The following is a 57,671-nucleotide window of genomic DNA, read 5'->3' as shown; positions in this document are numbered from 1 at the left end:
AAGGCAGAGAAATGCTTGTCAAAGTGGATGACATGATACAAAGAGCGAAAGCGTGCCAGAAAGAGATTTCATCGGATTGGCAGGCGGCATACTTTGAACTTGTCTATTTCCCGGTTGTTGCATCGGCAAATGTGACAAAAATGCAGATATTAAGTGGCATCAATAAATATTTGGCGAAAAATAACAGTGTGGCAGCAAATTTATATGCAGCTGAGCTGGAACAAGCGGTGGCACTGGATAAGGAATTACAGAAAACTTACAACAAAAATATGCCGGGCGTCGGTGACAAGTGGGATGGTATGATGAGTTCTCCTCATGTCGGCTTTGTGACATGGAACTCAACCGGCTGGAGTTATCCAAAAGCAGTCTGGGTGAAACCAGCGGCTGATGGTAAAATGATGGTTACGATGGAAAATGAAGAACAGGCTGTCGAGGCATCAGAAAGTGGTACATTATCCGATTTTACAAATCTGAATCAGGAATCTTATACAGTAACTGTTTCCAATCAGGGAGCGAACAGTTTTGCTTATACGATAACTCCTTCGGAGGACTGGATTGTTGTAAGTAAGAAATCCGGCACAGTAAAATCGCAGGATGCGTTTGAGGTATCGGTTGATTTTTCAAAGGTCAAAAAAGATGCTTCCGGATCCGTTAAAATTCAAAGCGGCAGCCAGACCATTACACTTAATGTTAATGCAAAGGTATATGATACATCTTCCTATGCAGACAAGACATATGTTTACACAAATGGATATGCCTCCATTCTTCCGGGAAATTATGTAACGGCAAAAGAAGGCGGCAATAATACAGCATTCCATGTTTTTGACGGTTATGGAAAAACCGGACAGTCAATGAAAATTCTTCCGACAAATGCGGATAAGACAAAGACGATGGAAGAAGCTGCCTATGCAGAATATGCAGTATGTGTTCCGGAAGATGGAGAGTATAAATTTACTGTTTATACAGCACCATCCAATAATCTGGATCGTGATAAGGTTTGCATATCGTATGGTTATTCGATTAATGGGGAAACATTAATTGAGAAAAATACAGTAGATGCCGATACGTTTTTGGCTGGAGAATACAGTGGTTCATGGGCAAATGATGTGAAAGTAAATGGCAGAAAGCAGGAGAATAATATCCACCTAAATGCTGGCGTGAATGCGATTCGTATATATTCTGATGACCCTGCATTCCTGCTTCAGAAATTGGTTGTTTCTGAAAAATCGGTCAAAAGCTCTAATGCCGGGCCGAAAGAAAGTTATTATGTTGGTAAAAAACAGACAAAAGAAACAACGCTTGCAGGTGTTCTTGCAGATGAAAATGTACTTCCGGGAACAATTACCACGGAAAAAACAACATATCAGGCAGGTGAAACCTTTAGTGCCAAGGGAATTGTATCAGAATCGGAAAGCTATTTTGCCGGTTTAGATGCAAAATCGGACAATGCAGCAAAGGTAAAAATTTCATGTGGAGACCGGACATTTGGTACCGTAACAATTGGTAAAGAGCAGGCACTGTATGAGGCGGCAGATATGGCAAAACTGGATGCCGGCAGCCAGACGTTTACAATGACCGTCGTATCCGGTAATGTCAGCGTGAGCGGAGTAACCGTCCGCACTCGTGATTATGCGAAAGTTCCGGGAAGTATTTCAGCTTCTGATTATGAAGGAGTTAAGGCAGCACATACTAATTTACAGGCAAAAAAGGACATGACATATTCTTATCTTGCGCAGGTTGAAAAAGATGATTTGTTTGTATTTTACCTGAAAGGAAAGTCCGACGGAAAAGCTTTTGTAACACTTAAATGGAATGACCAGACAATTGGAGAAGTTCAGTTATCCGATACCATGCAAGAGTATATGTTAGATGGTGCAATGGATTTGACGCCGGGGCTTGGTAACATCACAATGGAAGTGACGGGAGCGGATGCGGTAATTGAATCGCTGTCTTCTAAAGTGTATGAAGATGAAGAAAGTCTGCCGGTTTCCATTACCGCAACGAGTGAAGAAACTTCAAATGCAGCAGAAAATGTATATGATAAGGATGAAAAAACAACATGGAAGCCACAATCAACGGATGCAAATCCTATGCTTACATTTGACTTTAAGGATTCTTATCAGTACGACCGATTTATGATTCAGACAAAGGATTCATCGCTTGGCAGTTATGAGGTTCAGGTAAAACAGTCAGATGATACATGGAAGACGATATATACCGGAAAATCAAGCGATGACGGAAAGACCATTTTTGTTCAGGGTAAAGAAGCAATTGAAAGCACACAGGTACGGTTTGTTTTTGCAGATACGAACGTAGAAGTTTCAGAAATAACTTTGACGCCGTATGTCAACTGGGCAATGAAAGATGCAGTAAAACTTGCCGGACAGAAGAAAAGTGGTGGTGGTTCTTTCACTGTTCCAAACTCTGTCGTGGATGGAGATCGAATTACGAAAGGTTTGGAAACTGGTGTTGGAGGAAGCAGTGATACAGACCGTCATGAAGTTACGATGACGTTTAGTAAGCCAAAAAGTATCAATGTGGTTCGTCTCTTTACTTTGCAGGAAAGCGAGTCTGCGAGTGCAGGGACCGGTGTGATACCGGACTTGACGATGACATCTGAAAAGGCACAGTATTCATACCGTATTTCCTATTATGAGAATGGAAAATGGACCGAGATGGGAGCCACTGTAAGACCGGATGCCGGAATAAATCCGAAAGTAACAACGGAAGTTTCATTGAAACGAAAAGTAAAAGCATCCAAAATCAAAGTGGAGATTTATACAAGCCACTGGATTCGAATTAATGAATTAGAAGCTGTGGAAACACATCAGTTTTCTGCGGTAAAGTAAGAATGTATTATTGCTATAAACTTATTTAATGGTAAACAAAAAATTGATATTGTTTTTCACTATGAAGGACGTTGAACACCGTCGGTGCCTAGAGGACGTATTCTGTCCTCAGGCACCGTTACGAGTGTTCATTAAGCGGGAGCGGTCCTGAATAGGAAAAACAATATCAATTTTTGTATTACAATTAAATTATTTTACCATCTTTTATCGTCTTCTCGAAAACTTCTGCTCACAGTACATGCAGCGGTAAATCCGGTTTTCGCGGTCTGTCAGTTTAAAACGGTGTGGTAATTCCTGCTCAACGGAAGTAATGCATCGAGGGTTTTTGCACTTGATGACATTTGTTACCGTTTCCGGCAGTGTGAGAACACGTTTTTCTACAATTTCGTTATTTTTTATAACATTAATGGTGATATTTTCATCGAGAACACCGAGAATGTCCAAGTTTACCGTAATCGGTCCCTCGATTTTGATAATATCTTTTTTCCCCATTTTACTGCTTTTTGCGTTTTTAATAATAGCAACGGAGCAGTCTAATTTTTCTAATTCAAGATAATGATAAATTTCCATGGAGCCGCCAGCCTTAATGTGGTCAATGACAACTCCTTCTTGTAATCCACCAATATTTAACATTCCGGAATCACCTCCAATAAAGTCATAATTAACGCCATTCGTATGTAAACACCATATTGTGCCTGCTTAAAGTAAACGGCGCGTGGGTCATCATCCACATCGGTTGCAATTTCATTTACACGTGGAAGAGGGTGGAGAACTAACATATCTTTTGGTGCCAGTTTCATTTTTTTGCTGTCAAGGATGAAGCTGTCCTTCAAGCGGATGTAATCTTCCTCGTTAAAGAAACGTTCACGTTGTACACGTGTCATATACAATAAATCAAGTTCCGGTAAGACGTCTTCTAATACATTAACCTCTTTGTATTCAATACCATTGGCATCTAAGGTGTCTTTTCTAATATAGTCCGGAATTTTTAATTCTTCCGGTGAAATCATAACAAATTTAACATTAGGATAGCGAACCATGGCACCAATTAAAGAATGAACGGTACGTCCGAATTTTAAGTCACCACACAATCCGATTGTCAGATTGTCAAGGCGTCCCTTTAAATTTTTAATTGTCAATAAATCGGTTAATGTCTGGGTCGGATGATTGTGACCGCCATCACCGGCGTTGATAACTGGAATTTTTGAATGAAGAGAGGCGACGTATGGTGCACCTTCTTTTGGGTGACGCATCGCACAAATATCTGCATAACTGGAAATGACACGAATGGTATCGGCCACGCTTTCGCCTTTTGATGCAGAACTAGAATCAGCAGATGAGAAACCAAGAACTTGTCCACCTAAATTCAACATTGCCGATTCGAAACTTAAACGGGTTCTTGTGCTCGGTTCATAAAAACAAGTTGCAAGTTTTTTTCCTTTACACACTTCTGAAAATCGTGCTGGATCCTGAATGATTTTTTCAGCTAATACAATCAAATCATGAATCTCATCCACGGTCAGGTCAAGTGCATTCATTAAATGACGCATAATGCCTCCTATCTGCCATGTTCCCATGGCTTGCCGTATTTCAACTTATTCTACCTCATTTTAGTACGGATGACAATAGAAAAATCAAGCAAAAATGCAAAAAATAATTTGCATTATAAAGAAAAAGCAAGTATACTATTATAGGAAAAATTTTCACTTCGGTGTTAAAAAATATGAAGGAGGCTGCAAATGGTAACATTATATGATGGTGGCGCGTATCTTTTGAATGGTACGGAATTGATTCCGGACAATGCAGAGGCAATCGCGGCACTGGAAAGCAAAGCAGGAATTAAGACAACAAAAGAAGAGGCGGTTAAGGGAACGATGGCATACCATATTTTGTCATCCCATAACACTTCCGGCAATATGGAAAACTTGAAAATCAAGTTTGATAAATTGACTTCCCATGATATTACATTTGTTGGAATTTTACAGACCGCAAGAGCATCCGGACTTGAGAAGTTCCCGGTTCCTTATGTACTTACTAACTGCCATAACAGTTTATGTGCGGTAGGTGGAACAATTAACGAAGATGATCATGTGTTTGGTCTTTCCTGTGCAAAAAAATATGGTGGTATCTATGTACCTCCTCATCAGGCAGTTATTCATCAGTTTGCCCGCGAGATGTTAGCGGCAGGCGGTGCTATGATTCTTGGTTCAGACAGTCATACAAGATATGGTGCACTTGGTACGATGGCAGTCGGCGAGGGTGGTCCGGAAATCGTAAAACAGCTTTTGGAGCAGACTTATGATATTTCAATGCCTGGTGTTGTGGCAATTCATCTGACCGGTAAACCGCAAAAAGGTGTTGGTCCACAGGATATTGCACTTGCGATTATCGGTGCTGTATTTAAAAATGGTTATGTAAATAATAAAGTAATGGAATTTGTCGGCGAGGGCATTGATAACTTAAGTGTTGATTTCCGTATTGGTATTGATGTTATGACGACAGAGACCACTTGTCTTTCTTCTATCTGGCGCACAGATGATGCCGTAAAAGAATTTTATGAAATTCACGGAAGAAAAGATGATTATAAAGAAATGGCACCGGAAAAAGTTGCTTACTATGACGGTGTGGTTGAAGTTGACTTGTCAACAATCAAACCGATGATTGCGATGCCATTCCACCCAAGTAATGTGTACACAATCGAAGAGTTGAACAATAACCTTGAGGATATCCTTCGTGATGTAGAGAAGAAGGCGCTTGTAAGCCTTGATAACAATAACATTGACTTTAAGTTGACGGATAAGATTCATGATGGCAAATTGTATGTAGAGCAGGGTGTTATTGCCGGATGTGCCGGTGGTGGTTTTGAAAACTTATGTGATGCTGCTGACATTCTGCGCGGTAAAAACATTGGTGCCGATGAATTCTCGTTAAGCGTTTATCCGGCATCCCAGCCGATTTTCATGGAACTTGTGAAAAATGGACGCATTGCTGATTTGATGGAAGCAGGAGCTACCGTTCGTACCGCTTTCTGCGGTCCATGTTTTGGTGCCGGCGATGTACCAAGCAACAAGGGACTTAGTATTCGTCATTCGACAAGAAACTTCCCGAACCGTGAGGGCTCGAAAGTTACGAATGGACAGATTGCTTCTGTTGCACTTATGGATGCTCGTTCGATTGCGGCAACTGCTGCGAATAAGGGATATTTGACGGCAGCAACAGATATTGATGCAGACTTTACAAAACCGAAATACTATTTTGACCATACCATTTATGATAACCGTGTTTTTAATGGTGTCGGTAAGGCAGATCCTTCGGTTGAAATTAAATTCGGACCAAACATTGTAGACTGGCCGAAAATGCATGCACTTACAGATAATGTACTTTTGAAAGTGGTATCGATGATTCATGATCCGGTTACGACAACGGATGAATTGATTCCATCCGGTGAGACAAGTTCTTACCGCTCAAATCCGCTTGGTCTTGCTGAATTTACTCTTTCAAGAAAAGACCCTGCTTATGTAGGAAAAGCAAAAGAAGTACAGAAGGTAGAGAAGGCTCGTATCGCAGGCGAAGATATTTATGCCGTAGATGCAAACTTAAAAGATGTCTATGAGGCGATTTCTAAACAGTTTGATGTAAAACCGGAAGAGACAGAAGTCGGAAGTGTGATTTTTGCCGTAAAACCGGGTGACGGTTCTGCCCGTGAGCAGGCAGCAAGCTGTCAGCGTGTGCTTGGCGGTATGGCTAACATTGCCCGTGAGTATGCAACAAAGAGATACCGTTCCAACCTGATTAACTGGGGTATGCTTCCATTTGTTTTCGATGGTGACCTTGTTTTTGATAAAGATGATTATATTTTTGTAAAAGATATCAAGAAAGCCATTGAAACAAAAGAAGATACGATTCATGCTTATGTAGTAAACCAGGGAATGAAAGAGATTGAACTTCATCTTGGTAATCTGACAGACGATGAAAGAGAAATTATTTTGAAAGGCTGCCTGATTAACTACAACAAAAAGAATTAGTTCTTTGGGGAGGACTTTTATGTTCCGCATATGGGGAAAAATATTCAAAGACAATCATTTAGTTCGTGATATGGTTTATGAAAATGGTGACACGGATATCAACCGGACTAAAAAAGTATTTGCCGGTATTCACGCATTTGCTGAAGCCTTTGATTTGCAACAGCCAATTTGGCTTGACAAAAACATTAATGAATTCAAGCGGGTTGACAAAACCCGCTTTGAACAAGATAACTTCATCGAGCAAATCGACTTCGACTACCTCGAAATCGAAGTAATCGAAGAATAGCAAACCAAAGAGCAATAAAAATCCCAAAGAGGTAAATTAAAGAGGTAAAATGTTTTCACATTAATTTTTAAATAAAAAAACATCAAACTTTCACCATGAGAAACTTTGAACACCATAGGTGTTCATCAAGCGAAGCGGTTCCGAATGGGAAACTTTGTAGATTCCTTTTTACTTTTACTTAGCGAAAACAATTCACCCTTCATCAACTTCAATCGCCATAGTCGGGCAGTTTTCAGCGGCAGTCCGGCAGTCATCTTCATATTCTGCAGGAATTATTCCTTCAACAGCCTCTGCTTTTCCTTCTTCATTAAAATGGTAAACATCCTCACAGGTGGACACGCATAAACCGCAGGCAATGCAGGCGTCCTGGTCAACAAAACTTTTCATTACAAAAAATTCTCCCTTCATTTTTTTAGTAGTGTTCCCGTTTCGTTTGACTTTATTCATTTTTTGCTTATAATAGATAATGTATGCATATGTATAATGAGTATGTAGCAAGTACAGGGGTTAAAGATTGGAGAAGAACAATGCTTGATGAAGAATTACATACATCGTATCTGAAACAACTGCATCTGCCAAAAGATATGGACAATCTTTTTGAGTCCGATGCCAAAGAATTTCAGAAAGTGATGATGATGTACAGTTGTGCAATCAAAGAAGTAAAAACAAAATTACAAGTGTTAAATGATGAATTTTCGATGACAAAAAATCGAAATCCGATTGAATTTGTTAAAACAAGAATCAAACAGCCGGACAGCATCGCAACCAAATTGAAAAAGAAAGGCTATCCGATTACGGTTGAATCGGTCAGGCAGCATTTGAACGATGTGGCGGGCGTGCGTGTAATCTGTTCTTTTATTGACGACATTTACAAAGTGGCGGATATGCTTTCGGCACAGGATGATGTTGTTTTAATAAAAACAAAAGATTATATCAAAAAGCCGAAAATGAATGGCTACCGGAGTCTGCATTTAATTGTGGAAGTCCCGGTATTCTTTTCAGATCATAAAGAAAATATGCGTGTCGAAGTCCAGATTCGTACGATTGCGATGGACTTTTGGGCAAGCTTAGAGCATCAGGTAAAATACAAAAAAAATATCAAAGATGCAGAAAATATTGTTTACGAATTGCGTGCTTGTGCGGATGTAATAAATCGGACGGATTTTCATATGCAGGCAATCCGCGACAATATAGTAGAAATAGATTAAAAAGGAGATAACAGTATGGCAGTTTTAATTGATGGCAAAAAAATCTCAGCACAGGTAAAGGACGAGTGCAAAGAACGCGTGGCAAAGGAAAATATGGATGTTACACTTGCGGTAATCCAGGTTGGAAATGATCCGGCATCTACCGTATATGTAGGAAACAAAAAGAAGGCCTGCGAATATGTGGGAATTCATTCCCTTTCTTATGAATTGCCGGAAGAAACAACAGAAGAAGAATTACTGGCACTTGTTGAAAAACTCAATGCAGATGATACCGTAAACGGTATTTTGGTACAATTACCGCTGCCTTCCCATATTAATGAGGATAAAGTGATTCAGACCATTTCCCCGAAAAAAGATGTGGATGGATTTCATCCGCAGAGCGTTGGTGCGTTAAGTATTGGTCAGCCGGGCTTTGTGTCCTGTACGCCGGCGGGCATCATTCAGCTCTTAAAGAGAAGTGGTGTAGTAATTGACGGAAAAGAGTGCGTTATTGTAGGCAGAAGTAATATTGTCGGAAAGCCAATGGCAATGCTTATGCTTCGTGAGAATGCTACGGTTACTGTTTGCCACAGTCATACAAAAGATTTAAAAGAAGTAACAAAAAGAGCAGATATTCTGATTGTAGCAATTGGAAAGCCGAAAATGATTACGGCAGATTATGTGAAAGAAGGTGCTGTTGTCATTGATGTCGGAATTCACAGACCGGAAGGCGGTAAACTTTGCGGTGATGTGGACTTTGATTCCGTGGAAAAAACAGCGTCGGCAATTACGCCGGTACCGGGCGGTGTCGGACCGATGACAATTGCGATGTTGATGAATAATTGTGTGGAAGCGAAAGGAATTCAGAAAGCATGAATTTGTTCTTTGTATCATTAGGATGTGATAAAAATTTAGTTGACAGTGAAAAAATGATTGCACTGTTAGCTTCGCAGAATATTTCGGTGACAAGTACACCGGAGGATGCAGAAATCATTATTGTGAATACTTGTGGCTTTATTCATGATGCAAAAGAGGAAAGTATTGAGACAATTCTTGAAATGGCAGAATACAAAAAGACCGGCAAGTGTGTCTCACTTATTATGACAGGATGTTTAGCGCAGCGCTACTCCGACGACATCCAAAAAGAAATTCCCGAAGTAGATGCGGTTGTCGGAACAACGGCATATGATAGAATATTTGAAGTGGTAAAAGATACGTTACAGGGAAAAAAAGAATGTGCGTTAAATGATTTGGACTATCTTCCAAAGAATTTAACAAACAGAGTTCATACGTCCTCCGGCTATTCCTCATATTTAAAAATTGCAGAGGGATGCAGCAAACACTGCACATACTGCATTATTCCGAAACTGCGCGGTAATTACCGCAGCGTTCCGATGGAAGAATTGTTAGTGGAAGCGGAACAATTGTCAAAAGAAGGAACCAAGGAACTGATTGTGATTGCACAGGAAACAACGGTTTACGGTGTTGATTTATATGGTGAAAAACGACTGCCTAAACTTTTACATGAACTCTGTAAAATTGATGGAATTGAGTGGGTTCGGCTGCTGTACTGTTATCCGGAAGAAATTACCGAGGAACTGGTACAGACGATTAAGACAGAGAAAAAAATCTGTCATTATCTCGATTTGCCGATTCAGCACTGTAACGACGATATATTAAAAAGAATGGGACGAAAGACCACACAGGCGGATCTGCGTGAGAAGATTTCCATGCTTCGTAAAGAGATTCCGGATATTGCACTCCGTACAACATTAATCAGCGGATTTCCGGGAGAGACAAACGAAAACCATGAGGAATGTGTGGATTTTGTTGCCAACATGAAATTTGAACGATTAGGAGTATTTCCTTATTCGCCGGAAGAAGGAACACCGGCGGCAGAATATGACAGACAGCTTCCGGATAAGATTAAACAGGAATGGGCAGATGAAATTATGCAGACAGAGCAGAATGTGATTTTTGCCCAGAATGAAGAAATGATTGGCAGAAAACTTTCGGTGATTGTGGATGGATATCTGCCGGAAGATGGCGTTTATGTCGGTCGTACTTACCGTGATGCGCCGGAGATTGATGGATGCCTGTTCTTTGAAGCACCGTACGAAATCATATCAGGCACCATAATACCTGTTTTGGTGACGGATGCAAACGGCTATGATTTGATTGGAGAAATTTTACCGGAGGAGGATGATTAAATGAATGTACCAAATCGATTGACAATTCTGCGTGTTGCCATGATTCCTCTTTTTGTAATTGCGATGCTATGGCAGCAATTGCCGTATTCGGATTATATTGCCGGCGGTCTATTTATTGCCGCCTGTATTACCGATTTTTTTGACGGATATCTGGCAAGAAAATACAATCAGGTTACAACCTTTGGTAAATTTATGGACCCATTGGCGGATAAGTTATTAGTCTGTGCAGCACTCATCTGTTTTTTGGCTGACCCGCAGACAAATATGCCGGCATGGGTAGTTATTATCATTATCAGCAGAGAGTTCATTATCAGCGGTTTTCGTCTGGTGGCTGCTGAAAAAGGAGTTACCATTGCAGCAAGTTACTGGGGCAAAGTCAAAACTTTTGTCCAGATGGCAATGTCAATTTTTTTAGTATTTCATTTTCAGGCAGAAGTGTTCCGTATCATTGAGAGTATATTAATTTATGCTTCGGTGATACTAACGATAATTTCTCTCGTCGATTATATTTATAAAAACCGAGGGGTTATGAAGGATGTGCGATAATGAAAGAAAATGCAAAAGAAAATGAGCTTGTCAAGAAACTGACAAACAAACACTATACGATAACAACAGCTGAATCATGTACCGGCGGTTTACTATCGGCAACAATTATTAACGTTTCCGGTGCGTCGGATGTTATCAACTGTGCTTATGTGACTTATGCAAACGAAGCAAAAGAAAATCTGGTTTCCGTAAGTCATGAAACACTGGAAACAAAAGGTGCTGTCAGCAAAGAGACAGCAGCCGAAATGTGTGTTGGCTGTGCAAAGGCAGCGAAAGCCGACATAGGGCTTTCTACAACCGGCATTGCGGGACCGGGCGGTGGTACAAAAGAAAAGCCTGTTGGGCTTGTGTATCTGGGCTGTTCACTGCATGAGCAGGTTACAGTAGAACGTCATGTGTTTTCCGGTGACAGAGAACAGGTAAGAAAGCAGGCAGTGGATGCAGCTCTTGATTTGGCAATACGATGTTTAGACAAGGAGTAATAAAATTGAAATTTAAAATAATGGCAATACTTATGGTGGGTTTGTTATTATTAAATGGTTGTGGAAAAGCGTCTGAGATACCGGCAAAAACAGCCCTTTCGACGCCAAAAAGCACGATGAAGACACTTACGATTTACTCCATTGATTCCGATACAATGAGTCTGATTCCGGTTGTTGTTAAAAAAGAGGAAAAAACATTGACAGCAGAGTATATCACTTATCTGGTAACACAGAATTTAGAAGATGAAGATGTGCGTGTTGACCATGTAGAGCAGCAGAAAAATGTCGTTGTGGTTTCATTTGATTCGAAAGCAAAACCGGTAAAGCGTTGTTCTAAGCAGATGGAAACATTAATATTAAACTGTTTTGCCAGCAGTCTGTTGGATAATGTAAAAGATTGCAAAAAAATTATTTACCGATGCAAAAACAAACGATACAAAAGTTCTCATCGGTCTTTTGGATTTAATGAAGTTTATGCATCGGCATAAATACATCGGAGAAGAAAATGAAAAAAGTAATCATAATCGGTGGCGGTCCTGCCGGCATGATGGCGGCGATTCAAAGTGCCTCATGCGGATGTGACGTCACTATTGTTGAAAAAAATGAAAAATTAGGAAAAAAACTTTTTATCACAGGAAAAGGCAGGTGCAACCTGACCAACGCCTGTGATATTTCTGATTTGTTTTCTAACGTAATTTCAAATCCTAAGTTTCTCTACAGTGCGTTTTATTCCTTTACCAATGAACAGGTCGTTGATTTTTTTAATAAGCATGGTCTGCCTACAAAAGTGGAGCGTGGAAAGCGCGTTTTTCCGGCATCGGATAAATCTTCTGATGTCATCCGAACATTGGAGAAGGAGTGTAAAAGACTTGGTGTAGTTGTACTTCTTCATACAGAGGTAAAAAAACTTCAAATCAAAGAAAGTGAAGTGACGGGAGTTGTTCTGAAAAATCAGCATACTCTGCCGGCGGACAAAGTGATTGTGGCAACCGGCGGCTGTTCTTATGTAAGTACCGGTTCAACGGGAGATGGCTATGAATTTGCAAAAGAGGCAGGACATACCGTAACGGCAATTCGTCCGGGCTTAACCGGAATTGTCACAGCAGATAACATTGGAAAACAATTGCAGGGATTAACGTTAAAAAACTGTCAAGTATCGATTCGAAGAGAATCCGGCAAGCAGAAATCGCTCTATGACGGTTTCGGTGAAGTCCTGTTTACACATTATGGAGTGAGCGGGCCACTTATGCTGAGCGCAAGCAGCATCGTTGGTGACAAGCTGCAAAAAGAACCGCTGATACTGCATATTGACTTAAAACCGGCATTGTCAATGGAGCAGTTAGATAAACGGATTGTGAAAGATTTTTCGGAACGCATGAATTTATCGTTGAAAAATGCCTGCAGAAATCTTCTTCCTGCCAGCATGGTAACAGAAGTGTTGTCCCGTGCCGGCTTGGATGTTGACAGCAAAGTGAATCAGCTTGACAAAAAAAATCGGTTGAAATTAGTTGACAGCATAAAGGATTTTACGGTAACATTAAAAGGATTGAGAGATATCAACGAAGCGATTATTACGCGCGGGGGTGTAAAAGTTTCGGAAATTGATCCATCAACGATGGAATCGAAACAAATACAGGGATTATTCTTTGCCGGTGAGGTGTTAGATTTGGATGCTTTAACCGGAGGTTTTAATCTTCAGATTGCATGGTCTACCGGGTATTTGGCTGGCAGGGAAGAATCGAATTAGAAGGAGGCGTTACGAATGAATATTGCAATTGATGGACCGGCAGGAGCCGGAAAAAGCTCAATCGCAAAGCTAGTAGCAAAAAAACTGAATTATGTTTATGTAGACACAGGTGCTATGTTCCGCACGATGGCGTATTATTTTTTGACAAACGGCATTGATACAACAGATGAAAATGCGGTAAATGAAAAATGTCAGGCAATTGATATTACGATTCAGTATGAAAACGGCGAGCAGCATATTTTCTTAAATGGTGCGGATGTCAGCAAAGAAATCCGTAAAGAAGAAGTTGGAAAAAATGCTTCGGTAGTTGCAAAATATCCAAAGGTTCGCGAAAAATTATTAGAATTGCAGAGAAATTTGGCGGCTGCCAATGATGTCATTATGGATGGCAGAGATATTGGAACCGTTGTTTTGCCAAATGCTGAGTGCAAAATTTATCTGACGGCAAGTTCTTTTGTGCGCGCAAACCGCCGTTACAAAGAATTAATAGAAAAAGGAGAAACCTGCGATTTGGCACAAATTGAAAAGGATATCATTGCTAGAGATGAACAGGATATGAACCGTGAAATTGCGCCGTTAAAGCAGGCAGAAGATGCAGTATATCTGGATTCCTCTGATTTATCAATCGATGAAGTGGTAAATAAAATTATTGAAATACAAGGAGCATCGGCTCATGACAATTAAATGTGCAGACAGCGCGGGGTTCTGCTTTGGAGTAAAGCGGGCCGTTGATACGGTATATGATTTATTGGCAGAAAAAAAATACAAAGTATATACACTTGGACCGATTATTCACAACGAGCAGGTTGTAGAGGATTTAGCATCGCAGGGGGTACAGGTGATTGAACACCCGGATGAAATTGCAAAAGAAGACAGGAGTCAGGCGATTTTAGTGATTCGTTCGCACGGTGTACCGGAATCTGTCATCCACACGCTCAAGGAGGAAAAAATTCCATTTGAGGATGCAACGTGTCCATTTGTGAAAAAAATTCATAAAACCGTTGCCGAATACAGTGAAAAAGGATATGAAATTGTTATCATCGGTTCGGCAAAACATCCGGAAGTACAGGGGATTCTCGGATGGACCAAAAACGGTGGAACCGTCGTAGAATCGAAGGAAGATGCCCTTTTATTTAAGCCGTCAAAAGGGGAAAAACCGATATGCGTGGTAGCACAAACGACATTTAATTACAAAAAATTTCAAGAATTAGTTGAAATTTTTTCAAAAAAAGGTTATGATATACTTGCTGTGAATACAATTTGTAATGCTACGTCTACACGTCAGACGGAGGCGGAGTCTTTAGCAAAGGATTCCGACGCTATGATTGTGATAGGTGGAACACATTCATCCAATTCACGCAAGTTATACGAAATATGTAAAAATCAGTGTGAAAACACTTTTTTTATACAGACAGCAGAAGATTTGCCGGATATCCCGGTCTCATCTTTTGCAAGCCTAGGTATTACTGCCGGGGCATCGACCCCAAATACTATTATACAGGAGGTTCTTAAGGCATGTCAGAAGCAAGTTTCGCAGAATTATTAGAGGATTCATTAGTCACAATCCACAATGGTGAGATTGTAGAAGGGACAGTTATCGGAGTTAAAGACAATGAGATTATCTTGAACATTGGATATAAAGCAGATGGTATTTTAACGAAGAATGAATACAGTAACAATACTGATGTTGACTTGACCTCCGAAGTAAAACCAGGAGATACGATGACTGTTAAAGTTTTGAAAGTCAACGATGGTGAGGGACAGGTTCTTCTTACTTATAAGAGACTTCAGCAGGATAAGATGAATGAACGTTTTCAGGAAGCATTTGAAAAGCAGGAAGTACTTACCGGAAAAGTTTCCATGGTACTCAAAGGCGGTTTGAGTGTTTCTTATGGTGAAGGCCGTGTGTTTATCCCGGCTAGTCTGGTATCCGATATGTATGAGAGAGATTTATCCAAATATCAGGATCAGGAAGTTGAATTCGTTCTTACTGAAGTTAATCCACGTAAGAGAAGAATTATTGGCGACCGCAAACAGTTAATCGTTGCTAAGAAGAAAAAAATGCAGGAAGAATTGCTTTCCCGTATTAAAGTTGGCATGATGGTAGAAGGTACTGTTAAAAACCTTACCGATTTTGGTGCATTCATCGACTTGGGCGGAGCAGATGGACTTCTTCACATCTCCGAGATGTCATGGGGACGCGTTGCAGATCCTAAAAAGCTGTTCAAAGTTGGCGATAAAGTAAATGTCATGATTAAAGATATTCAAGACACAAAGATTGCACTTACTCTTAAACTGGAAGAGAACAATCCATGGAAAAATGCAGCAGAGAAGTATCAGATTGGTACAATCGTAACCGGTAAGGTTGCCCGCATGACTGATTTTGGTGCATTTATTGAGTTGGAAGAAGGAATTGACGCATTGCTTCATGTTTCTCAGATTGCTATTGAGCATGTAGAAAAACCTTCCGATGTTTTGAAAGTAGGTCAGGAAATTACTGCTAAAATCGTTGATTTCAATGAAGAAACAAAGAAAATCAGCTTAAGTGTAAAAGCACTTGAGATTGAGAAACGCAACGAAGCAGCAGATGTTGAAGATTCCGAAGAAGAATAATGGGTCTTTACGATTACGAATGGTTTAAAAGCGGATTCCTTTCAATGTCAGGAATTGATTTAAATTCCTACAAAGAAGGGCAGATGAAGCGGCGGATTGATAATTTTTTGAAAAAACATCAAGTAGATGATTATAACACTTTTTTGTCATTACTTAGACAGGATACAGAAATTCATGATAGTTTTATTACATATTTGACTATCAATGTATCAGAGTTTTACCGAAATCCTCTGCAATGGCAGACCTTGGAAAAGGATATCATTCCACTGCTTTTGAAACGCTTTCCAAAACCTTTGCGTATTTGGAGTGCAGCCTGTTCAACAGGTGATGAGCCATATTCGCTGGCGATGGTTTTAAGTGATTTTCTTCCATTGAGTCAAGTTCAGATTTTGGCGACGGATATGGACGCGGAAGTTTTAGCAAAAGCAAAGGCGGGGTGTTACACCGGTCAGAGCATTAAAGGACTGCCGCAGCGTTACAGAGATAAATTTTTAGAAAAAGATGAGCATGGTATTTACCGTGTTTCTAACAAATTAAAATCATGTATTTCTTTTAAGCAGCACAATCTGTTAAAGGATGGATATCCGCAGAGAGTTCATCTGATTGTATGCCGGAATGTGATGATTTACTTTACGGAAGAGGCAAAGGAGCGGATTTACCGCCGATTTTCGGATTCCTTATGCAAACAGGGAATTTTGTTTGTAGGAAGCACTGAGCAGATTATTGGTGCGAAAAAGTATAATTTCCAGGGAATTCAGTCATTTTTTTATGAAAAACAGTAAGAAAACCACCTTCGGGTGGTTTTTTGATTGCTTTTTTTCTCATTTTCTAGTATATTTATAACGTATGAGTTTTTTTAGGAGGTAAAAAAGATGGAAAATAAAGTTGTAATTGCGTTAGATGCCATGGGTGGCGATTACGCACCGGTTGAAACAGTAAAAGGAGCCGCAGAGGCAGTAAATGAGAATAAAGGTATGAAAGTAATTCTTGTTGGCAGAGAAGAAGAAATAAAAAGTGAGCTTGCAAAATATACCTATGAGGAAGCAAGCATTGAAATTGTGAATGCAACAGAAATTATTGATATGGGTGAAGTCCCAACAAAGGCAATTCGTGAGAAGAAAGATTCTTCTTTAGTTGTTGCCATGAAATTAGTACGCGATGGAAAGGCGGATGCGATTGTATCGGCAGGAAGTACAGGTGCCATTTTGGTTGGTGGACAACTTGTTGTTGGTCGAATCAAAGGAATCAAGCGTCCGGCACTTGCACCATTTTTACCTTCTAAAAACGGATTTTCTCTGTTAATCGACTGTGGAGCGAATGTAGACGCTCGTCCGGAACATCTGGTTCAGTTTGCTCAGATGGGTTCGGTTTATTTTGAAAACGTTATGGGCAAAAAAAATCCAACGGTTGGTATTGTAAATATCGGAACCGAAGAGGAAAAAGGAAATCAGCTTGTGAAAGAAACATATCCGTTGCTTCGTGACTGCAAAAACATTAATTTTGTCGGAAGTGTTGAGGCAAGAGATATTGCAAAAGGCGGCACAGATATCCTTGTCTGTGAAGCTTTTGTCGGCAATGTGATTTTGAAATTTTTTGAAGGTGTTGCTAAAACATTCTTAGGCTGCATCAAAGAGGGCATTATGAAGAGCCTCCGAACAAAAATCGGTGGTATGCTGATTAAACCGGCATTAAAAGGATTATTAAAGACATTTGATGTCAGCAGCCAGGGCGGTGCCCCGTTGTTAGGATTAAAAGGGCTTGTGGTAAAGGCTCATGGAAATTCCAAGAGTGCGGAAATCAAAACGGCTTTGGGACAATGTATTACATTTAAAGAAAATAGTATTAATGAAAAAATACAGGACAAGATTCAGGCTTAAAGGAGGCTTTGTGCTGTGAAAGAAGACAAATTAACACAGTTACAGGACGAAATTGGATATCACTTTCAAAATCTTTCGCTGCTTAACAATGCGCTGACACATAGTTCGTATGCTAATGAGAGGCATTGGAAATATGAGAGAAACAATGAGCGGCTGGAATTTTTGGGAGATGCTGTTTTAGAATTGGTAAGCAGTGATTATATCTTCTCAAACCATAAGGATATGGTAGAAGGGAAAATGACGAAGCTGCGTGCCAGTTTAGTATGCGAGATGAGTCTTGCATCTTCTGCCAGGGAAATTAAATTAGGAGAATATCTGAAACTGGGACACGGCGAATGGGTTACCGGTGGCGGCAAGAGAGACTCGATTTTGTCTGACGCTTTTGAAGCTGTAATTGGCGCAATTTATTTGGATGGTGGATTGAATCCGGCAAGAGAGTTTATTTTGCAGTATGTTTTATCGGACATCGAAAAGAAACAGTTATTTTATGACAGTAAGACAATTTTGCAGGAAATTATCCAGAGCAAATTTCACGAAAAAACAAATCTTTCTTATGCACTGGAAAAAGAGGAAGGCCCTGACCACAATAAATCGTTTGAAGTGGTCTGCATGGTAAATGAGAAAGCCTATGGCCGTGGAAAAGGCCGTACGAAAAAGGCGGCCGAACAAAAGGCGGCGTATGAAACGATATTATTATTGAGACAGGAGAAGTAGTCCATGTATTTGAAAAGTATAGAAGTTCAGGGTTTCAAATCCTTTGCAAAAAAACTTGTATTTGAATTTCATAATGGAATTACCGGAATTGTCGGACCAAACGGCAGTGGAAAAAGTAATGTTGCCGATGCGGTCCGCTGGGTATTAGGCGAACAAAGTGCTAAGCAGTTACGTGGTTCGAGCATGCAGGATGTTATCTTTTCGGGAACGGAGATGCGCAAACCACAAAGTTATGCATATGTTGCATTGACAATCAGCAATGAGGACCACAAATTAAATCTGCCTTATGAAGAGGTACAGGTAGCGAGAAGAGTGTACCGTTCCGGTGAAAGTGAATACTTGTTAAATGGTGTAACCTGCCGTCTCCGTGATGTACAGGAATTGTTTTTTGATACCGGTATCGGAAAAGAAGGTTATTCCATCATCGGGCAGGGACAGATTGACAAAATTCTTAGTGGTAAACCGGAAGAGCGAAGAGAATTATTTGACGAAGCTGCCGGTATCGTTAAATTCAAGAAAAGAAAGGCTGCTGCTGAGAAAAATCTGGAGACAGAACGTCAAAATCTTCTTCGTGTACAGGATATTTTGACAGAATTAGAAAAACAGGTTGGTCCACTGGAAGAACAGTCGAAAAAGGCGAAAGAATTCCTTCAGTTAAAAGAAGAGTTAAAACAGTTTGAAGTAGGACTATTCTGCATGGATTATGAGACATTACAGCAGGAAACAGAAGAAATTGAGAAAAATCTTTCCCATACAAAAGAAGAATTGGAACAGGCAAAAGCGGATAAAGAAAAATCGCGTTCTGAATATGATTCGGTAGAGTCTGCAATTGCGGAGTTTGATCGTTCGGTTGAGAAGAAAAAGGAAAAAGTAAATCAGGATAAACTTTTGATTACGAATTTTGAAGGAGAAATTCGTATTACCAAGGAAAAAATTTCGTCTGCCGCACAGGGAAAAGAATATTACAAAGAGCGTACGGATGCATTGGAGGAATCCAAACAGGCAGCAAATGAGGAACTGGCTTCTTATACCGCTTCCCAGAAAGAGGCACTTTTAGAACTCGAGAAAATTACAGACGAAGAAAAATCGCTTAGCAGCCAGATGGAGCAGTTAGAGAAAGCAATTTTAGAAGATGAAATCGAGTTAAACGAACAGAATGAGCAGATTATGGATTCGATGAATGCTTCCAGTAAGATTACTGTGGAACAGCAGAAAGCGAAATCCATGCTGGAGCAGAATAAGATTCGTAAAGCAGAATTAAATCAGAAGATTTTAGCAAATAAAACACAATATTCTTCAGCGGAAGAAGAAATGAAAAGAGAAGAGGAACTTTTGAAGGCGGCAAAGAAAGAGTTAGACTCTGCTTATGTGGCGAAAAAAGAACTCTTACGAAATGCAGATATAAAACGGCAGGATATTTTATCTTTGCAGAAAAAGCAGCAGGAAAAACAAAAGAATTACCATATCATTGATTCTAAACTGGAAACGGTAAAAAACATGGCAGAGCGCTATGAGGGGTACAGTCAGAGTATCCGCCGTGTGATGGAGCAGAAGAAACAGGAACCAGGTGTGCTTGGTGTTGTTGCAGATATTATCCGGGTGAAAGAAAAATATATTACTGCTGTTGAGACAGCACTTGGCGGAAATATTCAAAATATCGTAACAGAGGATGAACATGTTGCAAAACGAATGATTCAGTATTTAAAAAAGAATCGTTTGGGGCGTGCTACATTTTTACCGCTGACGACAGTTACACCGAAAAAAGAAAAGCCATTCCGAGATGAAATTCTAGAGGAAGATGGTGTTCTTGGAAATGTAGCTTCCAAGGTAGACTGCGATGAAAAGTATAAATTAATTATCGAATATCTGTTAGGGCGTTTTCTTCTTGTGGATACGATTGATCATGCGATGCAGATTAGTAAAAAGTATCAGTACCGAGTGCGTATTGTAACATTAGAGGGTGAATTGTTCCATCCAGGCGGTTCTCTTTCCGGTGGTACCTTTAAGAATAATTCAAATCTGCTTGGCCGCCGCAAGGAGCAGGAAGCATTAGAAAAAGAAAAACAGACGATTGAGAGTGCAATTGCTTCCGTGAAAGAAGAAATTCAGACAGCACAGAAACAGGTGGAAAACTTTGTTAAAGATGCCAATGCCAAAGAAGAGACGGTTAAAGAACTGGAATTAAAGAAAAATACGGCTCAGATTAAATATGAGCAGGCAGTATCGGTAAAAGAGCAGAAGGAAAAAGAATACCGCGCTATTGCCAATGATGGAAAAGAAATTGAAAACCAGAAGGCATTAATTGAAGATTCTCTTTCAAGAATCGACAGTGATTTGGAATTGTCGAAGCAGAAAGAGGAGCAGGCAAAAGAGCAGGTAAAACTTTTATCTGTCAAATTGGATGAAGAACGTGAAAAACAAGTGGAGTTACAAGAGAAAATTTCTCAAAACCGCTTAGAAGTTTCTTCGTTCCAGCAAAAGAACAATTATGTAGCTGAAAATATTCACCGAATTGAAGAATCACTTCATGATCTGGAAACAGAATACAACAAATTGATGCAGGAGCAGAAAAATTCGGATGATACGGTTTCTGAGATGGAACAGGCAATTGCCGGTTACGAAGAGAAAAACAAACAGTTACAGGAAGAAATTGTCCGCCTGACCAAAGAAATTGAAGAGGAAAGTAAGCAGAAAGAAGAAATGATGGCATCCCAGAAAGATATTTTTGAGAAGCGGGATGCGCTGATGAATCATATGAGCGAACTCGACAAAGAGTCTTTCCGTTTAGAGTCGCGAAAGCAGAACATCGAAGAGAAGATGGAAGCAAAAGTCAATCATATGTGGAATGAATATGAGCTTACATACCGCAGTGCCAAAGAAATTGATATCGACCATTCCATTTCCTACACACGCATGAAGGCAAATGTGACGGATACGAAAAACAAAATTCGTGGTCTTGGCGATGTCAATGTAAATGCAATAGAAGACTTCAAATCCGTCAGTGAGCGTTATACACTTTTGAAAACGCAGCATGACGACTTGATTGAGTCAGAAGACGCACTGAAAAAGATTATTGCTGATTTAGATGAAGAAATGCGCAAACAGTTTACAGAAAAATTTGCGGATATTCAGAAACAGTTTGACAAGGTGTTCCGCGAGTTGTTTGGAGGCGGAAAAGGTACTTTGGAATTGGTCGAGGAAGAAGACGTATTGGAAGCCGGCATTACAATCAATGCGCAGCCGCCGGGAAAGAAACTTGGCAACATGATGCAGTTGTCCGGTGGAGAGAAGGCGTTAACAGCCATTGCACTTTTGTTTGCTATTCAAAATTTGAAACCTTCTCCGTTTTGTCTGCTTGACGAAATTGAGGCAGCACTTGACGATTCCAACGTAAAGCGGTATGCTAAATACTTGCATAAGCTTACAAAAAACACACAGTTTATTGTAATTACCCATCGAAAGGGCACGATGGAAGCAGCGGATGTTCTGTATGGTATTACCATGCAGGAAAAAGGCGTTTCTACGCTGGTATCCGTAAAACTCATTGAAGAGCAGTTAGACAACTAAAAGTAAGGAGACAGCAATGGAAGAAAAAGTTGGATTTTTCAAACGATTAAAAAATGGACTTTCCAAAACGAGAGATTCTTTCGTTTCCGGAATTGATTCTTTGTTTACCGGTTTTTCGGAGATTGATGATGATTTTTATGAAGAACTGGAAGAATTACTGGTAATGGGGGACATCGGTATTAATACTACAATGAGTATTATTGATGGACTCAAAGAACGTGTAAAAGAAGAAAAAATTAAAGAAGCTTCTGCCTGCAAACAGCTTTTGATTGATACCATTAAGGAGCAGATGCAGATTCATGAAGACGCTTATGAATTTGAACACAAAAAGTCTGTTTTATTATTGATTGGTGTAAATGGTGTTGGTAAGACGACCAGTGTCGGCAAACTGGCAGGACAGTTCAAAAATCAGGGTAAAAAGGTAATGCTTGCTGCCGCTGATACATTCCGTGCAGGTGCAATTGATCAGTTAAAAGAATGGGCAAATCGTGCCGGCGTAGATATTATTGCAGGACAGGAAGGTTCTGACCCGGCTGCGATTGTGTACGATGCGGTTGCTGCCGCAAAAGCAAGAGATGTTGATATTCTTCTCTGTGATACAGCAGGAAGACTTCATAATAAGAAAAATTTGATGGCAGAACTTCACAAGATTCATACCATCATCGAAAAAGAGTACCCGGAAGCCTTATTAGAGACCATGATTGTTGTTGATGGTACAACGGGACAGAATGCACTGGCACAGGCAAAAGAATTTAGCGAAGTGGCAGATGTATCAGGTGTTATTTTAACAAAACTTGATGGAACCGCAAAAGGCGGTATTGCGATTGCAATTCAGTCAGAATTAAGCATTCCGGTTAAGTATATCGGAATTGGTGAACAAATTGGTGACTTACAGCGATTTGATGCCGAAGAGTTTGTGAATGCATTATTTGAAGAATAGAGAAAGGTTGTGTTTTACCGGATGATGACGTTAGATCAGTTTGAGCAGGCAAGTGAAAAGGTGCAGAATGTAATTCTTCCTACAAATTTAATATATAGTGAGTATTACAGTGCACAGACCGGCGGAAAAATTTACTTAAAGCCGGAAAATATGCAGTATACAGGTGCTTATAAAGTTCGTGGTGCCTACTATAAAATCAGTACCATGTCAGAAGAGGACAGACAAAAAGGACTCATTACCGCTTCTGCCGGAAACCATGCACAGGGCGTTGCTTATGCAGCGAAATTGTTTGGGGTAAAGGCAGTAATTGTAATGCCAAATACAACACCGTTAATCAAAGTAAACCGCACAAAAAGCTATGGTGCAGAGGTAGTTCTTCACGGTGATGTATATGACGATGCGTGTTCTTATGCTTTGCAGTTAGCAGAGGAAAAAGGATACACTTTTATTCATCCGTTTGATGATGAAGTAGTGGCAACCGGACAGGGCTCCATTGCCATGGAGATTATTAAAGAACTTCCAACCGTTGATATGATTTTAGCACCGGTTGGCGGCGGCGGTTTGTTATGCGGCGTTTCAACACTCGCCAAATTATTAAATCCGAATATTAAAGTCATTGGTGTAGAGCCTGCAGGTGCAAACTGTATGCAGGAGTCATTAAAGCAGGGAAAAGTTGTCTCTCTACCAAATGTCAATACCATTGCAGATGGTACGGCAGTAAAGACACCGGGACATAATATTTTCCCATATATCCAGAAAAATGTAGATGAAATTATCACCGTGGATGACCACGATTTGATTGTTAATTTCTTAGACATGGTGGAAAATCATAAAATGGTAGTTGAAAATTCCGGTCTGCTTACGGTATCTGCACTGAAGCAGTTAGACTGCAAAGGCAAGAAAATTGTCTGTATCTTAAGCGGCGGTAATATGGATGTCATTACAATGTCTTCTGTTGTTCAGCACGGACTTATTCAGCGTGGCAGAATCTTTACCGTGAGTGTCCAGCTTCCGGACCGTCCGGGTGAATTGGTACGGGTGGCAGATGTGATTGCAAAAGCACAGGGAAATATTATCCGCTTAGAGCATAACCAGTTTGTCAGCATTAACCGAAATGCCGCCGTGGAACTTACGATTACGATGGAAGCGTTTGGCAATGACCATAAAGAATCCATTATTGCAGCATTAAAAAAGGCAGGGTATACACCGAAACCGGAACAGCCGACTGCCGTTTACCAATAAAGGAGGAGCCGTGATGGACCAGAAATCATTACTCTTTACACCGGAAGGTGTACGAGACATCTACGGAGAAGATTGTGAAAGAAGAGCCAAAATTCAGCAGGAAATTCATACGATTATGAAACAGTATGGATTTAAGAATATTCAAACGCCTACTTTTGAGTTCTTTGATATTTTTAACAGAGAACGTGGAACTGTAAAATCTGCTGATATGTTTAAGTTCTTTGACCAGTACAACAATACGCTTGTGCTGCGTCCGGATATCACACCGTCGATTGCACGTTGTGTGGCTAAGTATTATGAAAAAGAAGAAATGCAGATTCGTCTGTGCTATACAGGAAGTACCTTTACCCGCTTAAGCGGTTATCAGGGAAAACTTTCGGAAATCACACAGCTCGGTGCGGAAATGATGAATGATGCGTCTTCCGATGCCGATGGTGAAATTATTGCCATGACGATTGAATGTCTGCAAAAATCGGGTTTGAAAGAGTTTAAAGTCGATATTGGACACGCTGATATTTTCCGCGGGCTTATTGAGGAGACGGATTTATCCGAAGAAGAAATTGAGACATTAAAAACCTATTTAAATAACAAAAATATTTTTGCGGTTGAGGATATGCTCGAAAACCGCGATATGCCACAAGAATGTAAAAATCTTTTGGTAAAAATGCCGGATTTGTTTGGCGGAATCGAAACCATTACTTATGTTAAGGAACAGACCACAAACAAACGTGCCTTAAAAGCGTTAGAGCGATTAGAAAAAATCTATGAGATTTTGTCGGTATCCGGTTTAGAAGACCATATCACATTTGATTTGGGACTTTTGTCGCATTATGAATATTACACCGGAGTTATTTTCAAGGCTTATACATATGGTACCGGAGATGCGATTGTGACCGGTGGCCGGTATGATAATCTGGTCGAACAGTTCGGTAAAAAGACCCCGGCGGTTGGATTTGCGTTACTGTTAGACCAATTGATGGAAGCACTTAGAAGCCAGGAGATTCCAATTGAGGCACAGGAGAAAGATTACCTGATTTTGTACCGCTCAGCGAATCGAAAAAAAGCGTTAGAGATGGCAAAATCTTATCGTACGGATAATCAGCCGGCAAGACTGCTTCGAAAGGACGCACAGACACCATTAAGTGAGTATATTGCCTATGGCAAGCGAAATGAGGTTTCCAAGCTCCTTTATATTGATGACACCGGTGAAATTTCAGAGTTTGACTTATCGGAAATGTAATGCAGACAAAAGTTTGAAATGGAGGTTTTCATGAAATATATTACGATTGCACTCGCAAAGGGCCGTCTTGCAAAACAGACACTTGCACTGCTTGAGCAGACCGGCATTACCTGCGAGGAAATGAAAGACAAAGATACAAGAAAGTTGATTTTTATCAACGAGGAGTTGAAATTAAAATTCTTCCTTTCCAAAACATCGGATGTACCTACTTATGTGGAGTATGGCGCGGCAGATTTAGGTGTCGTAGGAAGCGATACAATCATGGAAGAGGGAAGAAAAGTATTAGAAGTTTTGGATTTAGGACTTGGCAAATGCAATATGTGTGTTGCAGGTCCTGCTTCAGCAAAAGAATTGCTGCATAATAATCAGGTGATTCGTGTTGCCTCGAAATATCCGGCAATTGCGAAAAACTATTTTTATAATCAGAAACATCAGACTGTGGAAATTGTAAAATTAAATGGTTCTGTTGAACTTGCACCAATTGTTGGTTTGTCCGAGGTCATTGTTGATATTGTTGAGACGGGCTCGACATTAAAGGCAAACGGACTAGAGGTATTGGAGACAATTTGTCCATTATCCGCCCGCGTGATTGTTAATGAAGCAAGTATGAAATTGCAGCGTGAGCGTATTACGAAACTAATTAAAGATTTAAAACAGGCACTGGAATAAGGAGGAATGGTAACATGCGCATGGTACAGCTTACCAAACAGGAAAAAGAAAATATTTTGGAAAATTTGTTGAAACGCAGCCCGAACCAGTATGATGAGTATCAGGAAGCAGTCAATGAAATTTTGGAAAATGTAAAAAAAGAAGGAGACAAGGCGGTCTTTGATTATACGAAGCGCTTTGACAAAGCCAATATTTCTAAAGAGACCTTGTATGTGACAGAAGAAGAGATCAAAGAGGCATATTCTCTTGTTGATGCTGACTTAATTGAGACAATGAAAAAATCGATTGCAAACATTCGCGATTTTCATGAACGTCAGGTGAGAAACAGCTGGTTTCACACAAGAGAAGATGGTGTGATTTTAGGACAGCGCATTACAGCATTAGCAAGTGTTGGTGTTTATGTACCGGGCGGAAAAGCAGCTTATCCATCCAGTGTTTTGATGAATATTATTCCTGCAAAAGTGGCTGGCGTAAAACGTATTGTTATGGCAACTCCTCCGGGAAAAGACGGAAAAGTGACACCGGTCACTTTGGTAGCTGCTCATTTGGCCGGCGCCTCAGAAGTTGTAAAGGTTGGCGGTGCACAGGCGATTGCAGCGCTCGCTTATGGAACGGAATCAATTCCGAAAGTAGATAAAATTGTAGGTCCCGGTAATATTTTTGTTGCCCTTGCCAAGAAAACGGTATACGGACATGTCAGCATCGACTCGGTTGCCGGCCCGAGTGAAATTCTTGTGCTTGCAGACGAAACTGCAAATCCACGTTACGTGGCTGCTGATTTGTTATCCCAGGCAGAACACGATGAGTTAGCGTCCGCAATTTTGGTGACGACAAGCCGTGAACTGGCAGAACAGGTATCGAAAGAAGTGGATACTTTTGTTGCTTCCTTATCCCGTAAGGAAATTATTTCAAAATCTTTGGAAAACTATGGATACCTTTTGATTGCTGACAATATGGATGAGGCAATTGACGTGGTAAATGAGATTGCTTCTGAGCATTTGGAAATCATTACAAAAAATCCGTTTGACACAATGACGCGTGTAAAGAATGCCGGTGCCATGTTCTTAGGTGAATACTCCAGTGAACCGCTTGGCGATTATTTTGCCGGACCAAACCATGTCCTTCCGACAAATGGAACAGCGAAATTCTTCTCCCCATTGTCCGTTGATGATTTCATCAAGAAATCCAGCGTAATTTCCTATTCACGTGAAGCACTGGAAGAAGCGCATGAGGACATTATCAAATTTGCGAAAGCAGAGCATTTGACAGCACACGCAAACTCCATCGCTGTGCGCTTTGGCAAAGAGGTCTTTGACGAAAATTAATACTTGACTTGTACAAGTGAAGTATGTTATATTTTTAATGTTGTGAATAAAGTAGATGGTCCTCTGATGGAAATATATCATTAAGAACATCAAAATCAGATTAGGAGGAACAACAATGAACGAAATTATCAAGAAAATCGAAGCAGAGCAGTTGAAAGCTGAAGTACCTGAATTTCACGTTGGTGATACTGTTAAGGTATATGCCAAAGTAAAAGAGGGACAGCGCGAAAGAACACAGGTTTTTGAAGGTGTTGTATTAAAACGCCAGGGCGGAAGCACTCGTGAGACATTTACTGTCCGCAAGTTCTCCAACGGTGTTGGTGTTGAGAAGACATGGCCTCTTCATTCTCCAATTGTTGAGAAAATCGAAATTGTTCGTCTTGGTAAAGTAAGAAGAGCAAAACTGAATTATCTGCGCGGACGCATAGGTAAAGCAGCTAAGGTTAAAGAACTTGTTAAGTAAATATTTGCTTTTCATCGAGGCGCATGGGCTTGGCTCATGCGTCTTTTTCAGTAAATGAGCAAAGGGGTATTGCTATGAATTTAAGGTTTGAAGAAGAAAAAAAACACGAACAGAGGATGCAGTTTCTAAAAGGAGCCATCCGCTTTTCGATTATGGTAGCAGCGGTTGTATTTCTTGCCTGGCTGATTATTACGTTTGCCTTAAAAAAAGTAAGTGTAATTGGCAGTTCCATGGAAACGACACTTTACAATGGGGAAGATGTGATTGTAAACAAAACTTCTTATGTGCTTTTTCCACCAAAAAGAAATCAGATTATTGCTTTTTATCCGGAAGTACAGGACGAGGAGGAGACAATAAACAGTGACAGTATGATTCACATCCGCAGAGTTGCCGGTCTTCCCGGTGAAAAAGTACAAATTAAAAATGGAAAACTTTATATTAATGGAGAAGAACAGAAAGAAAAATATGATTTTGAAGCGATGCATTCCGGCGGACGGGCAGTCAATGAAATTACGCTCAAAGACGATGAGTATTTTGTGCTAAGTGACAGCCGCAATGACATGGATGACAGTCGGAATTCATCTTTTACAAAAGTTACGAAAAAGAATATTATCGGAAAAGTAATTTTGCGGCTTGACCCATTTTCCTTAATTGGAGGGCCAACGGCAGAAGATAAGAAAACGGAATAGGAGGAAGTTTCGATGCATTTTCAATGGTATCCGGGGCATATGACAAAAGCAAAACGTGCCATGCAGGAAGATATCAAACTAATTGATGTCATTATTGAACTGGTGGATGCTAGAATCCCCCGAAGCAGCAAAAATCCTGATATTGATTCGCTGGCACAGGGAAAATCAAGAATTTTACTGTTAAATAAAAGCGATATGGCGGATGCGGCAAAGACTCAGTCATGGATTTCATATTATGAGAAACAGGGCTTTTTAGCATTGGCAGTCAATTCAAAAAAGAAAAATGAATTAAAACAGGTGAATGCGTTAGTGCAGAAAGCCTGTGAAAAGAAAATTGAGCGCGATCGCAAACGAGGCATTAAAAATCGTCCGGTTCGTGCTATGATTGTTGGTATCCCGAATGTTGGAAAGTCTACATTTATTAATAGTTTTGCCGGAAAAGCATGTGCAAAAACAGGAAACAAACCGGGCGTTACCAAAGGGAAACAGTGGATTCGCCTAAATAAACAGGTAGAACTTTTAGATACACCGGGTATTTTATGGCCGAAGTTTGAAGACCAGACAGTTGGACAGCATTTAGCTTTTATCGGTTCTATTAAAGATGAATTAATCCAGAGTGTAGAACTTGCACTGGATTTGATTGAGTTTTTAACGGCAAGTTATCCGGGAATTCTTGGTAAAACATATTCCGTTGATGAATCTGAGGATTCCGTTGCCATTTTAAATGCAATTGCTGTAAACCGCGGCTGTCTGAAAAAAGGAAATGAGTTAGACCATGATAAGGCTGCTTTTTTGCTTTTGGATGATTTCCGCAATGCAAGACTTGGAAAAATTTCAGTTGAAAATCCGCAGGATGGTGAGAATAATGGAAATTGAGAAAAAATTTTTAGTGAGTGACATTCCGGATTTAAGCCAGGCGGTCAAAGTGTTTGAAATTGAACAGGGATATCTGTGTTCGGAACCGACCGTGCGGATCCGCAGGAAAAATGACGACTATATTTTAACTTATAAAAACCGCATTGCTGTTGATGACGAGGCATTGAATGTTTCGGATGAGCGGGAGATGCCTTTGACAAAAGATAGTTTCTTTCATTTGAAACAAAAATGTGATGGCATCTGCATAAAGAAAACGAGATACTGCATCCCATATCAGAATTATATGATAGAACTGGATATCTTTCATGACCGTTATGAAGGACTTATTCTGGCAGAAGTGGAGTTTGACTCGATTGAAGAAAGTAAATTGTTTGAAAAACCGTCATGGTTTTTAGAGGATGTAAGCGGAAAAGTTGACTATACAAATAGTTATTTAGCCCAAAAGTAATTTTTTACTTGTCAATTTCGTTTTTGCGTCTTATAATGTTAAGTGACAAAAAACGAAGGAGGTTATGACTATGTCATACGTAGATGAGGTATTGGCTGAATTAATCGAGAAGAACCCTGCTGAGCCGGAGTTCCATCAGGCAGCCAAAGAAGTTCTTGAATCACTTCGTCCTGTTGTAGAGCAGAACGAGGAAAAATTCCGTAAAGATGCTTTGCTTGAGCGTCTTGTTAATCCAGAGAGACAGATTAAGTTCCGTGTTCCTTGGGTTGATGATAAAGGACAGGTACAGGTAAATACCGGTTACCGTGTTCAGTTTAACAGTGCTATCGGACCATACAAAGGTGGACTTCGTTTCCATCCATCCGTAAACCTTGGTATCATTAAATTCCTTGGTTTCGAGCAGATTTTCAAAAACTCCCTGACCGGACTTCCGATTGGCGGCGGTAAAGGTGGTTCTGATTTCGATCCAAAAGGTAAATCAGACCGTGAGGTTATGGCATTCTGCCAGAGCTTTATGACAGAACTTTGCAAACATATCGGAGCAGATACAGACGTTCCTGCCGGTGATATCGGTGTTGGTGGACGTGAAATCGGTTATATGTTCGGACAGTATAAGAGAATCCGCAACCTGTATGAAGGTGTTCTGACAGGTAAAGGACTTACTTACGGTGGTTCTCTCGCTCGTACAGAAGCTACCGGATATGGTCTTTTGTACTATACACAGGAAATGTTGAAATGCAACGGACATGATTTGGCTGGTAAAACAGTTGTTGTTTCCGGTGCTGGTAACGTTGCTATTTACGCAACACAGAAAGCTCAGCAGCTTGGTGCAAAGGTTGTTACCGTTTCGGATTCTACCGGCTGGATTTATGATCCGGAAGGAATCGATGTTGAACTTTTGAAAGAAGTAAAAGAAGTTAAGAGAGCACGTCTTACTGAGTATGCAGCAGCTAGAAAGAGCGCTGAGTATCATGAAGGCAGAGGCGTTTGGTCTGTTAAATGTGATGTTGCTCTTCCATGTGCAACTCAGAACGAATTGCACTTAGATGATGCAAAAGCATTGGTTGCTAACGGCGTTATCGCTGTTGCTGAGGGTGCTAACATGCCTACTACTTTGGAAGCTACTGAATATCTTCAGGAGAACGGTGTTCTGTTTGCACCTGGTAAAGCTTCTAACGCCGGTGGTGTTGCTACATCTGCACTTGAGATGAGCCAGAACAGTGAGAGACTTAGCTGGACCTTTGATGAAGTTGATGCAAAACTTCAGGGTATCATGGTTAATATTTTCCATGCTTGTGATGATGCTTCAAAGAAATATGGTTTTGAGAAAAACTATGTTGTAGGTGCTAACATCGCTGGTTTTGAGAAAGTTGCTGAAGCTATGACAGCTCAGGGAATTGTTTAATCAATTAAATGAATAACGATTTAGGAGTCAGCCTCAAAAAAGGCTGGCTTCTTTTTATGTCGTAATGCGCCAAAAATAGCGTCAAACAATCCTTGCAAATCCATCTTTTCTCTGATACAATTTTTGTTACACGGTGATGGGTTATAATAATGGGAAGGGAGTCATTATGACAAAACAAGATTTTATGGAACAATTGATTGAAGAACTGTATCGTTATTTTTCACCGGAGCAGTATCAGTTAGAGGGCAGTGTTTTGCTGAAAAACAATGATACAAAACGGTATGCCATTCTTTTGAAAAAAATCGAAGGGACGGTATCACCTACAATTTATCTGGACAATTTTTACTCTGAATTTGAACACGGAAGAACAACAATCTCCGAAACAGCAAGTCATATTTATGAGCAGATGCACGATTTTGAGGATAAGATAGAAGCATATCAGGAATTTTCTGCCGAATTATCCGATTGCAGCAATAAAATAACATACCGGCTTGTTTCAAAAGAGAGGAATAAACAATTTTTGGAATCGGTACCACATCTTCCTTTCCTGAATATGGCGGTAGTTTTTTATATCATTCATCATGTATCGAAAGAAGGTATGGAATCAATCTGCGTAACAAATGAATTGGCAGGAAAATGGGGACTTTCCGCAAAATCACTCTATATTATTGCCGAAAAAAACACACCCATTCTTTTGCCTCCGGTAATTGATACGATGGAACACACGCTGGAATTACTTATGGGAGAGATTAACTGCGCAATTGAACCTGCCGGGGATTCCAATAAGCCTATTCCGATGCATATTATGACAAATAAGTATCAGATTAATGGTGCATCTGTATTGTTATATCATGGATTACTGGATGGACTGGCAGAAAAACTGGGTACGGATTTATATGTGATTCCAAGCAGTATTCATGAACTGATTATTATGCCGGCAGAAGATGGTTCCTTGTCATTATCAAAATTATCCGATATGGTAAAAGAAATCAATGAAAATCATGTAAAAGAGGAGGAAATTTTGTCCGATTGTGCCTACTATTATGACCATAAGGAAAAATCGTTTTATATGTAAAAAACACTTTACAAAGTCGAATCCATTGATATATAATAGATGAGTAATGCATCTGTGGCTCAGTGGATAGAGTAGAGGCTTCCGAAGCCTTTGGTCGGGGGTTCGAATCCCTCCAGGTGCATTCTTTTTATGCATTAGACTCTGGCTTAAAAGGAGAGATTACATGGAGAACAAAAAGGATTATATCGTACGTGGTACAGCGGCAAATGGTCAAATTCGCTGTTTTGCCATTACTTCAAGAAATTTAGTAGAAGAGGCAAGAAGCCGTCATCAAACAAGCCCTGTCATTACCGCGGCACTTGGCAGATTATTATCCGGTGGTGCTATGATGGGTGCCATGATGAAGGGGGAGAAAGATTTATTGACACTGCAGATTCAGTGCAGCGGACCGGTGCAGGGACTCACAGTAACAGCAGATGCTTTTGGGCATGTAAAAGGCTATGCAGTAAATCCGGTGGTATCTCTTCCTGCCAGAAAAGATGGCAAGCTGGATGTTGGAGGTGCACTTGATTTAGGCGTTTTAACGGTAATTAAGGATATCGGCATGAAAGAGCCGTATTCCGGACAGGTGCAGTTGGTTTCCGGGGAAATTGCAGAGGATCTCACATATTATTTTGCAGCATCGGAGCAGACTCCATCATCGGTAGCATTAGGTGTGCTGATGAATAAAAACAATACCGTTGCGCAGGCTGGTGGTTATATCATTCAGCTTATGCCGGATGTCGAGGAAGAAACCATCGAAATATTAGAAAAGCGTTTAGCCTCCATTGAACCGGTAACAACCTTGTTCGAGAAAGGCCATTCTCCGGAATCGATTCTTGCGGCAATTTTAGATAGCTTTGAGGTGGAACTGTCAGAAGAAAAACTTCCGGTTTGCTTTCACTGTAACTGCTCGAAGGAGCGTATGGAGCGTGCTCTTGTAAGTCTTGGAAGTAAGGAATTGGAAGATATTATAAAAGATGGTGAATCAATTGAACTGCATTGCCATTTTTGTAATTCCAATTATTCATTCTCCATAGAGGAGCTTAAGCAGATAAAAAATGGCTTAAAAGAATAGACAAAGACACCAAAAATTGCTATACTGTTATAGGGTAAAACGAATTACAATAGAAAGCTGGAATATACTATGAAATTAAAATATAAGAAAATGGTCATCATTGCATCCATTGTTGTTATGGCACTTGGATTTGTAGCACTTGTCTTTTTAGATAATGGAAGTCCGAATCAGAATGCACAGACAGCGGATTTGAACTTAAACGAGAACAAAGACATTAATAAACTGATTGAAAATTACTTTAATGCCAAAAAGTCCGTCAATATGGACGCTTTAAGCGAGTTAGTCAGTGATCCTAGCAGAATTCCAAAAGACCGCTATACGATATTAGCCAGTTATGTGGAAAACTATAAGGATTTTGATTGTTATTGCATTAAAAATGAGGAAATGGATTCGTATCGTGTTTATGTAAAGTATAACATGAAGTTAAAGAATATTGAAAGCTGGGTTCCTTGTTTGACCAAGTATTATGTTAAAATAACATCCGAAGGAAAGTATGTCATTTACTTTAGTGCTTTGGATAATTCCGAAGTGGAGTTTATTAACCTGGCAGATAAGAACGAAGAAATTCAGAAATTGAAGCAGGAAGTAAACAAAAGCATGTCCGATATATTGGAAAAGGATGCCACCTTTAAACAGTATTATCAGAAAATGCAAAAAGAGATTAAAGCGGCAGCAAATGGTGAAAGTTCTTCCGCATCACCGGCAGCATCAGCTGCGAGTAATGGAACCGCAGTTCCAAGCACTGCTCCGAGTACGGCACCAAGTTCCGTTCCGAGTGCAAGTAGTGCACCGGCAGCAAACTGACAAAAGAAAATGAATTACAAAGATGGTACGTTTGAATCGTCAGACGTACCATTTTATTCCTAAGTAAAGAGAATAAAGGATGATAGCTATGCAGGAAACAGGTACGCGAATTAACAAATATATGAGTCAGTGTGGCTACTGCTCCAGAAGAGAAGCTGATCGGCTGATTGAAAAAGGGGAAGTATGGATTAATGGTACTTTGGCAACAATGGGAACAAAAGTGATGCCCGGTGATACGGTAATGGTTCATCATACAACAATTACTCCTTGCCAAAAAGAATATCTTCTTGCATTTCACAAGCCTGCCGGTATTGTGTGCACAACAAGCAAAATAGATAAGAATAATGTAATTGATTACTTGAATTTTCCGGAGCGGATTTATCCGGTAGGAAGACTGGATAAAGAATCTACCGGTTTATTGCTTCTTACCAATAACGGACAATTGATGGACAATATTTTACGGGGAAGCAATTATCACGAAAAAGAGTATATTGTTCATGTAAATAAACCAATTACGGATTCTGTATTGCAGGCAATGGCTCAGGGTGTACCAATTTTAGATACAATAACCAGACCATGTAAGATACGCCGGATGGGAAAGGACTGCTTCTATATTACATTAACGCAGGGATTAAACCGTCAAATTCGTCGAATGTGTGAATATTTTGACTATCGTGTCACCAGTTTGAAAAGAATCCGGATTATGAATATTGAACTTGGTTCGCTCCCTGTCGGTAAATGGCGTGAGCTGACACCATCCGAAATAAAAACATTGAAAAATCTGGCACAGAATAAAGGAGAAGCAGAATAATGGAGAATGTATCCCGCATGAAAGAATTGATTTCACGTTTGAACCACGCTGCCAAAGTATATTATCAGGGGCAGGGTGAAGAGATGTCAAATTTTGAATATGATAAACTTTATGATGAACTGCTTGCATTGGAAAAAGAAACCGGCATTACGATGAACAACAGCCCAACCATTCATGTCGGATATGAAACCATTAGTGAACTTCCAAAAGAGCAGCATGTTCAGCCAATGCTTTCTCTGAATAAAACAAAAGAACCGGCGGATTTGGTTGCATGGCTTGGAAACAAGCAGGGCCTTTTGTCAATGAAATTAGATGGCTTGAGTATTATTTTGACTTATGAAAACGGTGAATTAGTAAAAGCATTGACACGTGGAAATGGTGAAATTGGAGAAGTCATCACAAATAATGCAAAAACGTTTGTAAATATACCGGGACGTATTCAGTATACCGGCACTTTAATTGTTCGTGGTGAAGCTTTGATTCGATATTCCGATTTTAAAGAATTAAATAAGCAGGAAAATGTAGAAGAACAGTATAAAAATCCGCGAAACCTCTGCAGCGGAAGCGTACGACAGTTAAATAACGAGATTACGTCAAAACGCCGTGTTCATTTCTACGCCTATAATATTATTTCGATTGGAGATGAAATTTCATTCACAAAGAAAAAAGAGGGGCTAGTCTGGCTTGTGAAACAGGGCTTTGAAGTGGCACCTTACCGTGAAGTTTCTGCTTCAAACATAGAAGACATGATAACTTATTTTTCGAATTATGTAAAGCAGTCCGACTTACCAAGTGATGGTTTGGTATTAACTTTTGATGATGTTGCCTACAGTGCTACACTTGGACGTACAGCCAAATTTCCTCATGATTCGATTGCATTTAAATGGCAGGATGAACTGGCAGAAACGACACTTCGGGAAATTGAATGGAGTGCTTCACGTACCGGCTTGATTAACCCGGTTGCCGTTTTTGATGCTGTTGAGTTAGAAGGAACCACTGTTTCCCGTGCCAGTGTTCATAATGTAAGCATTTTGAAAGAACTGAAATTGGGAATTGGTGATAAAATATTAGTCTATAAGGCCAATATGATTATTCCGCAGATACAGGAAAACAAAACACAGAGCGGAACGTGCGTAATTCCTGATAAATGTCCGGTCTGCGGTGCGTCTACAACATTAGAGCAAGAACACGGTTCTGTCTTTTTGCTCTGTCCAAATGAAGAGTGTTATGCAAAGAAAATAAAACTGCTGACACATTTTGTAAGTCGTAATGCTATGAACATCGACGGCTTATCAGAATCCACACTTGAAAAATTTGTAGCAGATGGCATGATTCATTCATTGACAGACATTTTTAATTTGGAAAAATATCAGGACAAAATCGTTGAGATGGAAGGGTTTGGTGAAAAATCCTACGACAATCTCATTGAATCTATTGAAAAGGCAAAACAAATACCACTTGCCAATTTACTATACAGCCTTGGCATTAAAGGCATTGGCTTAAGTATGGCAAAACTTATTGCCGAAAAATATCCGTATCCGATTACAAAGATGCAGGAAATCACAGAAGAAGACCTGCTTCAAGTGGATGGCATTGGAGAGGTATTAGCAAAATCTTTTGTCCGGTACTTTGCAGATAAAAACAATCAGGAACAGTTAAAGAATTTAGATGCCCTGCTTATTGTTTCTTATCCGGAGAAAAAAGAGCATCAGCCATTTGCCGGCCTTACCTTTGTTATCACAGGAACATTAAATACATTTGATAACCGTAATCAGTGCAAAGACATGATTGAATCGCTCGGTGGAAAAGTGGCAGGAAGTGTCAGCAAAAACACCAGTTATCTGGTGAATAATGATATTACTTCCCAGTCCTCTAAAAACAAAAAAGCAAAAGAACTTTCGGTTCCGATTATTGAGGAAGCCACACTTGCTCAGATGATTGAAGAGGCTAACGAAAAAGCTTAATATCCTTTTTGGAAATCAAGCCACATTGATAAAAATACAAAAATGCTGCAAAAAGAACCGGAATCATCGATAAGTACGATAAATATGGGTGATTTGTCAGATGAATCAGGAAACGGCAGAATATTTTACTGATATAAAGAAGGCTCACAAGAAAAACAAACGGCCAGACAAAATATTTTGCAACCTGAATGGTAATGTGTGTTTTCTTCATCAGGTAGATTCCATGACACAAACAGATGACAATCTGGCTGCATAAAAGTCCGAACAGATAACCAAAGATTCCATAAACAGGAGCCAGAAAAAACAGGCAGCCAATTCGAATGATAAGACCAATTACGGTAAAAGCAAAAGTGATTACCGTTTTCCCGAGTCCATTGATAATGCTGCCTAAAGTTGTTGTCACATATAGAAATGGGCATAAAAAAGCAAGCAGCGTCAAAAGTTTTCCGGCATTTTCGCTGTGAAACACAAATTGTCCAAGGTCCATTCCATAATTTAAAAAGACAGCACAGGTGAGCACGCCAAGCAGTAGGGAATAACGGACTGTAACAGAAGTTGTCTGCCGCACATGGTGATTATCTTTTTTGCCACTTGCTCTGGATATGGCTGGCAGTAAAAGAACAGAAAGTGAGTTTGTAATGGTTCCCGGAAAAAGAATAAAAGGCAGTACAACACCTGTCAAAATTCCATAAATTGCCAGTGCATCTTCTAAAGAGGAACCTGCCCTGCATAAAATCGGCGGAATGAAAACCGATTCTACACTGCCAAGAAGTGCAATAATTAATTTTGTGCCGGTGAGTGGCAGTGCCATACGAATTACATTACCAAACTGAGCTTTTTGACAAAATAGATGGGTAAAGGAAGACTCTTTTATCAAATGATACATATTATAAAAGTTGCTTGCCAGTTCACCAATGACAAGTCCGGCTACGGACAAAATAAGAGACGAAACCGGAAGCAAGTCGTAAAAGCAGAAAGAGACAACAAAAACAACCCGGACTAACTGCTCAATAATCTGTGTGACAGCCGGAATCCTGGCATTGTTTTTTCCGTAAAAATATCCATTGATTGTGGAAGTGACACCACAAAAAGGAAAGATAAAAGCCAAAACAAAAAGAAGCGGTGCCGTTTTATCTGCACCTAAAAAAGAATGTGCAATTACTGTGCGGAAAGAAAAAAGGCTAAACGACAAAATGACTGCCAGACAAAGAGAAAGTGTAATACCGGCTTTTATAATTTGTCCATGATTTTTTTGGGGCTGATGCGAGATCAACTGTGATACAGCTGTCTGGATGCCAGCGGCATAAATTGTAAAACAAATCGAATAGACCGGAAAAATTAATTGGTAAATTCCTAAATTTACTTCCCCTAATTCACCGGCAAGAAAAATTCGATAGCAAAAGCCAATAACTCTTGTGGCAAATCCGGCGATTGTTAAAATCATTGTTCCCTTTAATAATTGGTCTTTCACCGCACACCTCATTCTTTTTTTATTAATATATGTGTCAAATCACGAAAAAATGTTGTTAAAATCATTATTTTATAGTATGATAAATAGGAATGTTTATGTACAAAAGGAGAGATACCTGTGTTATTAAAAAGAAATGTTTTTCGTGTTGTGTGTGCCCTTTTTTACTTACCGGTCGCACTTTTAAGCATGTTTGAGATTATCAATTTGGTTATGACCAATTCTCAAAATAGATATTTTCTGGTAGGAGGCGTTGTTTTTGGCGTACTGCTTTTTCTAATTGCCGCGTACTTTATAAAACAAAAAAAATGGTTAATTATTGCCGAGAATAGTCGTCCTATTTCTATTATTTTAGAGACGATTATTGTTGTTCTTGTCGGCGTAGGTCTTTTCTTGTGGCAGAACTTGGTTTACGGATGGAAAACAGCTGCTACATCTTTGGTACTGACTTTATGCATTTATGCAATTGGACGTCTCTGCAGTGGACGGATTTGTGGAATTATCAGTTTTGCAAGCAGTATTTATTTAGTTATTTATCTGAATCAGGCACAGTATCTTCCGGAGCAGATGACGCTGAATATGTTTAGCTTTTTAATTCCATATCTTTGTTTTTTGATTTGGTTAAAGGCTTTAAGATTCGGAGAGAAAACAAGTGTTTTTTCCTGCGTTTTCGGTGCTTTGTTTCTTGGCGTGGTTTTCGCATTTGCTGTTCGAATCAATCCACTTGTAACCGTTTTATTTTTGGGGTGTTTTCTGGCTTTGTTTTTTGCCGGACAAAAAAATCCGAATCCATCCATTTTTTCAAAAGGTAGTTTATGCGCCGTTTATTTTCTTGTATTTACGGCAGGCATATTAGCAGTATTGTTTTTCTTTGAAAAAACAATTGTTACAAATATAACTTTTGTAAAAGATGCATCCCTTCCATTGGATGGCTGGCGTACCATGGTAGATTACATTCTTTTAAAATATGCGAAACCATTATTTTACTTTTTTGCACCATTTTCAAACGGTGTGTTTGTTATGCTTTTCTTCTTCTTTTCTGTTTTAGCCGGATATTATGCTATTCGAAATCGGTTTTCTTATATTGGACCGGTTCTTATCACGTTTTTTGCAGCTGTATGTTACTATATTTTGTGCTCTGAACACACAAATATTTTTTACTGCATTACATGTTTTCTGCCAATTTTAACCGGCTACGGATTCAGTAATATCCTTTTGCCGGAAGAAATTCTGCCGGAAACAGAAAAAAATGAAGCAGAAATGCTTGAACCGGAAAATGCCGAGACACAAGATTTGGAAACAAAAAATTTGGAAACTGCAACAAAGAGTGAAGAACCTAAACGCGAAGAAAAACCAGAACCTGTACCGGAACCAAAAGAGGCGTTACCGCACAAAGAAGCGAAAGAAAAGGAAAATCTTATCTTGAAAACCTTAGGAAAAATGAAAGATAAAATTCCTGAGTGGACGATGCCGGAAGAATTTATAGAAAAACAGATGGAAATTGAAGAAGAGCCGGAAACTCCTTCGGATGCACTGGTTGAAAATACTTACTTATCGGCACAGACAGAAGAGGAACAGTTAAGTAATTTACTTAACCGTCTGGATATGGCTGAACCGATTAAACGTATGAACGAGAGTGCCCAGGAAGATATGGCGGATGTAATTGAGCGCGATGAAGAAAAGGTAGAATTATCTGAAGCACTGCCTCTTAAGCCATCCAAAAGCACCCTGCCCAAATATCAGAAACCAAAATTTGATTTTGATATTCAGCCGGTTAGTATTCCTTTGGATGACCAGTATTCAAATATCAGTGAATATGATGAAGTTCCAACAATCCATGATTTAGAAAATCAGTGGAAAGATGATTCCAAACCAATTATTGAAACAGTTGCTACAAGCATGGAGGAAGCACCGCAAACATTCAATACGTTGGAAGCGTCCGATACACCGGAGGCTGTTGATTTTACTGTTCCGCCAGAAGAGATTGAGCCTGAGCAGGAAGTTCACAGTGAAGAAATTGTACGCAAAAACGGAATCGGTAAGCGTTCCTATCATAAAATTACCATTCGCTAATGTAATTTGTCACAATCTGTCGAATAATGCATAAGATATAGTGATAGATACAAGAGAGAGGGTATGAGGTATGAGTCAGACGATTTACTTGGATAACGCCGCCACCACGCCTCTTTCAGAACAAGTGTTAGAAGAAATGATGCCTTATTTAAAGGATTCCTACGGAAATCCATCCAGTGTATATGACTTAGGTGTCGCCAATAAGTCTGCATTATTAACGGCACGAAAGCGAATTGCCAAAACGCTTAATTGTGCCAACCCGCAAAACATCTATTTTACCTCGGGTGGAACGGAATCAGATAACTGGGCAATCATCGGCACTGCCGAGCAGTGCAAAAAGAACGGAAATCATATTATTACTTCAAAAATAGAACATCATGCCGTATTAAATACATGTGCCTATTTGGAAGAAAAAGGTTTTGAAATTACCTATTTAGATGTGGATGAACAGGGGTTTATAAAACCGGAGAAATTGCTGCAGGCATTGCGTAAAGATACCATTTTGGTATCCATTATGACTGCAAATAATGAGATTGGCACAATTCAGGCAATTCCTGAGCTTGCATCACTTGTAAAAGCAAACAGCAGGGCTGTTTTTCATACTGACGCCGTTCAGGCATATGGACAGATTCCGATTGACATCACAAAAATGAATGTAGATTTATTAAGTGCCAGTGCACACAAATTTTATGGCCCAAAAGGTGTCGGATTTTTGTATATACGGGAAGGAGTGAATTTGCCTTCCTTCCATCACGGTGGAAAACAAGAGAGCGGACTCCGCGCCGGTACAGAAAATGTTCCTGCTCTTGTTGGTATGGGAAAAGCGGCTCAATTAGTAAACGAAATCTTAATGGAAAAATCAAATATGATGTCGCAATTACGTGATTACATGATTCACCGAATAGAGCAGGAAATTCCTTATTGTCATTTGAATGGTTCAAGAAGAAAACGCCTTCCTAATAACATCAATATAAGTTTTTCTTTTGTCGATGGAGAAACGATTGTTATTTTGTTAGATATGGAAGGAATTTGCGTCTCTGCCGGCTCCGCCTGCAATGCTGGTCAATCCATCACCTCTCATGTAATTGAAGCAATTGGATTAACCGGCAGTTTGGCAAGAGGAACTGTCCGTTTTACCCTTTCTTCCCATACAACGAAGGAAGAAATTGATAGAACAGTAGATGCATTAAAAGAAATAATTGAAAAAAACAGAAATTTAAACGCCAAATATCATATTTTTCTCGAAAATAACAGGCATTAAATATCATAAAATACCGGAGTCCGTTTTTCAAACACTGTATATTGACGGATTCCGTATTTTTTTAATAGGACTGCCACTTCATCAAAATGAAACGCCAAAAATTCAGGAGAATGAGCATCTGAACCAATCGTTACCATTTCGCCGCCAAGTGCTAAGTACCATTCAATAATTTTCTCATGTGGATTTTGACGTGAAAGAGGTGTCTTAAATCCGGAAGTATTAATTTCAAGCGCAAGGTCTTTTTGAATCAGCGTTTGCAAAATAGCTTCTAAAATTTCTCTAAATTGCTCCGGCTGGTATTTGTAATCTGTCGGTGCATACCGGACGATATAATCCAGATGTCCCAAAGAATCCATTTCATGAAATGTTGTTATATTATCATAAATCTTTTCAAAATACGTTTGAATGCACTCGGCTGGTTCTTGATTTTCCCAAAATGAGGGATAGTATGGATCTTTTCCGTCAACCAAATGAAGTGAGCCAATAATATAATCAAACTCTTTATCTCGGCATAACGCTTTATTTTTATCCACTACATCAGTAATAAGCTGCATACCACACTCCACACCGGTATAGACAGAGAGTGGTGCAGTCTTTTGCAGTGTATGAATACGCTTAAAATAATCATTCAAATCAAAACAGAACGGAATCCCGTCAACCGGATGTTCCAGCGCAGATTCTGGGAAATTGTAATCCATATGGTCAGTAATGCAGATTCCCTCTAAGCCTTTTTTGTAAGAAGTTAAAATCTGTTCCTGCATATCAGTTTCGCTATCTGTTGAAAATGACGTGTGAATGTGTGTGTCCATTTTGACTGCCATTACACATAACTCCTTTCAAGAAATACGGAATCTTCGGCATTTACGCACCGGATTCCCTCAATATGGGAGGATGCCATTAAGGAATAATTGGTATAATATACAACAAATCCCGGTTTTCCTCCGTTTGGTTTTTTTACATTTTTCTTCTGTGTGTAGTCAATTTCCACCTTGTCTGCCCCTTTTCCTTTAGAGAAATAGGCAGCTAAACTTCCTGCTTCTTCAAACGTTTTAATCGGCGGTTCTTCGCCATTTGTTTTCACAATCACATGAGAACCGGGCATGTTTTTAGCATGAAACCACCAATCATTTCCGGTTGCTGTCTTAAAGGTCAGTTCGTCATTCTGGTAATTATTTTTTCCAACAAAAATATCATACCCGTCACTGGAAATAAAGTGGAGTGGTTTACTTTTTTTTATCGGTTTCCCTTTTTTTCCTGACCGTTTTCCCTTCATATATCCAAAATCACTTAATTCCTGCCTTATGACTAGTAAATCTTCTTCTTTTCGTGCAATATCAAGTTCTGTCATAATGGATTCCAGATGTGTAATAGTTTCTTCGGTTTCTTCCTGCTGCTCTTTGACGGCCTCCTCGGTACGTTTTAGTTTGTTGTAACGGGCAAAATACTTATTTGCATTTTCAATTGCCGTCATCGTTTCATCAACCGGAATTGTTATTTCTTCGTTATTATAATAATTCACACAAGTTAGCGAAGTATCTGTCTCGGAGAGCTGATAACCATATGTTGTCAGTAATTCACCGTACACTTTATATTTCTCTTTTCCATCTGTTTTTTTCAATTGCTTATACTGCATATCACGTTTTTTATAGTTCCGCTCCAAAATATTAGTCACGGATTTACGCAAATCAATTGATTTTTGTCTGATGCGCTCAAGCGTATCCTTTTCTCCATAAAAGGTTTCTACCACTTCGGACATCGATTCATATATTTTACAGGTACAGTCTGTGTACATCGTAAATGAAAAAGCGCCAAAATCAATCGGTTTTGCCCCTCGAAAAACAATACAAGGAGAAAAATCCCTTCCTTTTGTTTGCTGCATTATGCTGCGAAACTGTTCCATCAACGCCGATTTATCATTCCCGTTTAAGGAAGCCGTTGGTGCATCTCCGTCGAGGTGACTTCTATAAGCGAGTTCGTGAGAGAGCGAAGAGCTAAACCCGGATAAGGAGCCGTATAACATTTTTGCAATCGAAACCGGTTTTATAAAAAGAGTTTCATTCCAGTCATTTGTAGTAAGCTCATATGGATTTATTTTATGTTGTGTATTTGGTATAAAATAATCAAGCCCGGGTAGTACCTGTCTGACAGAACTGGTTAATCCATTAATATGTTTAATACTGTCAACAATCGTATTTTTTTCGTCGACTAAAATAATATTACTGTGTTTTCCCATAATCTCGACCATCAGTGATTTTTGAACAACATCCCCTAATTCATTCAGGTTTTCTAACTGAATTCTAATAACGCGTTCCAATCCGACCTGCTCAAATGACAGAATTTTTGCTCCACCTAAATGTTTTCTTAACAGCATACAAAATCCCGGCGCTGTAAATGGCGAAGGTTTTGGTGAATTTGTCAAATGAATCAGCGGGAGAGAAGGACTCGCTGAAATCTGCAATTTATACTGTGTTTTATTATTTTTTATGGAAAGCAGAAGTTCGTCTGCCTCCGGCTGTGCAATTTTTTGTATGTGGCCGCCGGTTAATTTGGCGTCCATTTCGCTGACTAAGGCAGCAATTGTAAAACCATCAAATGCCATGCGTATTCATCCTTTCTTTTCATCTTTTCCTATTATACAATATTTCCGGAAAGAGGGCAACAAACTTGACTTATCGACTGCGATGCTCTATAATAATACAGATTGGATAAAAAAGGAGGCTTATCATGATTCAGAGCATGACGGGATTTGGCCGCGGTGAGGCAGCCAATGAAAAATATAAGGTTACCATCGAAATGAAGTCGGTGAATCACCGCTATCTGGATTTGTCGGTTCGTCTCCCAAGAAAATTAAATTTTTATGAGCCTGCCATTCGAAATCAGGTGAAAGAGTTTGCAAAAAGAGGAAAAATCGATATTTTCGTTTCCATGGAACAATTGCAGGAAAATGCTGAATCGATTCAGTATAATCCTCAAATTGCAGCTGCTTATTTAAGCGGCATTTCCCAGATGGCAGATGAATTTTCGATTGACGGAACGATTCAGGCCTATCAATTGGCACGATTTCCGGATGTTTTTACAAAAGCAGAAGAGGATGACAACGAAGAAGAATGGATTCCGATTGTGACACAGGCATTACGTGATGCCGGTAAAAAATTTGCGGAAAGCCGACGCATCGAGGGAGAAAAATTAGCAAAAGATTTATCAGAAAAACTGGATCATATTTCTGATTTAGTAGATAAAATAGAAGCGCGCTCTCCTCAGATTGTAGAAGAATACCGAAAGAAAATTACCGAGAAAGTCGAACAGCTTCTTGGTGATACACAAATCGATGAAAATCTTTTGGCAACAGAAATTGTTATGTTTAGCGATAAAATTTGTGTCGATGAGGAAATGGTTCGTCTGCGTACTCATGTTGAGCATGTCAAAGAAACCTTAGCGGCTGGAGAAAACATCGGGCGTAAACTGGATTTCTTAATTCAGGAAATGAATCGTGAGGCAAACACGACATTATCCAAAGCAAATGATTCCGAAGTTTCCGAGTATGGAATTGATTTAAAAACCGAAATCGAGAAAATTCGTGAACAGATTCAGAATATCGAATAGAAAGGCGCATACGATGCAATTTATTAATATTGGTTTTGGCAATGTAGTAAACAGTGATAAGGTTTACAGTATCGTAAGTCCGGATGCTGCTCCGGTTAAGCGGTTAATCCAGCAGGCAAAAGACCAGGGGGCTGCGATTGATGCCACTTGCGGCCGCAAAACAAAAGCAGTTTTAGTATTGGATAATCAGACCATTGTATTATCCTCATTACTGCCGGAAACCATTGCTGCAAGAATGAATCAATAAACGAAAGGAGCTTTCTCTATGTCAAAGAAAGGCGTTTTAACCGTTATTTCAGGCTTTTCCGGTGCCGGAAAAGGGACCATTATGAAACAATTGATTGAAAAATATCCATACTTTCTCTCTATATCGGCTACGACACGTAAGCCAAGAGAGGGAGAAGTAAATGGGCGTGAATACTATTTTCATACCCGTGAGGAATTTGAACATATGATAGAGCAGTGTGAGTTAATCGAGTGGGCAGAATATGTCGGTAACTATTATGGCACACCGAAACAGGCTGTAAAAGCTCAGCTTGCAGAAGGAAAAGATGTTCTTTTGGAGATTGAAATGCAGGGCGGTATGCTTGTAAAAGAGCAGTTTCCGGAAGCGGTATTGATTTTTATCACACCACCATCTTATGAAGAACTTGCTTCCCGCTTAAAAGGAAGAGGAACTGAGACCGAGGAACAGATTAGCAAACGACTTAAGCGTGCCGGCGAAGAAGTGGCATATATGAAGTCCTATGACTATCTTGTTGTTAATGACAAGTTAGAAGATGCCGTAGAATGTGTGAATCAGATTATTCAGAACGAACACTGCCGTGTCTGTAACTGCGAAAACCTGATTGAACATATGGAATCAGAATTAAAAAATCATTCGGAGGGAGAGTAATCAAACTATGGATATGAAGGAAACACAAACCTCACAGGCAAAGACAATGGTTGTTGATGATTTACAGGAAAATCGTAAGGCAGCCAGAAAAAAAAGAAGTCCGTTTAGCATTATTTTTGAGGTGCTGTTATATGTTGCCATTATTGTATTTTGTATTTTCGTCGTACCAACCTATATCTTGCAACGGACGGTTGTCGATGGCAATTCAATGCAGGATACTTTGCAAAACGGAGATAGTTTATTGGTTAATAAGTTTATTTACCGTATTCATGACCCGGAGCGATACGATATTATTGTATTTTACCCGAAAGGTCATGACGTTGATGAGTACTATGTAAAACGTATTTATGGACTCCCGGGTGAAACGGTCTACATTGATAATAATTCCATTTATATCAATGGCAAAAAGATTGACGACCCATATGCAAAAGATGCCATGGACGATAGTCAGATTGAATTAGGAACAAAAGAGAAACCATACACCTTAAAATCAGATGAATACTATGTTTTAGGAGATCATCGTTCCGTAAGTTTAGACAGCCGAAGTATTCCACAGGGTGAAGATCCGGATGCACCGGGTCCTGTAAAAAGAGAAAACATTGCCGGAAAAGTATTTTTACGTATTTGGCCATTGAATCAGTTTGGAAAACCATGATATAATAACAATTGTTAAATTGAAAGGAGAAATTATTATGTTACATCCATCGTACACAGACCTTATGAATATTGCAAACAGTGAAGTTGAGCAAGGAGAACAGCCTGTTGTAAACAGCCGTTATTCCATTGTATTGGCAACTGCGAAACGCGCCAGACAGATTATTGCCGGCTCTGAGCCTTTAACAGACCATAATGACTGTCCAAAAGCGCTTTCCATTGCTATCGATGAATTATCTTCCGGTGCCATTAAAATTGACGCAGAAGATGACGATGCAGAAGAGTAGATAGAAATATTGTATAAGCCGAAACGATTTGTTATGTAAAATACAAATCGTTTCTTTTTTTGAAAATAGTCATTGACAAACATCTGTTCGGATGATATATTATATACAACAAACAGATGTTCGGACTGTACGTTCGATTAATAAGGAGTGACTATTATGAGAAAATTATTACAATTACGTTTTACATTTATTCTTGTACCAGCGATTATTTTATTGCTTGTTTTTTTGAGCGGCTTTACCGGAAAGACTGCTTCTGCAGATATGAGTGGTCAGCACACAATGAAAAGCTATGAAAATGTATTAATTAAATCCGGTGATACGCTTTCTTCCCTTGCTGATACCTATGCAGAGAAGTATTCCAACTTATCAAAGGCAGAATATGAGGAAGCTATTATTTCATTAAACAGCCTTTCTTCAGAAAATATTCATGCCGGTGGTTATTTGTTACTGCCTAATTTCAAATAGACAAGAAATAGAAGCATTCGCACCTTTTTGAGTAAATCTATGCGTAACTGACAATATTCTGTCAATTCATATTGATAAACTGTAGAAAAACCAAGTAAAGAGGTGCCATTATGAAAAAATACAACAAAATTTATTATAGAATTATTTTTGTTACTATGTGCTTTGTGCTCAGCAGTGTATTTATGCTTATTTCCGGAGCAGAGAGTTTAGCAAAATCAAAGGGAATTAAACTTCGCTACAATGGAAAAACTTCCATTAATCGTTCGAAACAAATGTCAGTAACTTACCAGAACAAGAAAGTTTCAAAAAAATCCTACCCGGCAGTTGTCATCAAGAAAAACTATATGGTTTCCTATGCTGACGTATTTAAGAAGGGGATGAAGGTTTCCTGTAAATACAAAAAGAAAGGAAAGGTTCTTACCTTATCGGCAAATGGCATTTCTTTAAAAATGCAGGTTGGAAAAAAGACAGCTTACAAAAATGGGAAAAAAGTGAAATTAAAAGCAGCTCCTGTTTCTGTTCGTTTTATATCCAAGAAAAAGACTAAAATACTGATTCCTATAAATTATGTTGCTAAAGCACTTCGGTTTTCTTATAAAAAAACCGGAAAAACCATTCGTTTAGGTGCTCCATTAAAGCTTACATATAACGGGAAATTAACCTATTACACGGGTACACAGGGAAATATTTATTACAATCATAACAAATATACACTTCGTTCATTGCCGGTAATTAAATTATCCGGAAAGATGTACCTGCCTGCAGAAGAAACTCTTTCTTCTATTATGGGACTTACTTACTCCTATAATCAGCAGACAAAAGAACTACAGGTATCGGATTCCGATGTAGATATGTCATTTCGTGGCGTGCTTGACAGCCGTCAAGCTATATTAAATGGGAAAAATGTGACATTGACAGCACCTCCTAAAATGATTTATTCGCACAAAACAAAGAAAAATATTTTATGTATACCGGCATCCTCCGTTTTAGGACAATTAAATTATACCAAAAGCTGGGATAAGAGCCTGTTATGCTACCGTATTCAGAGTAAACAATTTTTTAATTGGAGTACGAAACAGGCATCAAAACAGTCAACGGTACAACAAGCAAACACAACAACCAACTCTTTATATACGTTTCAGTCCTTTTATCAGGAGCAAAATGGAACCGGCTCGATTTCGTTCCAGTTATCGGGTACAAGTGAAGAGATTATGAAAACGGCAACGGTAAATCGAACCGGAAACACGGTTTCGATTTCACTGCCTAAATCCTCATACTTGTTAGCAAACAAAAGTTTTGAGCGCTTTGGTGAGATTATTCAGAAAATGGATGTAACCAACAGTGAAACAACGGTAACGATTACCTTTACTTGTTACAACACAGCGGATTATTCCTATATCATTCATAATAAGACATTGGAAATTAATATACTGCGTGCCTATCAGGCAGGAGATGGAAGTGTAACAAATTACTCCCTATCGATACCACGTCCTGCAAATGTACACATTAATCAAGTAAAAAATCAGGATTTATATCTGAACAAAAAGTTTCAGATTATTATTCCCGGTGATTATGTGTCCTATTATCAAACAAATCCAATTGTGATAAATCACAGTTCGATAAAAAATATTATGACTGCAAAAAGTGGAAATAATACAGTAATTACGATTACAACAACATCTTTAGTTGGATATAAAATTTATGAAAAGGGAAATACACTCAGTGTATTAATGGGACAGCCAAATAAAATATTTAAGAATGTTTTGGTTTTGGATGCAGGTCATGGTGGTCGTGATCCTGGCGCACAAAATAAAGGAACAAATGAAAAAGATTTAACTCACAAGATTATTTACACATTGATGAAGGATAAGTTTGCAGGAAATGCACCGGACACAAAAGTGTACTGGACCAGAACCAATGACAGTTACATTACCCTTGCCAATCGGGCAGCTTTTGCAAAATCTGTTCGTGCGGATGCGTTTATCAGTCTGCATATGAATTCTGCTAAAAGTGGGTCTGCAAATGGAACAGAGGTATATTATTCTGTATCCAATAATAAGACAAGTTTTAGTGGTATTACAAGTAAAGCCATGGCAAATTTGTTCCGTACTCAATTATTAGCGGATTTAAAAACAACAAACCGTGGTACAAAAACAGCTGCTTATTATGTATTAAAACACAATACAGTCCCGGCTATTTTGATTGAACTTGGATTTATCTCCGGAAACAGTGATTATTCTAAATTAACAAATGCTACCTTCCAAAAGAATGCGGCAAATTCCATTTATAAGAGTATTCAGACAATGTTTCAAACCTATCCTACCGGTCGGTAGGATAGGGGATTAGGATTCTCGCAAACGAACTGCCGAAGCAGCCTTTCGTTTTCTGTCTTCTTCCAGCGCTGCATAATGTTTCCTGGTTGTATTTACATCATTATGGCCTAATACTTCAGCAACCAGATAAATATCGCCCGTTTCACGGTATAAATTGGTACCATATGTACTTCTAAGCTTATGAGGCGTAATATGCTTTAATGTCGTAACATGTTTCGCACAATCAGAAACTAAATTTTCGATTGACTGTACACAGATACGTCTTTTTTGAATGGATAAAAACAAAGCATGTTCATGACCTTCTTTTGTTGTAATCGTCATTCGTTCTGCATAGTAATCGTATAAAGCTTCGGCAACTTCATCTCCAAAGTATACAAAATCTTCCTTGCCACCTTTACGCACGATTTTAATCCGATTATTGTCAAAATCAACGTCCTCAATGTCCAATCCAACACATTCGGACACACGGATTCCTGTGCCGAGCAGAAGAGTGAACAATGCGAGATTTCTTATTTTATTTCTTTCAAAATAAACTTTTTTCATCCCGGTCATTTCATCGCCACCGTGTTCTACATAATCTAGAAGATTGGCAACTTCATCCGGGTCTAAGCGAATAATTTCACGTTTATGCAGCTTAGGCATATCGACAATTAATGTGGGATTATTATGAATATACTCGCGTTTATAATAATATGCATAAAAACTTCGTAATGCCGCTAATTTACGATGAATCCCTCGTTCTTTGTTGGTATGAATTACACCATCTGCATCTTTGTAATATTTTAAATATTCTAAATATTCTTCAATGTCAACGGGCTGCAATTGTTCTAAGTCCTCTAAACGAATGTCTTTAATTGAATCTTTTTTAGCAAACACCGGATTGTTTATCTGCAAAAATTGAAAAAACAAACGAATATCATATACATAAGATATTCTGGTTTTAGCAGATGTATTTGGCTCAATGGCACGAAAAAAATCCTTTGTAAAATCCGGCAGTGTCTGTAAGACGCTACGCAGTTTTAATGTATTTTCACGGCTTGTCTGCTCATGATAAGTAATTTTCTTATCCATAGACTTAAACCTCCTAAATCCAATAAGTATATAAGTAATTCCAATAAAATTATAGCAAATAGGTATTTTCCCGTCAAGTCTTTTTGAAAAACTGGAGTTTGTCCAAGAGAGTAAAAGAGGCAAAAATTTAACTCGCACCCTGCTATATTGTTTTCTGGATGCGAGTTATCTTATTCATTAAGATGTAAAATTCGTTTTAACTCCATTGTCTCTTCTAATGAAAGTTTCCGATTTCCCAAATAATCATTAATAAATGTGCTCAGGGAACCATTATACATTTTATTAAGCAATGCTTTTGTCTCAATGTCCTGGATTTCTTTTTTTGTCACCTCAGCACTGCATAAAAATCCCGGATCCTCACGCCGAACGGCTCCTTTATTAATCAAGCGTTTGATTACGGTATATGTCGTATTTTTTTCCCAACCAATATATTCTTTAATGATTTTAGAAATGTCTTTAGCAGCCAAAACTTTATTGGACCACAACAATTCCATGACATTTAATTCCCCCTCATGCAACCGCATTTCCTTATCCGAACTCTTACTCATAAAAACAAATCCTCCTCAATGTCAGCAGCAAAAATCACGTTATCTACATTTGTAGACAAAAGAAACTACAATAATAGAATGTCCCCCCTAAAGATTCTACAAGTTGTTACTTCACGAACATTTGCCAAGTAACTAAATTCTACACCTATAGTAATGTAATTGTCAAGCAATATTTTACCTGAAATATCACGAATTTCCGAGGTTTTTTAGCAATTCTACAAAATATTGTGGGAGTGGCGATTCAACCTCAATATATTGATTGGTAACCGGATGTTGAAATCCTAAAATTTTTGCATGCAGTGTCTGTCCCTGTAGTTTTTCAAACATTTTTTGTGGTTTTGGACCGTATAATTCATCCCCCAGTAACGGATGCATAATGGATGCCATGTGTACACGAATCTGATGTGTGCGTCCTGTTTCAAGCTGACATTCAATATAATTGAATTTGTGATTTAGATGAGAAAGTACACGATAATGTGTAACTGCTCTCTTACCTTTCTCTGGCTGAACTACCGCCATCTTTTTTCGATGAACAGGATGTCTGCCAATTGGCTTATCGATTGTGCCTGTTTCTTCCTGCAAATTATGATATACAATAGCTTCATATTTTCTCGTAATTGAATGAACCTGCAATTGTTTTGCCAGTGACTGGTGGGCAATATCGTTTTTACATGCAATGATTGCGCCTGTTGTGTCCATATCAATTCGATGTACGATTCCGGGCCTCAATACACCGTTTATTCCCGACAAATTTCCTTTACAGTGATACAAAAGACCATTCACCAAAGTATGGCTCATATGTCCCGCAGAAGGATGTACAACCATTCCTTTTGGCTTATCAATAACAATGACATCATTATCTTCATATAATATGTCTAAATCCATTTTCTCCGGCTTAATTTCCAGTTCCGTTGGTGCGGGAATTTCGATTATAATTTTATCACGAAAAGAAACGGGATATTTCACCTTAGTGATGACATTCCCGTTCACTGTAACCTTTTCATTTTTAATTAATTTTTGGATAAAGGAACGCGAATATTCCATCTGATCAGCCAAAAACTGATCAATTCGGCGTTCCTCTTCTGTTTCTACATCAATTATTAATTTTTCTTCTTCCACAAAAAATCTTCTTCCTTATATCGAAATAGTAAGCAATAAATCAGTAAGACAGCCGCAACACAAACATAGCAGTCTGCCACATTAAATACCGGAAAATTAATTGCTTTTATATACAAAAAGTCAACTACATAATGCCACATCATACGGTCAATAAAATTACCTATTGCCCCAGCTGCCAAAAGGATAATGGTAAATCGAAGCAGCAGAAATTTCTTTTGTACCGGTATTCTGCTGTAAAAATATATCATTGCACCAAGGACAACAATCGTAATTATGGCAAAAAACCATATAGCATTCGGAAAAATTCCCCATGCTGCACCCGGATTTTCTAAATAATGTAGTGTAAATACACCGGGGATTATTGTAATATCATCCTGCCTTAAAGAAGTAATCGCAAAATTTTTCGTTATGCGGTCTCCGAAAATAAGCAAAATAAATACGAGTGCAAATACTGCATGATGTATTATTTGTTTTTTATTCTGAACCATTAAAAATCATCTACCGAACCAAGAAACTCAAAAGGGTCCTCGTCCTTTCCTTTCTTTTTCTTATTCTTCTTACCCAAGTTTATATTCTGCAGCAGAGAATCCAAGGATGGAGTCTCTTTTTCTTTCTTGTCCTCTTCCGGCTCTAAAGAAAGCATTTCCGGATTAGATTCCAAAGTTACCGCAGAATTTGGCACTGCCTCAAAAGGTTCTTTAACAACAGCATCCACCGGATCTAATACAAGGGCATCCGTTACTTCTTTTGTGTCTGCGTCTTTTGGTTTCTGAATCTGATTTAAGGTATCGCTTAAATCAATGGTATCCGCCGTGAGAATATCTTCCTGCAGTTCTTCGTTCTTTTTTTTTGCACGTTTTTCTTTTTTTACATCCGGAAGAACCATTGTTTCCGATAAATCTTCCGGCTCTTTTTCCACTGTCTCTTTCATAACAGGCTGCTCTTTTACGAGTGGTTCCGGTATCTCCATTTCTGTCGGTGCCTTTGGCGCTTTCGGTTCTTCCGGTACCTGCTCTGCAATCATATTGTCTTTTTCATTCCGGATTGCTTCAATCTCCGGCGAATATACATCAAAAGAATCACTGGTAATTAACTCCAACTGAGCAGATGCAACCTGTTTTAACTGCATTTTATACTGATTAAACTGCTGAACCAGAGAAAGACATTTTTCCTTTAATTTATCATACTCCTGCTCTGCCTCTGCAACAATTTTATCAGCTTTAGTATTTGCATCCTTTTCAATTGCCTCTGCCTTTAACTGGGCTGCGTCTTTTGTTTCCTTCGCTGTTTTTTCAGCAAGAACCAATGCTTTCTGCATCGTATTTTCAATGGAACGGTAATACTGCACCCCATCATTTAAGGATTTTACATTTTTCTGCAGTTCTAAATTTTCATCGTACAGCTGCTTGTACTGCTCCATCACAAGTTCTAAATAATCATCCGTTTCATCTTTATCATAGTACTTGCGTTTTTTTGGCTCCATCATTTTATTTTTCAAATCAAGTGGTGATAACATGAACCTTCATCTCCTTATCGGTATTGATATATAGTAATTTTTTGTTTCCCTTTTTTAGTAATATCTCCTTCATCAAAGGTAAGCCGATATTTACCGTGACCTCGAATTGAAAAAACGGAATCACTTGGACATCGATAACTGTTTGATGTTTTCTCCTCACTGTTAATAAATACTCTGCCCTGTGTAATCAGTTCGTTTGCCTTCGTGCGCGAAGAACCAATCATTGCAGCAACTATATTATCCAAACGAGCCGAGGCAACCGTTTGTCTGTGTATCTCATACTGTCTTTCCGGAATTTCGTCCAATTCAGAAATTTCACGGCATTCCATTATAGTATGCTTTACCTGCCGTAAATTTGAGAGTATAAACTCCTTTAATTCCTCAACACAAAAAAGATACGCAGCCTTTTCACAAATACGGATATCGCCGATCGTGGAACGGGAAATTCCAAGATTCAACACAGCCCCCAAATAATCTCTGTGTATTAAAGTATCCGCATACTTTTCGTGAACCGGGGAAATACGAATACAGCAAATTGGAAATGCTTGATCATCCGCATCTACAAAATCAGCCGGGAAAAAACCGGCCATTTTTGAATCACAATCTTTATGACCACCCCACATACGAAGTACAACCGATGGAAACATCTTTTGATTCTGCAGTAAAGCAGACATCTCACCTGTTGTGAGAAACTCCGTAAAAGAAGGATAATCGTTGTAAATGGTTCGATGGTATAAGTCCTGTACATGCTGCAAAAAGAAGTGTTCCTGCTTTGTTCCCATGATTAAAACTCACGATTTATCGTAGGCATCTTTGCCGAACTACCATCAAGCCCTAACGGGTCCCCGCTGATATCTACATTTTCCGGTGTGAAAATGAAAATATATTTTGAAATCTGATGATACTGTCCCTTGATTGAATAAATACATCCGGATATAAAGTCCATAATTCTCTGTGCATCATCCGGGTCAAAACCCTCCAAATTTACAACAACCGGCCGTCCGGAAAGTAACATATTACATATGTTCTGTGAGTCTTCAAAAGTTGTCGGCTTAATGATGCTGACTTCCATCATCGTGCGGTTCATCGGTACAACTTTTGGCTTAGACCCTAAAAATCCACTGCGCTGCTTTGGTGCCGGCTCCTCATAGTCATTCTCCTGTGAAACAGGCTGTCTTTGTGTTTTTACCGGTTTTGCCTTTACCGGCTCCTCCACATACTCCTCTTCATATTCGTCATCAAAATCATCTGGAATCTTAAAGAAATTTAAAATGGAATCTAAACCCATATCTTCTCGTTCCTTTCTATAAGTATTGTCTATTTCCAAAAATGCCGGTTCCTACACGTACATAAGTAGCGCCCTCTTCTATCGCTACTTCGTAGTCTCCGGTCATTCCCATGGAAAGTTCGTTCATATTAATATTATCAATGTTTTTGCCATTAATGTCAACTAGTAATTTATGCAAATTACGAAAATGAACACGATTTTCTTCCGGATTTGAAACGTTTGGTGCAATTGTCATAAGACCATGAATTTTCACATTTGGATAAGTAGAAATTTCACGTATGGCTTCTTCCACTTCTTCCGGCATAAATCCATACTTTGATTCCTCTTTTGCCATATTAACCTCAATTAAAATATCTGAAGTAATATTCCTTTTTTCGCTTTCTAACTGTATTTGTTTGGCAAGTCTTATTGAGTCGACAGAATGGATTCGTTTCACCCTTCCAACAACCTGCTTTACTTTATTTCGCTGTAAATGACCAATCATATGCCAATCTAACGGTTCTGTCAGTTCTTTTTGTTTTTCCACAATTTCCTGTACCTTGTTTTCACCAAAAGTAACGATGCCACACTGCATGGCCTCTCTCATCATTTCAACCGGTTTTGTCTTGCTGACCGCAATTAACGTAACATCATTTCGGTCTCTGCCTGCACGTGTACATGCCGATTCAATTTTTTTTTCAACTTTTTTCAAATTTTCTGTTACCATATCAATTACCTCTTTTCTCAATCTGTAATCTTTATGAAATTATTCAATAAAGTCATCATCATTTAAATACGTTGGGTCCACAACAATATGGTCATACGCAGACAAACCATTTACTGTATGGTCTGAAACAATGGAGTACTCCTTGTTTTTATATAAAACCTCAATTGGACGGAACTGGCAGTATCCCTGGTTCACATAATACACACCTGATAATTCTCCTGTTTCATGTACCCGGTACTGCTCTGAATCACCAAATTTTGTAATGAGAATATCCCCATCCGATAAAGTGTTTTTTCCTACATAATAGTTATCGCCAACCAACAAAGACGATTTTAATGAGACAAATTCATGGCCTGCTTTATTATTTGGATCGGATGTTTTTCTGGTGACTCCAATCCCATCATCTCCATTTACGGCATATTTTTTCGGAACAAGATAATAATTCTTTTTTAATACGGAACTGTTTGGAATTTTCAGTCCGGACGCCGATTTTAAGTTAAATTCAATCTGCAAAAAGCGGTCGTTAATATAGCGTTCCATATAACGGGACGTACTAAGCGTAGCAAAATGTGTGCCATCTTTATCCCACAATTTTACCTGAGCATTAAAAGAAATATCATCCTTTGTAATGGTTACACGGACACTTGTTTTGTCCTTTAATTCCTGATAGTAACTGTCATCTAATTTTACAACAATTGACCAATCATTACTTGTAACCAGCTTATAAACCGGTGAGCCGGCTGCGACGCTTCCCTCTTTCTGCATCTGTTTTCTTGCTACACTTCCATATTGGTCAAATAATTTCTTTGTAATGTCTTCTTCTTTTGTTGTCTCGTAACCATCCATCGAGTAAGCAATGATTCCACTTTTTTTTGCCATAACTTTAGTAAAACTGTCCGCTTTTCCGGAAGATGCCATCGCTTTTTTTAAATCACTGTATAAATTTCCCTGATTCAAGTCCATCAGTACATTTTCTGCATCGTAGTGGAGTTTTGTCACCTCGCTGTAATTGGCATTGTGGAAAGAACTGTAAAAGCTGGCAATCACTTCCCGCATTTTTGAAATATTTTCCGAGTTGTCTTTTTTGCTTCGGATTTGTTCGAGCATTTTACTCACTTCTCCACTGGTATCTTCGGTGTATGCCACATCTCCCTTTCCAATCCGGCTTCCTTCCGAAAGATAATAATTAATATATGCCGATTCTTCCGAATTCACAATTTCTTCCGCACGCATTACAAAACCATACAATGGCGCATCATCTGAAATATCCGTT

At 39.1% G+C, this 57,671-nt stretch carries 56 protein-coding genes and 1 tRNA gene (2 of these 57 cut by a window edge); 42 read left to right on the top strand and 15 right to left on the bottom strand.

All coding sequences use genetic code 11. The annotated features are described in order from the left end of the window. Nucleotides 1–2,849: the 3' portion of a glycosyl hydrolase 115 family protein gene (locus tag DW005_RS06320; RefSeq protein ID WP_181974960.1), read on the top strand. 2,302 nt of this gene lie to the left of the window's left edge; 2,849 of the gene's 5,151 nt are visible here — the last part of the coding sequence; the start codon falls outside the window, past its left edge; the stop codon is at nucleotides 2,847–2,849. 204 nt (nucleotides 2,850–3,053) lie between these two features. On the opposite strand, the gene DW005_RS06315 is transcribed toward DW005_RS06320, so the two are convergent. Together DW005_RS06315 and pyrB are read right to left on the bottom strand one after the other, a co-directional pair. Next, entirely contained in the window at nucleotides 3,054–3,482 is a 429-nt protein-coding gene (locus tag DW005_RS06315) for an aspartate carbamoyltransferase regulatory subunit (protein WP_022376867.1), read from the bottom strand. After that, a complete protein-coding gene (gene pyrB, locus DW005_RS06310) occupies nucleotides 3,476–4,399 on the bottom strand; it encodes an aspartate carbamoyltransferase (RefSeq protein WP_117478614.1) in 924 nt (307 codons plus the stop codon). The genes DW005_RS06315 and pyrB overlap by 7 nt, the downstream gene beginning before the upstream one ends. 189 nt (nucleotides 4,400–4,588) lie before the next feature. Here pyrB and DW005_RS06305 point away from each other — a divergent pair, with 189 nt between their 5' ends. Further along, nucleotides 4,589–6,874, top strand: coding sequence for a hydratase (locus DW005_RS06305; RefSeq protein ID WP_117478613.1), 2,286 nt, complete (start codon nucleotides 4,589–4,591; stop codon nucleotides 6,872–6,874). A 19-nt stretch (nucleotides 6,875–6,893) separates the two neighbouring features. Further along, on the top strand, nucleotides 6,894–7,160 hold the full coding sequence (locus DW005_RS06300) for a hypothetical protein (RefSeq protein ID WP_022376864.1): 267 nt from the start codon (nucleotides 6,894–6,896) through the stop codon (nucleotides 7,158–7,160). A 192-nt stretch (nucleotides 7,161–7,352) separates the two neighbouring features. On the opposite strand, the gene DW005_RS06295 is transcribed toward DW005_RS06300, so the two are convergent. Continuing rightward, a complete protein-coding gene (locus DW005_RS06295) occupies nucleotides 7,353–7,547 on the bottom strand; it encodes a ferredoxin (RefSeq protein ID WP_022376863.1) in 195 nt (64 codons plus the stop codon). 140 nt (nucleotides 7,548–7,687) lie between these two features. Between DW005_RS06295 and DW005_RS06290 the strand changes: the two genes are divergently transcribed. The 30 genes from DW005_RS06290 to ligA all read left to right on the top strand — a co-directional run bounded on the left by DW005_RS06290 (nucleotide 7,688) and on the right by ligA (nucleotide 37,111). Next, complete coding sequence (locus tag DW005_RS06290; protein WP_117478612.1) at nucleotides 7,688–8,368, top strand: GTP pyrophosphokinase family protein; 681 nt, start codon at nucleotides 7,688–7,690, stop codon at nucleotides 8,366–8,368. A 15-nt stretch (nucleotides 8,369–8,383) separates the two neighbouring features. After that, nucleotides 8,384–9,223, top strand: coding sequence for a bifunctional methylenetetrahydrofolate dehydrogenase/methenyltetrahydrofolate cyclohydrolase FolD (gene folD / locus DW005_RS06285; protein WP_117478611.1), 840 nt, complete (start codon nucleotides 8,384–8,386; stop codon nucleotides 9,221–9,223). Then, nucleotides 9,220–10,557, top strand: coding sequence for a 30S ribosomal protein S12 methylthiotransferase RimO (gene rimO / locus DW005_RS06280; RefSeq protein ID WP_117478610.1), 1,338 nt, complete (start codon nucleotides 9,220–9,222; stop codon nucleotides 10,555–10,557). The genes folD and rimO overlap by 4 nt, the downstream gene beginning before the upstream one ends. After that, a complete protein-coding gene (gene pgsA / locus DW005_RS06275) occupies nucleotides 10,558–11,103 on the top strand; it encodes a CDP-diacylglycerol--glycerol-3-phosphate 3-phosphatidyltransferase (RefSeq protein WP_117478609.1) in 546 nt (181 codons plus the stop codon). Then, on the top strand, nucleotides 11,103–11,585 hold the full coding sequence (locus DW005_RS06270) for a CinA family protein (protein ID WP_117478608.1): 483 nt from the start codon (nucleotides 11,103–11,105) through the stop codon (nucleotides 11,583–11,585). Before pgsA ends, DW005_RS06270 begins: the two co-directional genes overlap by 1 nt. Before the next feature lie 5 nt (nucleotides 11,586–11,590). Beyond that, nucleotides 11,591–12,073: a hypothetical protein gene (locus DW005_RS06265; RefSeq protein WP_117478607.1), complete on the top strand. Its 483-nt coding sequence runs from the start codon at nucleotides 11,591–11,593 to the stop codon at nucleotides 12,071–12,073. A 17-nt stretch (nucleotides 12,074–12,090) separates the two neighbouring features. After that, complete coding sequence (locus DW005_RS06260; protein ID WP_117478606.1) at nucleotides 12,091–13,332, top strand: NAD(P)/FAD-dependent oxidoreductase; 1,242 nt, start codon at nucleotides 12,091–12,093, stop codon at nucleotides 13,330–13,332. Nucleotides 13,333–13,347: 15 nt separating this feature from the next. After that, nucleotides 13,348–14,016 carry a (d)CMP kinase gene (cmk, locus tag DW005_RS06255; RefSeq protein WP_117478605.1) on the top strand — a complete coding sequence of 223 codons (669 nt, stop codon included), beginning with the start codon at nucleotides 13,348–13,350 and terminating at the stop codon, nucleotides 14,014–14,016. Next, complete coding sequence (gene ispH, locus DW005_RS06250; protein ID WP_117478604.1) at nucleotides 14,006–14,878, top strand: 4-hydroxy-3-methylbut-2-enyl diphosphate reductase; 873 nt, start codon at nucleotides 14,006–14,008, stop codon at nucleotides 14,876–14,878. The genes cmk and ispH overlap by 11 nt, the downstream gene beginning before the upstream one ends. Further along, nucleotides 14,848–15,945: a 30S ribosomal protein S1 gene (gene rpsA / locus DW005_RS06245; protein ID WP_117478603.1), complete on the top strand. Its 1,098-nt coding sequence runs from the start codon at nucleotides 14,848–14,850 to the stop codon at nucleotides 15,943–15,945. Before ispH ends, rpsA begins: the two co-directional genes overlap by 31 nt. Next, entirely contained in the window at nucleotides 15,945–16,727 is a 783-nt protein-coding gene (locus DW005_RS06240) for a protein-glutamate O-methyltransferase CheR (protein ID WP_022376852.1), read from the top strand. The genes rpsA and DW005_RS06240 overlap by 1 nt, the downstream gene beginning before the upstream one ends. Before the next feature lie 90 nt (nucleotides 16,728–16,817). Continuing rightward, nucleotides 16,818–17,822, top strand: a complete 1,005-nt coding sequence (gene plsX, locus DW005_RS06235) for a phosphate acyltransferase PlsX (protein ID WP_117478602.1) — start codon at nucleotides 16,818–16,820, stop codon at nucleotides 17,820–17,822. 15 nt (nucleotides 17,823–17,837) lie between these two features. Then, on the top strand, nucleotides 17,838–18,536 hold the full coding sequence (gene rnc, locus DW005_RS06230) for a ribonuclease III (RefSeq protein ID WP_117478601.1): 699 nt from the start codon (nucleotides 17,838–17,840) through the stop codon (nucleotides 18,534–18,536). Nucleotides 18,537–18,539: 3 nt separating this feature from the next. Beyond that, nucleotides 18,540–22,103 carry a chromosome segregation protein SMC gene (gene smc / locus DW005_RS06225; RefSeq protein WP_117478600.1) on the top strand — a complete coding sequence of 1,188 codons (3,564 nt, stop codon included), beginning with the start codon at nucleotides 18,540–18,542 and terminating at the stop codon, nucleotides 22,101–22,103. Between the two features lie 16 nt (nucleotides 22,104–22,119). After that, nucleotides 22,120–23,043, top strand: coding sequence for a signal recognition particle-docking protein FtsY (ftsY, locus tag DW005_RS06220; protein ID WP_022376848.1), 924 nt, complete (start codon nucleotides 22,120–22,122; stop codon nucleotides 23,041–23,043). Nucleotides 23,044–23,064: 21 nt separating this feature from the next. Continuing rightward, nucleotides 23,065–24,285, top strand: a complete 1,221-nt coding sequence (gene ilvA / locus DW005_RS06215; RefSeq protein WP_022376847.1) for a threonine ammonia-lyase — start codon at nucleotides 23,065–23,067, stop codon at nucleotides 24,283–24,285. Between the two features lie 13 nt (nucleotides 24,286–24,298). Next, a complete protein-coding gene (hisZ, locus tag DW005_RS06210; protein WP_117478599.1) occupies nucleotides 24,299–25,525 on the top strand; it encodes an ATP phosphoribosyltransferase regulatory subunit in 1,227 nt (408 codons plus the stop codon). Nucleotides 25,526–25,555: 30 nt separating this feature from the next. After that, nucleotides 25,556–26,194 carry an ATP phosphoribosyltransferase gene (hisG, locus tag DW005_RS06205; RefSeq protein ID WP_022376845.1) on the top strand — a complete coding sequence of 213 codons (639 nt, stop codon included), beginning with the start codon at nucleotides 25,556–25,558 and terminating at the stop codon, nucleotides 26,192–26,194. A 14-nt stretch (nucleotides 26,195–26,208) separates the two neighbouring features. Next, nucleotides 26,209–27,519, top strand: a complete 1,311-nt coding sequence (hisD, locus tag DW005_RS06200) for a histidinol dehydrogenase (protein WP_117478598.1) — start codon at nucleotides 26,209–26,211, stop codon at nucleotides 27,517–27,519. Nucleotides 27,520–27,634: 115 nt separating this feature from the next. Then, the gene (gene rplS / locus DW005_RS06195; protein ID WP_022376843.1) at nucleotides 27,635–27,982 is read left to right on the top strand and encodes a 50S ribosomal protein L19; all 348 of its coding nucleotides are present in this window, start codon (nucleotides 27,635–27,637) and stop codon (nucleotides 27,980–27,982) included. A gap of 74 nt (nucleotides 27,983–28,056) precedes the next feature. Next, a complete protein-coding gene (gene lepB, locus DW005_RS06190; RefSeq protein WP_181974959.1) occupies nucleotides 28,057–28,671 on the top strand; it encodes a signal peptidase I in 615 nt (204 codons plus the stop codon). A 12-nt stretch (nucleotides 28,672–28,683) separates the two neighbouring features. Further along, on the top strand, nucleotides 28,684–29,547 hold the full coding sequence (gene ylqF, locus DW005_RS06185) for a ribosome biogenesis GTPase YlqF (RefSeq protein ID WP_022376841.1): 864 nt from the start codon (nucleotides 28,684–28,686) through the stop codon (nucleotides 29,545–29,547). Next, nucleotides 29,537–29,995, top strand: coding sequence for a CYTH domain-containing protein (locus DW005_RS06180; RefSeq protein ID WP_117478596.1), 459 nt, complete (start codon nucleotides 29,537–29,539; stop codon nucleotides 29,993–29,995). Before ylqF ends, DW005_RS06180 begins: the two co-directional genes overlap by 11 nt. 70 nt (nucleotides 29,996–30,065) lie before the next feature. Beyond that, on the top strand, nucleotides 30,066–31,400 hold the full coding sequence (gene gdhA / locus DW005_RS06175; RefSeq protein WP_022376839.1) for an NADP-specific glutamate dehydrogenase: 1,335 nt from the start codon (nucleotides 30,066–30,068) through the stop codon (nucleotides 31,398–31,400). A gap of 166 nt (nucleotides 31,401–31,566) precedes the next feature. Then, a complete protein-coding gene (locus DW005_RS06170) occupies nucleotides 31,567–32,475 on the top strand; it encodes a DUF5688 family protein (protein ID WP_117478595.1) in 909 nt (302 codons plus the stop codon). 48 nt (nucleotides 32,476–32,523) lie between these two features. Beyond that, nucleotides 32,524–32,596 (top strand) — tRNA-Arg (locus tag DW005_RS06165). Nucleotides 32,597–32,638: 42 nt separating this feature from the next. Next, nucleotides 32,639–33,532, top strand: a complete 894-nt coding sequence (gene hslO / locus DW005_RS06160; RefSeq protein WP_117478594.1) for an Hsp33 family molecular chaperone HslO — start codon at nucleotides 32,639–32,641, stop codon at nucleotides 33,530–33,532. Nucleotides 33,533–33,601: 69 nt separating this feature from the next. Next, nucleotides 33,602–34,336, top strand: a complete 735-nt coding sequence (locus tag DW005_RS06155) for a hypothetical protein (RefSeq protein ID WP_117478593.1) — start codon at nucleotides 33,602–33,604, stop codon at nucleotides 34,334–34,336. Between the two features lie 88 nt (nucleotides 34,337–34,424). Further along, nucleotides 34,425–35,147 (top strand): pseudouridine synthase, encoded by a 723-nt coding sequence (locus DW005_RS06150; RefSeq protein ID WP_117478592.1) that lies wholly within the window; start codon nucleotides 34,425–34,427, stop codon nucleotides 35,145–35,147. After that, nucleotides 35,147–37,111, top strand: a complete 1,965-nt coding sequence (gene ligA, locus DW005_RS06145) for an NAD-dependent DNA ligase LigA (protein WP_117478591.1) — start codon at nucleotides 35,147–35,149, stop codon at nucleotides 37,109–37,111. Before DW005_RS06150 ends, ligA begins: the two co-directional genes overlap by 1 nt. On the opposite strand, the gene DW005_RS06140 is transcribed toward ligA, so the two are convergent. Continuing rightward, nucleotides 37,095–38,582, bottom strand: coding sequence for a polysaccharide biosynthesis protein (locus DW005_RS06140; RefSeq protein ID WP_181974958.1), 1,488 nt, complete (start codon nucleotides 38,580–38,582; stop codon nucleotides 37,095–37,097). The two genes, ligA and DW005_RS06140, sit on opposite strands and share 17 nt — an antisense overlap. A gap of 117 nt (nucleotides 38,583–38,699) precedes the next feature. Here DW005_RS06140 and DW005_RS06135 point away from each other — a divergent pair, with 117 nt between their 5' ends. Beyond that, a complete protein-coding gene (locus DW005_RS06135) occupies nucleotides 38,700–40,652 on the top strand; it encodes a hypothetical protein (protein ID WP_117478589.1) in 1,953 nt (650 codons plus the stop codon). Nucleotides 40,653–40,722: 70 nt separating this feature from the next. After that, a complete protein-coding gene (locus DW005_RS06130; protein ID WP_117478588.1) occupies nucleotides 40,723–41,913 on the top strand; it encodes a cysteine desulfurase family protein in 1,191 nt (396 codons plus the stop codon). Here the strand turns inward: DW005_RS06130 and DW005_RS06125 are convergent. Both DW005_RS06125 and DW005_RS06120 read right to left on the bottom strand, forming a co-directional pair. Beyond that, complete coding sequence (locus DW005_RS06125) at nucleotides 41,910–42,734, bottom strand: histidinol-phosphatase HisJ family protein (RefSeq protein WP_117478587.1); 825 nt, start codon at nucleotides 42,732–42,734, stop codon at nucleotides 41,910–41,912. The genes DW005_RS06130 and DW005_RS06125 overlap by 4 nt on opposite strands. Next, a complete protein-coding gene (locus tag DW005_RS06120; RefSeq protein WP_117478586.1) occupies nucleotides 42,734–44,512 on the bottom strand; it encodes an NFACT RNA binding domain-containing protein in 1,779 nt (592 codons plus the stop codon). The genes DW005_RS06125 and DW005_RS06120 overlap by 1 nt, the downstream gene beginning before the upstream one ends. A 125-nt stretch (nucleotides 44,513–44,637) precedes the next feature. Here DW005_RS06120 and DW005_RS06115 point away from each other — a divergent pair, with 125 nt between their 5' ends. The 7 genes from DW005_RS06115 (at nucleotide 44,638) to DW005_RS06085 (ending at nucleotide 50,150) form a co-directional block, all read left to right on the top strand. Further along, entirely contained in the window at nucleotides 44,638–45,516 is an 879-nt protein-coding gene (locus DW005_RS06115; protein WP_117478585.1) for a YicC/YloC family endoribonuclease, read from the top strand. A gap of 13 nt (nucleotides 45,517–45,529) precedes the next feature. Next, a complete protein-coding gene (locus DW005_RS06110; protein ID WP_022376827.1) occupies nucleotides 45,530–45,763 on the top strand; it encodes a DUF370 domain-containing protein in 234 nt (77 codons plus the stop codon). Between the two features lie 18 nt (nucleotides 45,764–45,781). After that, nucleotides 45,782–46,411: a guanylate kinase gene (gmk, locus tag DW005_RS06105; RefSeq protein WP_117478584.1), complete on the top strand. Its 630-nt coding sequence runs from the start codon at nucleotides 45,782–45,784 to the stop codon at nucleotides 46,409–46,411. A 7-nt stretch (nucleotides 46,412–46,418) separates the two neighbouring features. Next, nucleotides 46,419–47,066, top strand: coding sequence for a signal peptidase I (lepB, locus tag DW005_RS06100; RefSeq protein WP_117478583.1), 648 nt, complete (start codon nucleotides 46,419–46,421; stop codon nucleotides 47,064–47,066). A gap of 37 nt (nucleotides 47,067–47,103) precedes the next feature. Further along, complete coding sequence (gene rpoZ / locus DW005_RS06095) at nucleotides 47,104–47,352, top strand: DNA-directed RNA polymerase subunit omega (RefSeq protein ID WP_022376824.1); 249 nt, start codon at nucleotides 47,104–47,106, stop codon at nucleotides 47,350–47,352. 156 nt (nucleotides 47,353–47,508) lie between these two features. Beyond that, nucleotides 47,509–47,817 carry a LysM peptidoglycan-binding domain-containing protein gene (locus DW005_RS06090; protein ID WP_117478582.1) on the top strand — a complete coding sequence of 103 codons (309 nt, stop codon included), beginning with the start codon at nucleotides 47,509–47,511 and terminating at the stop codon, nucleotides 47,815–47,817. A gap of 110 nt (nucleotides 47,818–47,927) precedes the next feature. Next, a complete protein-coding gene (locus DW005_RS06085) occupies nucleotides 47,928–50,150 on the top strand; it encodes an N-acetylmuramoyl-L-alanine amidase (RefSeq protein WP_117478581.1) in 2,223 nt (740 codons plus the stop codon). Nucleotides 50,151–50,159: 9 nt separating this feature from the next. Here the strand turns inward: DW005_RS06085 and DW005_RS06080 are convergent, their stop codons facing one another. The 9 genes from DW005_RS06080 to DW005_RS06040 all read right to left on the bottom strand — a co-directional run. Continuing rightward, complete coding sequence (locus tag DW005_RS06080; RefSeq protein WP_117478580.1) at nucleotides 50,160–51,221, bottom strand: tyrosine-type recombinase/integrase; 1,062 nt, start codon at nucleotides 51,219–51,221, stop codon at nucleotides 50,160–50,162. A 170-nt stretch (nucleotides 51,222–51,391) separates the two neighbouring features. Next, nucleotides 51,392–51,769: a BlaI/MecI/CopY family transcriptional regulator gene (locus DW005_RS06075; protein WP_242989376.1), complete on the bottom strand. Its 378-nt coding sequence runs from the start codon at nucleotides 51,767–51,769 to the stop codon at nucleotides 51,392–51,394. A 186-nt stretch (nucleotides 51,770–51,955) separates the two neighbouring features. Further along, nucleotides 51,956–52,888: an RluA family pseudouridine synthase gene (locus DW005_RS06070; RefSeq protein WP_022376819.1), complete on the bottom strand. Its 933-nt coding sequence runs from the start codon at nucleotides 52,886–52,888 to the stop codon at nucleotides 51,956–51,958. After that, complete coding sequence (gene lspA, locus DW005_RS06065; RefSeq protein WP_022376818.1) at nucleotides 52,870–53,376, bottom strand: signal peptidase II; 507 nt, start codon at nucleotides 53,374–53,376, stop codon at nucleotides 52,870–52,872. Before lspA ends, DW005_RS06070 begins: the two co-directional genes overlap by 19 nt. Beyond that, nucleotides 53,376–54,404 carry a DivIVA domain-containing protein gene (locus tag DW005_RS06060; RefSeq protein WP_117478579.1) on the bottom strand — a complete coding sequence of 343 codons (1,029 nt, stop codon included), beginning with the start codon at nucleotides 54,402–54,404 and terminating at the stop codon, nucleotides 53,376–53,378. The genes lspA and DW005_RS06060 overlap by 1 nt, the downstream gene beginning before the upstream one ends. A gap of 14 nt (nucleotides 54,405–54,418) precedes the next feature. Next, nucleotides 54,419–55,186, bottom strand: coding sequence for a YlmH/Sll1252 family protein (locus tag DW005_RS06055; protein WP_117478578.1), 768 nt, complete (start codon nucleotides 55,184–55,186; stop codon nucleotides 54,419–54,421). 2 nt (nucleotides 55,187–55,188) lie between these two features. Then, nucleotides 55,189–55,692, bottom strand: coding sequence for a cell division protein SepF (locus DW005_RS06050; protein WP_022376815.1), 504 nt, complete (start codon nucleotides 55,690–55,692; stop codon nucleotides 55,189–55,191). 16 nt (nucleotides 55,693–55,708) lie between these two features. Further along, on the bottom strand, nucleotides 55,709–56,398 hold the full coding sequence (locus DW005_RS06045; protein WP_022376814.1) for a YggS family pyridoxal phosphate-dependent enzyme: 690 nt from the start codon (nucleotides 56,396–56,398) through the stop codon (nucleotides 55,709–55,711). Between the two features lie 39 nt (nucleotides 56,399–56,437). Continuing rightward, nucleotides 56,438–57,671, bottom strand: partial view of an HlyD family efflux transporter periplasmic adaptor subunit gene (locus DW005_RS06040; protein WP_117478577.1) — the 3' portion only. Its footprint extends 152 nt past the window's final position; 1,234 of the gene's 1,386 nt are visible here — the last part of the coding sequence; its start codon lies beyond the right edge, outside the window; it ends in the stop codon at nucleotides 56,438–56,440.

The organism is Clostridium sp. AF36-4, from assembly GCF_003435975.1.
Taxonomy (GTDB): domain Bacteria; phylum Bacillota; class Clostridia; order Lachnospirales; family Lachnospiraceae; genus Eubacterium_F.
The sequence above is the reverse complement of the archived record's forward strand: the minus strand, read 5'-3'. Positions and strand labels throughout refer to the sequence as shown.

Excerpts from the sequence above, each read along its gene's own strand:
- pyrB (WP_117478614.1), bottom strand. The coding sequence starts at position 4,399 with ATGCGTCATTTAATGAATGCACTTGACCTGACCGTGGATGAGATTCAT.
- ilvA (WP_022376847.1), top strand. The coding sequence starts at position 23,065 with ATGATGACGTTAGATCAGTTTGAGCAGGCAAGTGAAAAGGTGCAGAAT.
- DW005_RS06270 (WP_117478608.1), top strand. The coding sequence starts at position 11,103 with ATGAAAGAAAATGCAAAAGAAAATGAGCTTGTCAAGAAACTGACAAAC.
- DW005_RS06120 (WP_117478586.1), bottom strand. The coding sequence starts at position 44,512 with ATGGCATTTGATGGTTTTACAATTGCTGCCTTAGTCAGCGAAATGGAC.
- DW005_RS06300 (WP_022376864.1), top strand. The coding sequence starts at position 6,894 with ATGTTCCGCATATGGGGAAAAATATTCAAAGACAATCATTTAGTTCGT.
- pgsA (WP_117478609.1), top strand. The coding sequence starts at position 10,558 with ATGAATGTACCAAATCGATTGACAATTCTGCGTGTTGCCATGATTCCT.
- DW005_RS06290 (WP_117478612.1), top strand. The coding sequence starts at position 7,688 with ATGCTTGATGAAGAATTACATACATCGTATCTGAAACAACTGCATCTG.
- DW005_RS06060 (WP_117478579.1), bottom strand. The coding sequence starts at position 54,404 with ATGTTATCACCACTTGATTTGAAAAATAAAATGATGGAGCCAAAAAAA.
- smc (WP_117478600.1), top strand. The coding sequence starts at position 18,540 with ATGTATTTGAAAAGTATAGAAGTTCAGGGTTTCAAATCCTTTGCAAAA.
- ispH (WP_117478604.1), top strand. The coding sequence starts at position 14,006 with ATGACAATTAAATGTGCAGACAGCGCGGGGTTCTGCTTTGGAGTAAAG.
- DW005_RS06295 (WP_022376863.1), bottom strand. The coding sequence starts at position 7,547 with ATGAAAAGTTTTGTTGACCAGGACGCCTGCATTGCCTGCGGTTTATGC.
- DW005_RS06125 (WP_117478587.1), bottom strand. The coding sequence starts at position 42,734 with ATGGCAGTCAAAATGGACACACACATTCACACGTCATTTTCAACAGAT.
- ylqF (WP_022376841.1), top strand. The coding sequence starts at position 28,684 with ATGCATTTTCAATGGTATCCGGGGCATATGACAAAAGCAAAACGTGCC.
- gmk (WP_117478584.1), top strand. The coding sequence starts at position 45,782 with ATGTCAAAGAAAGGCGTTTTAACCGTTATTTCAGGCTTTTCCGGTGCC.
- DW005_RS06085 (WP_117478581.1), top strand. The coding sequence starts at position 47,928 with ATGAAAAAATACAACAAAATTTATTATAGAATTATTTTTGTTACTATG.
- DW005_RS06240 (WP_022376852.1), top strand. The coding sequence starts at position 15,945 with ATGGGTCTTTACGATTACGAATGGTTTAAAAGCGGATTCCTTTCAATG.
- DW005_RS06130 (WP_117478588.1), top strand. The coding sequence starts at position 40,723 with ATGAGTCAGACGATTTACTTGGATAACGCCGCCACCACGCCTCTTTCA.
- gdhA (WP_022376839.1), top strand. The coding sequence starts at position 30,066 with ATGTCATACGTAGATGAGGTATTGGCTGAATTAATCGAGAAGAACCCT.
- DW005_RS06180 (WP_117478596.1), top strand. The coding sequence starts at position 29,537 with ATGGAAATTGAGAAAAAATTTTTAGTGAGTGACATTCCGGATTTAAGC.
- DW005_RS06170 (WP_117478595.1), top strand. The coding sequence starts at position 31,567 with ATGACAAAACAAGATTTTATGGAACAATTGATTGAAGAACTGTATCGT.
- cmk (WP_117478605.1), top strand. The coding sequence starts at position 13,348 with ATGAATATTGCAATTGATGGACCGGCAGGAGCCGGAAAAAGCTCAATC.
- DW005_RS06090 (WP_117478582.1), top strand. The coding sequence starts at position 47,509 with ATGAGAAAATTATTACAATTACGTTTTACATTTATTCTTGTACCAGCG.
- DW005_RS06055 (WP_117478578.1), bottom strand. The coding sequence starts at position 55,186 with ATGGGAACAAAGCAGGAACACTTCTTTTTGCAGCATGTACAGGACTTA.
- DW005_RS06080 (WP_117478580.1), bottom strand. The coding sequence starts at position 51,221 with ATGGATAAGAAAATTACTTATCATGAGCAGACAAGCCGTGAAAATACA.
- rpoZ (WP_022376824.1), top strand. The coding sequence starts at position 47,104 with ATGTTACATCCATCGTACACAGACCTTATGAATATTGCAAACAGTGAA.
- DW005_RS06305 (WP_117478613.1), top strand. The coding sequence starts at position 4,589 with ATGGTAACATTATATGATGGTGGCGCGTATCTTTTGAATGGTACGGAA.
- DW005_RS06110 (WP_022376827.1), top strand. The coding sequence starts at position 45,530 with ATGCAATTTATTAATATTGGTTTTGGCAATGTAGTAAACAGTGATAAG.
- hisG (WP_022376845.1), top strand. The coding sequence starts at position 25,556 with ATGAAATATATTACGATTGCACTCGCAAAGGGCCGTCTTGCAAAACAG.
- lspA (WP_022376818.1), bottom strand. The coding sequence starts at position 53,376 with ATGGTTCAGAATAAAAAACAAATAATACATCATGCAGTATTTGCACTC.
- DW005_RS06260 (WP_117478606.1), top strand. The coding sequence starts at position 12,091 with ATGAAAAAAGTAATCATAATCGGTGGCGGTCCTGCCGGCATGATGGCG.
- DW005_RS06115 (WP_117478585.1), top strand. The coding sequence starts at position 44,638 with ATGATTCAGAGCATGACGGGATTTGGCCGCGGTGAGGCAGCCAATGAA.
- DW005_RS06315 (WP_022376867.1), bottom strand. The coding sequence starts at position 3,482 with ATGTTAAATATTGGTGGATTACAAGAAGGAGTTGTCATTGACCACATT.
- lepB (WP_117478583.1), top strand. The coding sequence starts at position 46,419 with ATGGATATGAAGGAAACACAAACCTCACAGGCAAAGACAATGGTTGTT.
- rimO (WP_117478610.1), top strand. The coding sequence starts at position 9,220 with ATGAATTTGTTCTTTGTATCATTAGGATGTGATAAAAATTTAGTTGAC.
- lepB (WP_181974959.1), top strand. The coding sequence starts at position 28,057 with ATGAATTTAAGGTTTGAAGAAGAAAAAAAACACGAACAGAGGATGCAG.
- hisD (WP_117478598.1), top strand. The coding sequence starts at position 26,209 with ATGCGCATGGTACAGCTTACCAAACAGGAAAAAGAAAATATTTTGGAA.
- folD (WP_117478611.1), top strand. The coding sequence starts at position 8,384 with ATGGCAGTTTTAATTGATGGCAAAAAAATCTCAGCACAGGTAAAGGAC.
- rpsA (WP_117478603.1), top strand. The coding sequence starts at position 14,848 with ATGTCAGAAGCAAGTTTCGCAGAATTATTAGAGGATTCATTAGTCACA.
- plsX (WP_117478602.1), top strand. The coding sequence starts at position 16,818 with ATGGAAAATAAAGTTGTAATTGCGTTAGATGCCATGGGTGGCGATTAC.
- DW005_RS06075 (WP_242989376.1), bottom strand. The coding sequence starts at position 51,769 with ATGAGTAAGAGTTCGGATAAGGAAATGCGGTTGCATGAGGGGGAATTA.
- DW005_RS06045 (WP_022376814.1), bottom strand. The coding sequence starts at position 56,398 with ATGGTAACAGAAAATTTGAAAAAAGTTGAAAAAAAAATTGAATCGGCA.
- DW005_RS06155 (WP_117478593.1), top strand. The coding sequence starts at position 33,602 with ATGAAATTAAAATATAAGAAAATGGTCATCATTGCATCCATTGTTGTT.
- DW005_RS06050 (WP_022376815.1), bottom strand. The coding sequence starts at position 55,692 with ATGGGTTTAGATTCCATTTTAAATTTCTTTAAGATTCCAGATGATTTT.
- hslO (WP_117478594.1), top strand. The coding sequence starts at position 32,639 with ATGGAGAACAAAAAGGATTATATCGTACGTGGTACAGCGGCAAATGGT.
- ftsY (WP_022376848.1), top strand. The coding sequence starts at position 22,120 with ATGGAAGAAAAAGTTGGATTTTTCAAACGATTAAAAAATGGACTTTCC.
- ligA (WP_117478591.1), top strand. The coding sequence starts at position 35,147 with ATGGAGAATGTATCCCGCATGAAAGAATTGATTTCACGTTTGAACCAC.
- hisZ (WP_117478599.1), top strand. The coding sequence starts at position 24,299 with ATGGACCAGAAATCATTACTCTTTACACCGGAAGGTGTACGAGACATC.
- DW005_RS06150 (WP_117478592.1), top strand. The coding sequence starts at position 34,425 with ATGCAGGAAACAGGTACGCGAATTAACAAATATATGAGTCAGTGTGGC.
- rplS (WP_022376843.1), top strand. The coding sequence starts at position 27,635 with ATGAACGAAATTATCAAGAAAATCGAAGCAGAGCAGTTGAAAGCTGAA.